45 protein-coding genes (1 of these 45 running past the window's edge) are annotated in these 57,671 nt (G+C 39.5%); 35 read left to right on the top strand and 10 right to left on the bottom strand.

The features are described from left to right. Window positions 1-337: 337 nt before the first annotated feature. The gene (locus FBD94_RS13285; protein ID WP_131611321.1) at window positions 338-1,525 is read right to left on the bottom strand and encodes a C1 family peptidase; all 1,188 of its coding nucleotides are present in this window, start codon (window positions 1,523-1,525) and stop codon (window positions 338-340) included. A gap of 347 nt (window positions 1,526-1,872) precedes the next feature. Here FBD94_RS13285 and hepC point away from each other — a divergent pair, with 347 nt between their 5' ends. The 10 genes from hepC (at window position 1,873) to bglX (ending at window position 23,636) form a co-directional block, all read left to right on the top strand. Beyond that, a complete protein-coding gene (gene hepC / locus FBD94_RS13290) occupies window positions 1,873-3,939 on the top strand; it encodes a heparin-sulfate lyase HepC (RefSeq protein WP_136880528.1) in 2,067 nt (688 codons plus the stop codon). 19 nt (window positions 3,940-3,958) lie between these two features. After that, window positions 3,959-6,088, top strand: a complete 2,130-nt coding sequence (locus FBD94_RS13295) for a surface glycan-binding family protein (RefSeq protein ID WP_131611325.1) — start codon at window positions 3,959-3,961, stop codon at window positions 6,086-6,088. Window positions 6,089-6,106: 18 nt separating this feature from the next. Then, window positions 6,107-9,241 (top strand): SusC/RagA family TonB-linked outer membrane protein, encoded by a 3,135-nt coding sequence (locus tag FBD94_RS13300; RefSeq protein ID WP_136880529.1) that lies wholly within the window; start codon window positions 6,107-6,109, stop codon window positions 9,239-9,241. 17 nt (window positions 9,242-9,258) lie between these two features. Next, the gene (locus tag FBD94_RS13305; protein WP_136880530.1) at window positions 9,259-10,944 is read left to right on the top strand and encodes a RagB/SusD family nutrient uptake outer membrane protein; all 1,686 of its coding nucleotides are present in this window, start codon (window positions 9,259-9,261) and stop codon (window positions 10,942-10,944) included. A gap of 254 nt (window positions 10,945-11,198) precedes the next feature. Then, window positions 11,199-12,146 (top strand): oxygen-dependent tRNA uridine(34) hydroxylase TrhO, encoded by a 948-nt coding sequence (trhO, locus tag FBD94_RS13310; protein ID WP_136880531.1) that lies wholly within the window; start codon window positions 11,199-11,201, stop codon window positions 12,144-12,146. A gap of 6 nt (window positions 12,147-12,152) precedes the next feature. After that, the gene (locus FBD94_RS13315) at window positions 12,153-15,041 is read left to right on the top strand and encodes a ligand-binding sensor domain-containing protein (RefSeq protein ID WP_136880532.1); all 2,889 of its coding nucleotides are present in this window, start codon (window positions 12,153-12,155) and stop codon (window positions 15,039-15,041) included. A 258-nt stretch (window positions 15,042-15,299) separates the two neighbouring features. Beyond that, window positions 15,300-18,368, top strand: a complete 3,069-nt coding sequence (locus FBD94_RS13320; protein WP_136880533.1) for a SusC/RagA family TonB-linked outer membrane protein — start codon at window positions 15,300-15,302, stop codon at window positions 18,366-18,368. Between the two features lie 11 nt (window positions 18,369-18,379). After that, window positions 18,380-19,870, top strand: a complete 1,491-nt coding sequence (locus FBD94_RS13325) for a RagB/SusD family nutrient uptake outer membrane protein (RefSeq protein WP_136880534.1) — start codon at window positions 18,380-18,382, stop codon at window positions 19,868-19,870. 60 nt (window positions 19,871-19,930) lie between these two features. After that, window positions 19,931-21,301: a glucoamylase family protein gene (locus FBD94_RS13330; RefSeq protein WP_136880535.1), complete on the top strand. Its 1,371-nt coding sequence runs from the start codon at window positions 19,931-19,933 to the stop codon at window positions 21,299-21,301. A 31-nt stretch (window positions 21,302-21,332) separates the two neighbouring features. Then, window positions 21,333-23,636 carry a beta-glucosidase BglX gene (gene bglX / locus FBD94_RS13335; protein WP_136880536.1) on the top strand — a complete coding sequence of 768 codons (2,304 nt, stop codon included), beginning with the start codon at window positions 21,333-21,335 and terminating at the stop codon, window positions 23,634-23,636. Window positions 23,637-23,938: 302 nt separating this feature from the next. Here the strand turns inward: bglX and FBD94_RS13340 are convergent, their stop codons facing one another. Beyond that, window positions 23,939-24,385 carry a hypothetical protein gene (locus tag FBD94_RS13340; RefSeq protein WP_136880537.1) on the bottom strand — a complete coding sequence of 149 codons (447 nt, stop codon included), beginning with the start codon at window positions 24,383-24,385 and terminating at the stop codon, window positions 23,939-23,941. A 664-nt stretch (window positions 24,386-25,049) separates the two neighbouring features. On the opposite strand from FBD94_RS13340, the gene FBD94_RS13345 reads away from it, so the two are divergent. The 3 genes from FBD94_RS13345 to FBD94_RS13355 all read left to right on the top strand — a co-directional run bounded on the left by FBD94_RS13345 (window position 25,050) and on the right by FBD94_RS13355 (window position 26,572). Then, window positions 25,050-25,493: a DUF6934 family protein gene (locus FBD94_RS13345; protein ID WP_136880538.1), complete on the top strand. Its 444-nt coding sequence runs from the start codon at window positions 25,050-25,052 to the stop codon at window positions 25,491-25,493. A gap of 32 nt (window positions 25,494-25,525) precedes the next feature. Next, window positions 25,526-25,708, top strand: a complete 183-nt coding sequence (locus FBD94_RS13350) for a hypothetical protein (RefSeq protein ID WP_136880539.1) — start codon at window positions 25,526-25,528, stop codon at window positions 25,706-25,708. Between the two features lie 78 nt (window positions 25,709-25,786). Further along, window positions 25,787-26,572: a carboxylesterase family protein gene (locus FBD94_RS13355; protein WP_136880540.1), complete on the top strand. Its 786-nt coding sequence runs from the start codon at window positions 25,787-25,789 to the stop codon at window positions 26,570-26,572. Between the two features lie 11 nt (window positions 26,573-26,583). Here FBD94_RS13355 and FBD94_RS13360 read toward each other — a convergent pair whose 3' ends face one another. Further along, on the bottom strand, window positions 26,584-27,309 hold the full coding sequence (locus FBD94_RS13360; RefSeq protein WP_131611351.1) for a YebC/PmpR family DNA-binding transcriptional regulator: 726 nt from the start codon (window positions 27,307-27,309) through the stop codon (window positions 26,584-26,586). A gap of 158 nt (window positions 27,310-27,467) precedes the next feature. Further along, complete coding sequence (locus FBD94_RS13365; RefSeq protein ID WP_131611353.1) at window positions 27,468-28,412, bottom strand: NAD-dependent epimerase/dehydratase family protein; 945 nt, start codon at window positions 28,410-28,412, stop codon at window positions 27,468-27,470. 263 nt (window positions 28,413-28,675) lie between these two features. On the opposite strand from FBD94_RS13365, the gene FBD94_RS13370 reads away from it, so the two are divergent. The 15 genes from FBD94_RS13370 (at window position 28,676) to FBD94_RS13440 (ending at window position 45,016) form a co-directional block, all read left to right on the top strand. Beyond that, window positions 28,676-29,347 carry a gluconate 2-dehydrogenase subunit 3 family protein gene (locus FBD94_RS13370; protein WP_136880541.1) on the top strand — a complete coding sequence of 224 codons (672 nt, stop codon included), beginning with the start codon at window positions 28,676-28,678 and terminating at the stop codon, window positions 29,345-29,347. Between the two features lie 21 nt (window positions 29,348-29,368). Then, window positions 29,369-31,072 carry a GMC oxidoreductase gene (locus tag FBD94_RS13375; protein WP_136880542.1) on the top strand — a complete coding sequence of 568 codons (1,704 nt, stop codon included), beginning with the start codon at window positions 29,369-29,371 and terminating at the stop codon, window positions 31,070-31,072. Further along, window positions 31,072-32,232 carry a Gfo/Idh/MocA family protein gene (locus tag FBD94_RS13380; RefSeq protein WP_136880543.1) on the top strand — a complete coding sequence of 387 codons (1,161 nt, stop codon included), beginning with the start codon at window positions 31,072-31,074 and terminating at the stop codon, window positions 32,230-32,232. Before FBD94_RS13375 ends, FBD94_RS13380 begins: the two co-directional genes overlap by 1 nt. A 6-nt stretch (window positions 32,233-32,238) precedes the next feature. Further along, window positions 32,239-33,297, top strand: a complete 1,059-nt coding sequence (locus tag FBD94_RS13385; protein WP_131611361.1) for a sugar phosphate isomerase/epimerase family protein — start codon at window positions 32,239-32,241, stop codon at window positions 33,295-33,297. 9 nt (window positions 33,298-33,306) lie between these two features. Further along, window positions 33,307-33,717, top strand: coding sequence for a c-type cytochrome (locus tag FBD94_RS13390; RefSeq protein WP_136880544.1), 411 nt, complete (start codon window positions 33,307-33,309; stop codon window positions 33,715-33,717). Window positions 33,718-33,760: 43 nt separating this feature from the next. Then, window positions 33,761-35,218, top strand: coding sequence for a Gfo/Idh/MocA family protein (locus FBD94_RS13395; RefSeq protein ID WP_136880545.1), 1,458 nt, complete (start codon window positions 33,761-33,763; stop codon window positions 35,216-35,218). 49 nt (window positions 35,219-35,267) lie between these two features. Then, the gene (locus tag FBD94_RS13400) at window positions 35,268-35,963 is read left to right on the top strand and encodes a 3-keto-disaccharide hydrolase (RefSeq protein WP_136880546.1); all 696 of its coding nucleotides are present in this window, start codon (window positions 35,268-35,270) and stop codon (window positions 35,961-35,963) included. Window positions 35,964-35,995: 32 nt separating this feature from the next. Continuing rightward, a complete protein-coding gene (locus tag FBD94_RS13405; RefSeq protein WP_136880547.1) occupies window positions 35,996-37,210 on the top strand; it encodes a nucleoside permease in 1,215 nt (404 codons plus the stop codon). An 11-nt stretch (window positions 37,211-37,221) separates the two neighbouring features. Further along, on the top strand, window positions 37,222-38,103 hold the full coding sequence (locus FBD94_RS13410) for a hydroxypyruvate isomerase family protein (protein ID WP_136880548.1): 882 nt from the start codon (window positions 37,222-37,224) through the stop codon (window positions 38,101-38,103). A 10-nt stretch (window positions 38,104-38,113) separates the two neighbouring features. After that, window positions 38,114-38,992 carry a sugar phosphate isomerase/epimerase family protein gene (locus FBD94_RS13415; protein WP_136880549.1) on the top strand — a complete coding sequence of 293 codons (879 nt, stop codon included), beginning with the start codon at window positions 38,114-38,116 and terminating at the stop codon, window positions 38,990-38,992. 150 nt (window positions 38,993-39,142) lie between these two features. Then, the gene (locus tag FBD94_RS13420; protein WP_131611374.1) at window positions 39,143-40,135 is read left to right on the top strand and encodes an aspartate-semialdehyde dehydrogenase; all 993 of its coding nucleotides are present in this window, start codon (window positions 39,143-39,145) and stop codon (window positions 40,133-40,135) included. A gap of 79 nt (window positions 40,136-40,214) precedes the next feature. Further along, entirely contained in the window at window positions 40,215-41,627 is a 1,413-nt protein-coding gene (gene dacB / locus FBD94_RS13425) for a D-alanyl-D-alanine carboxypeptidase/D-alanyl-D-alanine endopeptidase (protein WP_136880550.1), read from the top strand. Window positions 41,628-41,677: 50 nt separating this feature from the next. Continuing rightward, window positions 41,678-43,642, top strand: a complete 1,965-nt coding sequence (locus tag FBD94_RS13430) for a beta-N-acetylhexosaminidase (RefSeq protein WP_136880551.1) — start codon at window positions 41,678-41,680, stop codon at window positions 43,640-43,642. Between the two features lie 16 nt (window positions 43,643-43,658). Beyond that, window positions 43,659-44,468, top strand: coding sequence for a tRNA pseudouridine synthase A (locus tag FBD94_RS13435; RefSeq protein WP_136880552.1), 810 nt, complete (start codon window positions 43,659-43,661; stop codon window positions 44,466-44,468). Window positions 44,469-44,557: 89 nt separating this feature from the next. After that, complete coding sequence (locus FBD94_RS13440) at window positions 44,558-45,016, top strand: DoxX family protein (protein WP_136880553.1); 459 nt, start codon at window positions 44,558-44,560, stop codon at window positions 45,014-45,016. 19 nt (window positions 45,017-45,035) lie between these two features. On the opposite strand, the gene FBD94_RS13445 is transcribed toward FBD94_RS13440, so the two are convergent. Genes FBD94_RS13445 through FBD94_RS13460 form a run of 4 tightly spaced genes read right to left on the bottom strand, consistent with a single transcriptional unit; the run spans window position 45,036 to window position 48,297 of the window. Continuing rightward, window positions 45,036-45,545, bottom strand: coding sequence for a shikimate kinase (locus tag FBD94_RS13445; RefSeq protein ID WP_136880554.1), 510 nt, complete (start codon window positions 45,543-45,545; stop codon window positions 45,036-45,038). Next, the gene (locus FBD94_RS13450; protein ID WP_136880555.1) at window positions 45,546-46,601 is read right to left on the bottom strand and encodes an ABC transporter permease; all 1,056 of its coding nucleotides are present in this window, start codon (window positions 46,599-46,601) and stop codon (window positions 45,546-45,548) included. Window positions 46,602-46,603: 2 nt separating this feature from the next. Continuing rightward, window positions 46,604-47,755, bottom strand: coding sequence for a BT_3928 family protein (locus tag FBD94_RS13455; protein ID WP_136880556.1), 1,152 nt, complete (start codon window positions 47,753-47,755; stop codon window positions 46,604-46,606). Continuing rightward, a complete protein-coding gene (locus tag FBD94_RS13460; protein ID WP_136880557.1) occupies window positions 47,755-48,297 on the bottom strand; it encodes a DUF1599 domain-containing protein in 543 nt (180 codons plus the stop codon). Before FBD94_RS13460 ends, FBD94_RS13455 begins: the two co-directional genes overlap by 1 nt. Window positions 48,298-48,369: 72 nt before the next feature. Here FBD94_RS13460 and folP point away from each other — a divergent pair, with 72 nt between their 5' ends. From folP to FBD94_RS13475, 3 genes are all read left to right on the top strand, one after another. Next, window positions 48,370-49,236 carry a dihydropteroate synthase gene (gene folP / locus FBD94_RS13465; RefSeq protein ID WP_136880558.1) on the top strand — a complete coding sequence of 289 codons (867 nt, stop codon included), beginning with the start codon at window positions 48,370-48,372 and terminating at the stop codon, window positions 49,234-49,236. Window positions 49,237-49,297: 61 nt separating this feature from the next. Beyond that, the gene (cdaA, locus tag FBD94_RS13470) at window positions 49,298-50,089 is read left to right on the top strand and encodes a diadenylate cyclase CdaA (RefSeq protein WP_136880559.1); all 792 of its coding nucleotides are present in this window, start codon (window positions 49,298-49,300) and stop codon (window positions 50,087-50,089) included. Between the two features lie 101 nt (window positions 50,090-50,190). Then, window positions 50,191-52,554 (top strand): ATP-binding protein, encoded by a 2,364-nt coding sequence (locus tag FBD94_RS13475; RefSeq protein WP_136880560.1) that lies wholly within the window; start codon window positions 50,191-50,193, stop codon window positions 52,552-52,554. A gap of 52 nt (window positions 52,555-52,606) precedes the next feature. Here FBD94_RS13475 and FBD94_RS13480 read toward each other — a convergent pair whose 3' ends face one another. After that, a complete protein-coding gene (locus tag FBD94_RS13480; protein ID WP_136880561.1) occupies window positions 52,607-53,017 on the bottom strand; it encodes a BrxA/BrxB family bacilliredoxin in 411 nt (136 codons plus the stop codon). 207 nt (window positions 53,018-53,224) lie between these two features. Between FBD94_RS13480 and FBD94_RS13485 the strand changes: the two genes are divergently transcribed. Together FBD94_RS13485 and ahcY are read left to right on the top strand one after the other, a co-directional pair. Beyond that, window positions 53,225-53,533 (top strand): hypothetical protein, encoded by a 309-nt coding sequence (locus FBD94_RS13485; RefSeq protein ID WP_136880562.1) that lies wholly within the window; start codon window positions 53,225-53,227, stop codon window positions 53,531-53,533. Window positions 53,534-53,603: 70 nt separating this feature from the next. After that, window positions 53,604-54,920 (top strand): adenosylhomocysteinase, encoded by a 1,317-nt coding sequence (gene ahcY, locus FBD94_RS13490; RefSeq protein WP_131611400.1) that lies wholly within the window; start codon window positions 53,604-53,606, stop codon window positions 54,918-54,920. A gap of 81 nt (window positions 54,921-55,001) precedes the next feature. Here the strand turns inward: ahcY and FBD94_RS13495 are convergent, their stop codons facing one another. Next, window positions 55,002-56,576 (bottom strand): mechanosensitive ion channel family protein, encoded by a 1,575-nt coding sequence (locus FBD94_RS13495; RefSeq protein ID WP_136880563.1) that lies wholly within the window; start codon window positions 56,574-56,576, stop codon window positions 55,002-55,004. A 23-nt stretch (window positions 56,577-56,599) separates the two neighbouring features. Between FBD94_RS13495 and FBD94_RS13500 the strand changes: the two genes are divergently transcribed. Further along, window positions 56,600-57,319 carry a pyridoxine 5'-phosphate synthase gene (locus FBD94_RS13500; protein ID WP_136880564.1) on the top strand — a complete coding sequence of 240 codons (720 nt, stop codon included), beginning with the start codon at window positions 56,600-56,602 and terminating at the stop codon, window positions 57,317-57,319. An 84-nt stretch (window positions 57,320-57,403) separates the two neighbouring features. Next, window positions 57,404-57,671: the 5' portion of an aminomethyl-transferring glycine dehydrogenase gene (gene gcvP / locus FBD94_RS13505; protein WP_136880565.1), read on the top strand. The gene runs 2,609 nt beyond the window's last position; 268 of the gene's 2,877 nt are visible here — the first part of the coding sequence; its start codon is at window positions 57,404-57,406; its stop codon lies beyond the right edge, outside the window.

Here is a 57,671-nt window from a genome sequence, read left to right on the forward strand (position 1 = left end):
GACGTGCGACTTCCTATGGAATACAGAATATGGAAATGCAGGGGGCTATGGCAATTTTTACCGTAAATTTAAAAAGAATCCTAAAACTGATCTAATATTCAATAAATCTGAGTTAAATCCAGTCAATTGCAACCAAAATGCTTATTTATCCTTCGAAAAAGACAGGTATATATTGATCAGAAAATCAGTATAACGAAATCTCAACTTTGTTCAATAAAAAAAACGATCAAGTAAAAAACATGTTCTACTTGATCGTTCCTTAAGCTGGCTCATAAATGAGGAACTTTTTCAGTGCCCTCTCGCATGACACATCCCCTTTTTAACTTTAAACTACCTCTTATTTAATCGCCATTTTTTTGCGTAAATCAGATGGAATTCCATTCTTGTTTAACAAGAAAGCAGTTGTTTTGTATTGTACAAAGCTTTTAGTTACATATAAATATCCTTTGTAATCGTTAGTTGCACCCCATGAGTTTTTAACGATGTAATACTCTTTACCTGACTGATCTTTAGCGATACCAGTGATCTGCATACCGTGATCATCAGTAGTTTCATAATCATCAAAAGCAGCCTGACGTAATTCTACAGAAATTTCTTTCTCTGGTTTTGGACCGTTAAACATGGCTTTTTTCTCGTCAGCGCTCATGCTTTCGAAATCTTTTGCAGGCACATAAGCCACACCATTTTTCCAACTAAAGCCTTTTTCACTTACATCTGTAGCCCAAGCAACAGTAAATCCTTTTTTCAAAGCGTTGTCAATAATAGTAGTGATGTCATTCATTGGCACATTATAAACCTGATCAAATGACCAGTTATCAGGCACCATTAATACCGATTTTTCATAATAAGGGCTGGTAGTGAATGAAGAAAGTTCTACATAATCAGCTGCATTTATACCAACAACCTCTTTAGCAAAAGTTTTAGGAGTATACTCTTTTCCTTCGTAAGTAAATTTCTCAGGAACAGCACCCATACAAGAATCGATAGTTGCGATGTATTTTGCTTTCCAACTTGGATCAAATTTACCGGCAACAGCTTTCTTTAAAATTGCTTCTGTAAGCTTGTTCATTCTGTCTGAAGAACCTGGGCTTCCATAATCATTACCACTATAAGCTTCCTGAGGTAAAGCACCATACTTAGCAAGCATGTTGGTTACATCATGACAAGCACCGCCATCACCTAAAGTTAAAGCACCATGCATACGTACATAGTTGATCCCTTTTTCGATGTAAGCATTCCGTGCAGTAAATAAATCAGCTAAATCAACTGGTTTTTTACCCATGCGGATCATTTCTGATTCAAGGAATGAGTTGGTGCTATAGCTCCAGCAAGTACCTGATGATTTTTGGTTCTTTACTGAAGTAGCTTCAGCGTTTACTACTGGAGTAAAAGTAAAACTGTTTGCACTATTAGCGCTTTGGTTATTTTTTAGTGAATTAACAAGATTGTCTTGTGCAAAACCAACGGTAGTACCAAGCAAAAGCCCAGCTGACAACCACAATGGTTTCATTGAAAATTTAGTCATTTTATGTTTAAAAGTTAGTTAGTATACGTTCTAATTGATTACAAACGCAAACTTAGTAATTATCCCACACAAATTAAGTGGTATACAGCATGGCTGCACTTAATTTGTTACAAAGGTAGCTTTCCCCTTCGCATTAGGACATCTTGTTTTAACTATTGATGAGCCCTTAAAGCCCCAACCCTAACCAATATTTAAACCATTTTAACCAATACCTAAACGATATTAATCAAAATTGGAATGCCGAAAAATATTTATAGACAATCTTTGATAAGAAATTAGATCGCAGGGAAACAGCAACTTAAACCACTCTGCAAAAGGGGAATAAAAAAACTAACCAAATTATAAACATGAAGTATTTCATTTTCATTTTCATGACTGCTGTACTCTTTTCTTGTACTAAAGAGTCCATTAGAAAAAATGCTGTTAATTCGGGAAATACTGAAACCACGAAATCAAACAACGTTATTAACCCCAAGATTTTTGACCTCATCAATCTAAATTATCCCGGGTTAGAAAAAGCTAAAACGCTATATGAAGCCAACAAACAATATGAAGCAGCTAAAGCTATCCTTGAATATTACAGGCTACGCACAAATGTTGTTAACCCCAGCATATCGTTAATTAATGTAACCGCTTCGGATGATGACAAACTTAAGGCCGATTTTGCATTAGAAAACCGATTTTTCGTAAACAACTATTATGAAGATGCTGTTAAAAAGATGCCACATTCGCTGATGAGCAGCGGCGCCATAAATTGGTTATTTCAGCCAGTCGGAGCTGATAACGAATATCAAAAGCAATTACACAGACATCAGTGGTTTGTTCCGCAAGCGAAAGTTTACCGAACCACTCAAAACGAGAAATATATCCAATCATGGATTAACGTATATAAGGACTGGTTAGTGAAAAACCCTATGCCCGAAACAGGTACCAATACAACCACCTGGTGGCAACTTCAGGTTGCCGAGCGTGTGATGGGCCAAACTCAACTATTTGAGTACTACAAAAACTCTACAAGCTTTACCCCAGAATGGTTCTCTGAATTTATGGTTCGTTTTGCCGAACATTCTGATTTTCTGGTAAAATATCCTTATCCAGATGGCAACATTCTTATATCTCAAGGTAGCGCACTTGCTTTTGCAGGTGTATTATTTCCAGAGTTCAAAAAAGCTTCTGAATGGATGAATACCGGCTATAGCATATTAGATACCGAAGTTAAAACGCAGTTTTTGGACGATGGTATGCACTTTGAGCTAGATTTTAGTTACCATATCAGCGCTATAGGTGATTTCTACGAAGTGATGAAACTAGCGGATGCCAATAAATCTATTGTGGGAAATGTAGCCTCAAATTTTAAGGTCTATTTACGCAAGGCAGCGCAAGTAGTGATGAATTTCACCTACCCCAACTACTTCAGCAATGCGGCTTCAAATAGTCAGTGTGTCCCAGGTTTTAATGATACCAGACAAAGCTCATGGTCAAGATCTGTACTCAATAAGAATTTCATAAAGTACAATGAAATGTTCCCAGATGACAATGAGTTTCTTTACATGGCCACTTATGGAAAAAAAGGAACAGGACCTACCAGTACGCCTAAAGCATTCACCATTTCTGGAACTTATATCTTGCGTAATGGTTGGGACAGACAATCTACGATGTTAATCCTCAGCAACAATTACTCAAATGATGCCATGCAAATATGGAGTCATAAACAACCAGATAATTGTACCTTTGAACTTTATCATAAAGGACGTAATTTTTTCCCGGATGCGGGAGTATACGCCTATACAAGTGATGGAAGTAACAGTGAGAGGGAGTGGTACCGCCAAACTAGGGTACACAATACAATGACATTAGATTATAAGAATATCACAAATGCTAAAGGAAAATCCTTAGCAGTAGTCTCAAACGGCCAAGCCGATATAGTAGCGACAGAAAACCAAGGCTATCCCTATCTTAAACACCGTCGATATGTATTTTTTGTCAACAAAACATTTTTTGTATTAGTAGATGAAGGGATAGGCGCTGCAAGTGGAACGGTAAACCTTAACTTCAATCTATGCGAAGGAGAGAATGAAGTTGTTGTAACCACGGATAAAAACGGTGCTCATACCAATTTCGCAGACGGCAATAACATGATCATGAGAACGTTTGGAAGCGAAAACCTGACTACCCTTCCATTCTCCGGAAAGGTTTCCTACGCTCCAGGTATTGAATTTAATCGTAAAGCCTATACTGTTAACATGACAAAAACTGCCGGGCAAACTGCTCGCTACATTACCGTATTGTATCCTCGTGCCCAAGCTAGTACAGCGCTAATCAATGCCACATTTACACAGCCTTTTCAAGAAACTGGTGTTGCTTTAGACGTTAACATCGACGGAAAAACATATAATCTTAATTGTAATCTTTAAACTCATATATCAATATATTATGAAGCCAATAAATACTCAATTCAAATTAAAACGATACCTCTCATGGATATTTGCACTGCTACTCATTACAGCGGGATGCAAAAAGGAAGAAGTAATTGATAGTACGACTTTCACCATACATTATACTGGTATGACTGACATAGGACCATCCATGACAGGAGTTATTGCCTCTCCATCCTATATTGGTGCTCAACCAAATTCTTTTGAAATTGTGAGTATCACATTAGATGGCACCGCTTATTCAGGCAATAGCTTTGAAATCAATAAGGATAATGGAAGTGTCAGTATAAAGGAAACAGCCGGTATACCTGTTGGACTATACAAACTTACAATCAGCTGCCAATCTAATGGCAAAAGATATGAGTTTAAAGATGCTATCGCAATCAATATGATGAAACCTGTCCCAGATGGCATTTCAGTAGCACCAAACAAACTGACAGTTAATTATGCAGATATTATAGATCCACAGAGCACTGTAGAGTTGCCTACAGCTCAGGTAACCACAGATAAAAATCACGTTTCTATCAAAAAGTATGAAATAGCAAAAAGTGATTTTTCTAAATACTTTACCATATCCTCTACTGGAGTTATATCTATTTTAAGAGGTGATGCTAATTTATTGCCAGGAAAATATGTGCTTTCCCTTAAGCTAACAACTGGTGCATCGGGACAAGATGAAGGAATATTTCAAGATGCGATAGAAATAAACGTTATTTCTAAGCCTTTGGGACTAACCTACACCCCTTCTTCTGGAAAGATAGAAGAAGAATCTGCCTTAAGCGGTAAAACCACTTTCACAAGTGCTGTTCCTGCACTTAAAGGTTCATTAGACGGATTGGTATACGCTATCAAAAGTGTAAGCCCAGCTACAAATAAAATAACGATTAATGCACAAACTGGAGTTATTTCGGTTGCAGAAAATCACGGACTTACTGCCGGACAACAGTATAAAGTTACTGTAAATGCAAAAAATGTTTACGACCAGGTTGGTGTAGATTTTAATGATGTTTTTGTACTGGATGTTGTTGGCTTCATACAGGCTATAGAGTCATTTACTTATCCAAATAAGAATGCGATACAGGCAGTTGCTTTTGCTGTAACTCCCAATGCAGGTTTCAAAGGAGATGAAGTTCGTTTTGAATTTGTAGAGTTACCTCCTGCATTACAAGGTAAAGTTACTTTAGATGCACAAGGAAAGGTTAGTGCTGTTAAGGGCAACACGATTGCCTTGGGAACCTATACAATCAAAGTAAAAGCTACAAACCCGAAAAATGAGTCTACAACTTCATTTACGCTAACAGTTGGCGCAAATCCAAATTACTTCAGTTATGTGAGATATGGAAATAATCTTGGTTTAACACCTGCAGCAAACTATGCAAACCAATACCGTATAAATGCAAGCAATCCTATTGCCGGCATAAAGCCCACGCCAACAACAGATGCAAATCCTAGCGTAACCTTGACCTATGAGATAAAACCTGTTCATCCGGTAACATTACCAACAGGAACATCAATAGACCCAGGTACGGGACAAATAACATTCGCCGGTATTACTGGGATACAATCTGGTGTTTTCATGGTAACTGCTACAGCAGGGAAAGGAACACCTGAAGAATATGCTATCCAAACTCCAGTTTTTATCCAAAATTCAAATGCATTCGTTGAATATTCACCTTTCGTTTTCCAGGTAAATCCAAATTCTGGAGGTCGCTCTACGACACCTCAAGTTACAGGAGATAAGAGCAAGTTCACACTAGATTATAGAAGAACTTTCAATTACTATAATTTCTTTGGGACTCAAATAAGTGGTATACCGGCCATAGGGAACCCAACCACATTTATGACTAGTCTTTATGACAAATATGCAGAGAGCAAGAACGCAAGCCCAAATTATGGTGCAAGAGCTCCACTCGCCTATTGGGATAACAAGACTACCCTTACCCTGCCACTGGCTTATGTAGATCCAATTACTTTTGAGTTAGTTGTTAATCCGAATAAATGGACTCACAATGGAGAAGCCGCCAATGGCGCAATGGTTGGCCAAATGACCTATAAAACTGATGGAACTGACCCAGGCACTGGAACGGCGATACTCCCAATTATTTTATGGTTTGATACGAAATTTTAAAAAGAACAGATAAACATAATGATAAAGATAAGTGTAAATAAGGGGATCATCATGGCCATAGTGGCATTATTGTGGTCTGTAAATGTGTCTGCACAGAAGCTTACCTTAAAAGGAAAAGTGTTAGACGAAACAAATGCTCCTTTATTAGGAGCAACCATATCCATAGTAGGAAAACCAAATAAGGCAATAACTAATGGAGAGGGTACTTTTTCAATAGCTGCTCAAAAAGGGGAGACCTTATTGGTTAGATATGTAGGTTACAAAGAACAGTCCCTTCGAATCGGCGACCAGCTCAATGTGGTTATAAGATTAAAACCAGAAAGTGCATTATTGGACGAGCTTGTTGTAGTAGGTTATAGTACTGTAAAACGTGGAGACCTTACCGGATCCGTTGCTACTGTTAAAGGTAAAGATGTAGAAGGTTTTAAGTCAAGTTCAGTCTTAGGCGCTTTAGGTGGTCAGGTAGCTGGGGTACAAATTACCTCACTTGATGGAGAGCCAGGTGCTGGATTTAATGTCAACATTCGTGGAATTGGAACTTTAACAGGCAACTCCTCTCCTCTTTACATTGTAGATGGGTTTGAAGTAAACAACCTTGATTTTCTACCAAATACAGATATAGAATCTATCGAGGTGCTGAAAGATGCATCTGCTTCTGCTATATATGGAGCCAGAGCAGCAAACGGAGTAGTTTTGGTAACCACCAAATCTGGAAAAGTAGGGAAACCAGTGTTAAATTATAGTAATGCCAGTACTTATCGTACCATCAATAAGACATTGGATTTACTTAGCCCATATGAGTTTGTAAAACTACAGGGAGATGTAAACAGTGCCTATACCGGTACTTATTATAAACCAGGCAATGATGAGAATGGCATACCTTACAAATACCAGTCGGCCGAGGATTATATCGGTGTACAAGGTGTCAATTGGCAAGATGAAACATTTAGACCCACCTGGTCCAATGATCAGAATTTTTCAGTAAGTGGTGGTATCGAAACAACTAAGTACAATTTCTCACTAAACAGGTATAATGAAAACGGTATATTCAACAATAGTGATTTTGGCAGAACAGCAGCCAAGATGAGAATAAGCCAAAAATTAACCAGTAACATCACTGTAGATGCTACGATCAACTATGGTAAAACCAATAGAGCTGGAGTTGGAACCACGGCAGACAACGGACGATTTAATATGCTGGGACAGATTTTTAGTGCCAGGCCTACCGGAGGATTGAAAGTAGACAATGAAACACTTTTGTCAGCGGCTATCGACCCAGAAATGTTGGAAGATGGTACAAGTTTGGCTCAGGTAAATCCTATCGTACAAACTGAATCTGTGATCAATAAAAGAGCAGAAGAGTTATGGTCATCCAATTTATCGGTGAATTGGGAAATTTTGAAAGGATTGACTTTCCGCTCGGCAGGAACCTTTAATACAAATAACTCACGTTACGACCTATTTTATAAAAATGGTTCAAAAGAGGCTTTTCGTAATGGACAAAAATCTTATGGGCAAACCCAAATGGGTAAAAATGTTCGCTGGACTAACTATAACAACCTAACCTGGAAAAAGAAAATTGACAATAAAAACTCATACGATGTAATGGTTGGGCAAGAGTTGTCTTTCAATAGTTCGGAGTTCCTGTTAGGCGAGTCAATGGATTTCCCATTCGATAATCTGGGCAATGACAACTTAGGCGTTGGCGCTACCCCAAGCCGTGTAAATACAGGCTATTCGGATAAAAAACTTTTGTCCTTTTTCGCCAGGGCCAATTATAATTTTGACAATAAGTATTTGTTAACTGCGACCATCAGGGCCGATGGATCAACTGTATTTTCTGAGAAAAACAAATGGGGATACTTCCCATCCTTTTCTGCAGCATGGCGTATTTCACAGGAAGATTTCATGAAAAGTATCCCTGCTATATCTGATCTTAAACTTCGTTTAGGCTGGGGTGTAGTTGGTAACGATAGGATCTCAAATTTCCTTTCATTGGATCTTTACGAAACGAGTAAATATGGCATTGGCAGCACTACACGTACAGTATTGTTACCAAAACAGCTCAAAAACACAAATCTGAAATGGGAAGGATCATCTACCATTAATATGGGAATTGATTGGGGATTCTTAAAAAATCGCGTGACTATGGTAACGGATTTCTTTATCAAGGATACCAAAGATCTTTTGTTAGCCCAATCTCTTGCAGAGCTAACAGGCTTTTCGTCTCAATATCAAAATATCGGAAAAATCAGAAACAAAGGTTTTGAATTGGGTATAGCTGGCAAACCGATTTTACAGAAAAATTTCTCTTGGGAGACGAATTTTAACATTTCCTTCATCAAGAATGAATTGGTTGCACTGCAATCTGGTGCGAATGCGATGTACACACGCTCTGGTTTTGATAGTAATTTTACAGAAAATGATTACGCAGCTATTGTGGGTCAATCTTTAGGTCTTATATATGGCTACAAGTTCGATGGCATCTATCAGTACAGCGATTTCAATACTACACCCGATGGAAGCCTGATCTTAAAAGATGGAATTACTAATAACAAACGTCTTACCAACGTAGCTCCGGGAATGGTGAAATATGAAGATCAGGATGGAGATGGCATCATCACTACTAAGGACCGTACGGTAATAGGTCATGCTATTCCGAAATTTTATGGCGGGGTTAACAACACATTCAATTTTAAAAATATTGATCTGGGTGTGATGGTACAATTCAACTATGGCAATGACATCTACAATGCGACTCGTTTATATGCTACACAATCTCGTTCTGGACGTAGAAATATGCTGGCAGAGGTTGCGGATAGATGGACACCTACACATGCTTCTAACAAAGTCCCATCTACTAATGGATATATTACCAACGATGTTTATTCACGCTTTGTCGAGGATGGTTCTTTTATAAGATTGAAAAGTGTTTCATTAGGCTATACATTACCTACTGCATGGTCTAAAAAAGCTTACATGTCGCGAGCAAGAGTATATACCTCGGCACAAAATCTACTCACCTTCTCAGGATACAGTGGTTATGATCCAGAAGTGAGCACATCTGGAAACAACCCAATGACACCTGGATTGGACTGGGGAGGTTATCCTAGAAGTAAGGTGTTTACATTCGGATTAGAAGTTCAGTTTTAATCAAAAACAAAGAAGACATGAAAACAAAAATATATTATATACTAGCTGCACTTGTGTTAATGATGAACACATCGTGTAAGGATTATTTGACTGAAGAGTCAAAGACAGATATTGACAAAAGTAAGTATATGACCAATGCGGCGGAAGCTGAAAATGTACTATTGGGTGTTTATCGTAATATGGTAACCGATGATATGTATGGTTTCAATCTATCTATCCTGTTTACTATGGGTACAGATATTGCTCAGGTAGAAGGTAGCACCAACGAAAATTTCCGTATTATCCCTACCAATTCATTTACAGCCAATCAGTCAGAAATACAGAAGAGCTATGCTAAATTGTATAATTCTGTTTACAATGCCAATGATTTCATCGAAGGCCTTGAGCAGAAAATGGTAAATTATTCGAATGCGGATAAACAATTGGCGACAATTTACCTAGCTGAAGCGAGAGGTTTGCGTGCATTATATTACTTTGAGTTGTTACGCCATTATGGACATATCGCTTTAATCACCAATACAGCAATGTCTAATCAAGCACCGTCTACATTTGTGCAGGAAGATCCAGCAAAAGTTTATCAGTTTATAGAGCAGGATTTACAATATGCCGTGGAAAATCTTCCTTACGCTGTAGATGATACGTTCAGAGGCAACAAAAGCTTCCGCCTTTCAAAAGGTTCGGCTTTAGGTTTATTAACTAAAGTATATGCAACATGGGCCGGAAATCCTGTTAAAGATGTTTCTAAATGGGAAATGGCTGCAAAAACTGCACAGATATTAATCCAGTCAAACAAACATGGTTTACTTGAAAATTACGAACAGCTTTGGAAAAACGCTGGTGCTGGTACCTGGAATCCAACAGAAAGTTTAATTGAAGTTTCTTTCTATTCTCCAACGGCAACTCTTGGGTCTGATCCAATAGGTCGTATTGGTAAATGGAACGGTGTTAAAGCTACGAGTACCTCAGAGCGAGGAAGCAATGCGGGTAATGTGAAAGTTGTACATACTTTTGTATTGGATTGGCGTAACTATCCCGAGGACTTAAGAAGAGATATTTCTGTAGCTAACTATCAATATAATCCGTCTAAAACACTATGGGCAAAGGCTGCTAGTGAAACCGAACAGGTAGGCTTAGCCAATGATGCAGACCCGACTAAAAAGCAGAAAGAAAAACAAAACTATACGCCAGGCAAATGGGATACTGAAAAATATGTTCCTCAAAGCAATAAGCTGATCAATAATGATAGATCTAACGTCAATTGGTATGTTTTACGTTATGCAGATGTACTATTGATATATGCAGAAGCATTGAACGAATGGAAACAGGGGCCAACCACTGATGCTTATACTGCCGTTAATATGGTAAGGAGACGTGGTTATGGCTTACCTGTGACTACAACCAGCACTTTAGCCGATGTAACGCCAGGTTTGGATGTGCAAGGTTTTCGTGATGCTGTTCACAAAGAACGTGCTTTTGAATTGGCTTTTGAAGGTGACAGAAAGCTAGACTTAATACGTTGGGGCGTTTACTACGAAACGGTTAAGAGTACTTCTTTAAAACTAGGAACATGGTGGATCACTGCAGGTTCTCCTAATTATGCAGTTGCAACACCGGGTTACACCACAAAAGACAAACACGATCTATTTCCAATTCCTCAACGGGAAATGGATTTAACGAAGTTTAAACAAAACTTTGGTTGGTAATATATATATGATGATGAAAAAAAGCGGTTAGGAGATTTCCTAATCGCTTTTTTTTTGGCAAGCGTGTCTGGCCCCTTACTATTCAGGCCCTACAATTTACACCCTGCTTGAAACAAAAAATACCTTCTCCGACAAGGCCTCAGGCGCTTTAAGCTCCCCTTCAGGAGCCTTAAAGATGCCAGACTTGTAGGAGAACGGTTTTTTTTGCATTTTTGCAATGCATTAAACGCCATTTGCACCGGTATCAATGAATTATGAATAAATTCCAGACATTACTTTACTATTGCTATAGTCACATAGCAAACGCAGAACAATTTGCGGACGACCACCTTAAATTTTGTAAATCAATTGGTCTTGTTGGCCGAATCATTGTAGCCGATGAAGGTTTAAACGGTACCGTTTCAGGAACAAAAGAAGCTTGTGAAGCCTATATGGCCGCTATCAACGCCGATGAACGTTTTGCAAAAACTGAATTTAAAATCGACGATGTGGAAGAACCTTCTTTCATTAAAATGCATTGCCGATATAAATCAGAAATTGTTCACTCCGGCTTAAGGGACCCGAACATCATCGATCCGAATAAGCAGACCGGGAAACACCTGGAGCCTGTAGAATTTCAGAAGATGATTGATCAGGAAGATGTAATCATCCTTGATGTGCGTTCAAATTACGAGCATAACCTTGGCCGATTTAAAAACGCCATCACCCTCGACATCGAAAACTTCAGGGATTTCCCAGAAAAGATAAATGAGCTTGCTCAATACAAAGACAAAAAAGTACTAACCTATTGCACTGGTGGCATCAAATGCGAAAAAGCATCTGCCTTACTATTGCACCATGGATTTAGTGATGTATACCAACTTCATGGCGGGATCATTAAATACGGAAAAGAAGCCGGTGGCGAAGACTTTGAAGGCAAATGCTATGTATTTGATAGCCGCATCGCTGTTGATGTAAACTCTGTAAACCCAACTGTAGTATCAACATGCTATAATTGTGGCAAGATAACGCCTAAAATGATCAATTGTGCCAATCCAGAGTGCAATGAGCATGTTACGCAATGCGATGAATGCGGAGATGAACTACAAGGCTGTTGTTCGGTACCCTGCACCACCAACCCGCGCAAGCGTAAATACGATGGAACAGGATATTATGTAAAAGTACCACAACCGGTAAACGTATCCGCCAAACAACTATCTTAGCGCTTCATGAAACGAAGTTGCCTAAAATACTTTTTACTTTATCTTGTTATATTCCTTCCACTTTATGTGGCAGCAGATAATGTAAAAAGTATTGGGGTTCCTTATGTCCAAAATTATCCCAAATCTGTCTACTTATCGGGTAACCAAAATTGGTCTATCGCAAAAGACAAACAGGGTATTATGTATTTTGGAAATGCACAAGGCCTGCTCAGTTACGATGGTAAATACTGGCAACAATACAAAATGCCAAACCAGCAAATTGTACGGTCGGTAGCAACAGGTAACGATGGTGTAATTTATGTGGGTAGTTTTGGTGAGTTTGGCTATTGGAAGGTAGTTGATAAGCGTTTAAAATACTTTTCGCTGATCAACCTTATCCCTAAGCAACATAAGATGACCGATGAGATTTGGAAGATCTATGTTGATGGTAAAAGAGTCATCTTCCAATCGTTCACTACTATATACATATATGAGCATAAAAAGATAAGTGTAATTAAAAGCACTGGTTCTTTTTTGTTTTTGCACAAAGTTGATCAGCGTTTCATTGTCGAAGAGCTCGGCAAAGGGCTGTTTGAATTAAAAGACTACAAATTAGCTCCTTTAAATAATATAGGTCAGCCTTTACCGGAAAGTATATTATCTATACTCCCATACAAAAATGGCCAACTATTGATAGGAACCAGTAAAGCCGGTCTTTTTTTATATGATGGTCAGCGATACACTCCTTTCAAAACCCCAGCCAATACTTTCTTACAAACCTACCAGCTCAACAATGGAGTTCAAGTATTCGGCAAATATTACGCCTATGGTACCATTTTAAATGGCCTTATCATTATTGATCAGGATGGTAATATTGTGCAACAGATAAATAAATCCAGTGGCCTTCAAAACAACACGGTATTAAGCATTTATGCAGATAATGAGCAGAATTTATGGACCGGACTGGATAATGGGATCGACAGGATAGAGCTCAATTCTCCCCTTTATTTCTATTTTGATAAAACGGGTATGTTCGGCACAGTTTATTCCAGCCTGATTTACAATAACAAAATATACCTTGGCACCAATCAGGGCCTATTTTCAAGTCCATGGGTAGATGGAAAGGGACAACATTTTAAACCCTTTAATTTTAAGCTTATTCCTCATTCGCAGGGGCAAGTATGGGATTTAAGCTTAATTGATGGACAATTGTTATGTGGCCATAATGATGGCACCTTCAGCGTAAATGACAACACTATAGAAAAGGTATCCAGTATAAGTGGAGGCTGGACAATAAAAAAACTAAATGATGATTACCTGATTCAGGGCACATATACAGGCCTTGTCCTTTATAAAAAAGACGCTGGGCGATGGAAGTACTTCTATAAAATTGAAAACTTCAAAGAACCGTCCAGATATATAGAACAGGATTCCAAAGGAGACATTTGGGTAAGTCATGCTTATAGAGGTCTCTATAAACTTACGCTTAGTCCTGATTTTAAAAAAGTAATCAACGTTAAATATTACGATGAGCGTAACGGACTCCCAAGTAGTTACAATGTTAATCTGTTTACGCTGGAGAACAAGCTACTTTATTCTTCTGATAAAGGATTTTTAACTTTTGACGAGATCAGCAATCGCTTTACCCCCTACGAGATTCTGAATAAGTTTATTGGTTCCTTTGCAAATTCCAATAAGGTCATTAATGCTGGCAACAAAAAGTATTGGTTCATTAACCACGGCAAAATGGCACTCGTCAATTTTGCACAACCTGGTAAGATTGATATAGACTCCAACCGCTTTAGTGTACTGGATGGACGAATGGTTCAGTATTACGAGAATATCAGCAAAATCAGTGACCAGATTTATCTGATCAGTGTGGATGATGGTTTTGTCATATACAATGCAAATGAACCGAAAACCAACAAAAAGATCAGTCTACCATCGGTACTGATCAGAAAGATAGAAGATATTACAGACACCTACGCTACTATAAGTGAAGTAGGCAACACCGAATCTGCAATAGAAATACCTTTCGGTCGAAATAACATACGGGTCTCTTATACCCTACCCTATTATAGACAGGCCAAAATCAAATTCCAATATTTCCTCGAAGGTTATTCTAAACAATGGTCAGATTGGAGTACTGCTTCCCAAAAAGATTTCACCAACTTAGAAGGTGGGAATTATAAGTTTCTAGTTCGTGCGAAAATAGACGATCAGACCCTTAGTGAAACGACCGCTTTTGAGTTTACCGTGCTCCCTCCCTTTTATGCCAGCAAGTGGGCATTTGGTTTTTACCTGATTTTGCTGATTATCTTGTTATATATCGGCAAGAAATTATACGAGAAAAAATTACTTAGAGATCAACTGGCAATTACAGCAAAAATTCAAGCTGAAAAAGAAATATTCCTAAAGAAAGAAGCAGAAACCACTGAAAAACAAATCGTCAAACTACAGACAGAAAAACTGCATGCTGAACTTGCCGGAAAAAGTAGGGAATTAGCAAATTCTGCCATGAGCCTGGTTTACAAAAATGAACTACTCAAAAAGATCAGCGAAGAAATTATAAAGCTTAAAGATGAGCACGGAAAAAAACTTTCAGAGGATCAGTTACGCAGAATTCAGAAAGTAATTGATGAGGGCATGAATGATGATCGGGACTGGAATTTATTTGAAAATAGTTTTAATGAAGCGCATGAAAGTTTCTTCAAAAAACTTAAAGCCAACCACCCAGATCTGGTGCCTAATGACCTAAAACTTTGCGCCTATTTACATATGAACATGAGTAGCAAAGAACTCGCCTCCTTGTTAAACATTACCCTTCGAGGAGTAGAGATTAGAAGGTATAGGCTAAGAAAAAAGCTGAATGTACCACACGATAAAAACCTTGTAGAGTTCCTTATGGAGTTATAAGCACTACTACATTACCTCTCATAACTCAAAAAAACACACTAAAATCAAACCTTTTAATTCTGCCGTTGTAGTATATAGCTCAATGGGGTTTAATCTACAAAAACGTGGTTTTTGGAGTCAAAAGCAATGATTCTCACCCCCTGTGAGATAGTCCTTTTTCAATAAATGATGTATTAATGTTGAGGTTGTAAAACTTGTTATAACCAATAATCTAATGGAGTTTTAACCATCAAATATTAACCAAAAACTTAAACGAGTATGAAAAGATTCTTTACCAAATTTTCTGTTTTAAGTATTCTTTGTTTGTTTTTTATCAACGTAGCCTATGCACAGGACATCACTGTTAAAGGCACTGTTACAGATGGTCTGGACAAGACAACTATACCATCAGTAAGCGTTACCGTAAAAGGCACAACTAAAGGAATGCAAACAGATGTTAATGGAAGATATTCCATTAACACATCGGCCAATAGTACCCTGGTATTTACCTACATTGGTTATGTAACCCAGGAAGTCCCAATTAACGGACAACAAACAATCAATGTAGTATTAACTCCTTCCTCACAACAACTGGAGCAGGTTGTAGTAGTTGGTTATGGAACCCAGCGTAAATTAGACGTAACGGGTGCAGTAGCCAGTTTAAAAGGATCAGAAATATCAAAACAGGCATCTACAAATCCTATAGGGGCATTGCAAGGTAAAATTGCCGGGGTATCCATAACCAGTACAGGTACGCCTGGAGCTTCACCTCAGATTCGTATCCGCGGTCTGGGAACAATATTCGGAAACCAGGCTCCTTTATATGTAGTGGATGGTGTATGGTATAACGATATTAACTTTTTAAATCCCAATGACATTGAGAACATGAGCATTTTAAAGGATGCTTCTGCACAGTCTATTTATGGTATCCGTGCTGCAAATGGAGTGGTATTAATTTCGACAAAAAAAGGAAAATTGGGCACTCCAACAACAGTCAACTATGATGCCTATGCCGGTTTTCAAAAAGTAACCAATAAGGTTAAAATGGCGAATGCTCAAGAATACGCCACCTTTACAAACGAACTGGCCGGATTAAATGGCGGAAGCCCGGTGTTCAGTAATACCGATAATTTGGGTGCAGGAACGGATTGGTATAACCAGACACTTCGCAATGCGTTTGTAACAAACCACAACGTTTCGATAGCTGGAGGAACAGAAAAATCTACTTACAACATCTCATTAGGTTATCTTGATCAAGATGGAATTATCAAAACCAACAATTACAAGAGATATACAGCCCGCGTATCCAATGATGTACAGCTGTCAAAAAACTTTAAGGTAGGTTACAACATTACCGGGGTTTCCAGTAAATCCAAAGATGTTCCAACAACGATCTATCATCAAATATATTCTGCTTCACCTTCTATACCTGTATTTAATGCAGATGGTTCATATGGAGATCCTACTAGCCAAGGTCTTGGAGACGGAGCCAATTTTAATCCTCAAGCCAGTCTTGACTTCTTCAATCAACAAACCAAACAATATAGTGTTACAGGTAATGTTTTCGCAGAATTGAAATTTGCAGAACATTTTACTTTTAAAACCAGCTTTGGTGGGGAGTTCGGTCAATTAGAAAACCGAAAATATAGTCCAAAATATTATGCTACTTATGCACAGAAAAGTGATGCAAGTATCCTCGATCTAAAACGCGTTGAGACCCGGAATTGGATCATTGAAAATACGTTGACTTATGAGAATACATTCAATAAAAATCATAACCTCACTGTATTACTTGGTCAGTCTGCCCAAAGTAACAAAGCTTACACTTTAAATGCTTCCGCACAAAATGTGCCTTTTAATAGCGATGCAGATCTATATCTGAGTTTGGGCGATGCAGCTACCCGAACCGCAGCAGATCAGGGTTCACTCATCAAATTTGCCTCTTATTTTGCAAGAGCAAATTATTCGTTCAAGAATAAATATCTGCTGAATGCCTCTATTCGTGCCGATGGTGCTTCCCAATTTTTTGGCAGCAACGAAACCTGGGGATATTTCCCTTCAGTTGGTGCTGGTTGGGTAATCACTAATGAGGATTTCATGAAAGATCAAACTGTGTTCAGCTCCTTGAAGTTAAGAGGAAGCTGGGGTATGATTGGAAATGCAAGCGTACCGATTAATCCTTCACAACAGTTAATAGACCAAACAGGCAATCTAGTCGCGATATTTAACAACACTGCCTTTACAGGTAAAAGCGTGAATACCCTGATTCCTCCTGCCATCGTTTGGGAAAAGGGAATTGGTACAGATATTGGCATTGAGGCTGCCTTCCTGACCAATAGGTTAACCGTTGAGGCAGATTTTTATAACAGAAAAACTTCAAGGGCAATTTTCAAGATTCCTGTATTGGGATCGTTGGGTACCGTAGACAATCAATTACTAGGAAACCAGGCCGACATTCAGAACAGAGGTGTGGAGTTATCTGCAGCATGGACAAATACAACTGAAGGAGGTTTAACTTACTCAGTAGGCGGTAACATCAGTTACAATGCCAATAAAGTATTAAATGTACTTTCAGGCGAGACACCTATTTTCTCTGGAAGCACAGGTATTACCAATGGGGCATTTGCGACAAGAACCATCGTTGGAGATCCTATAGGCGTATTTTATGGGTACAAAGTTGCTGGCATTTTTCAGAATGCAACAGATGTAGCCAATTCACCTACACAGGCGAGTGCTGCCCCAGGAGGCTTTAAATACCAAGACCTGAATGGTGATGGAAAGATCACATCTGCCGACAGAACGGTAATTGGTGACCCTAATCCTAAATACACATATGGGGTTAACACCAGCTTTGCTTACAAAAGTTTTGACCTTGCTTTGGATTTCCAAGGTGTGGCAGGCGTAGACATATACAATGCCAACCTGGCCAATCGCTTTGGAAATGAGAACATCAGCAAAGACCTTTTTGATAACAGATGGCATGGAGAGGGTACCTCAAATACCTACCCTTCGGCAAACATCGGTGCCTCAGCCAATGCAGCACCCAACTCATTCTATGTGTCCAGCGGATCATACTTCAGAGTTAGAAATGCGCAGTTAGGTTATACCCTGCCTGCAGGTATTTTAAATAAATGGAAGATCAAAAAGGTAAGGATCTATGCCAATGCTCAAAATGCAATTAACATTTTTGGTTACAAAGGATTCAGTCCTGAAGTAGGCCCGATACCAACTGACAATGCAGAAAAGATTAAAGCAACCTTAACAAACACCACCCTAAATGCAGGATTGGATGCTAATGTTTATCCTTTATTTGCTACCTACAATTTCGGTATTAACCTTACTTTTTAATCTGCAATATCATGAAACAATATAATAATCTATATAAAACAGCAGCTTTGGGTATTGGTTTAGCCCTTAGCATTGGCATCCTGCCTTCCTGCAACAAAGGTTTCCTGGATGTTCCTGAACAAGGCAAGCAACAAAGTACGATCTTCTGGAAAACGGCGGATGATGCCACAGCTGGAGTAAACGCTATTTATGGGAACCTACGTTCCTGGGAAAACACTGCATTTCCAGCCATCGCTATCGAAAGTACAGGATCTGATGATGCAGACAAAGGAAGTACAGCATCTGATGCCAGTTTCTTTTTACAATTTGATCAGTTTACGATCGATCCAGATCAAGGAAATATCTCAGGCTTCTGGAACGGACAATACCGGAATATCAATTATACCAACCAGGTACTGGATAATATTCCAGGCATAACCATGGATGAGAATCTGAAAGCAAGGTATTTGGCCGAAGCTAAATTTGTACGCGCCTTTTCTTATTTCAGACTTGTACGCGCTTTTGGCGGAGTTCCGCTTCGCTTACATGTTCCTAAAGATGCAAATACAGACTATAACCTTCCTAGAGCCTCTGTTGCTGAGGTATATGCACAGATTGAGAAAGACCTGAATGAGGCGGCAGTTGTATTGCCAGCATCTTATACTGCAACAACAGATATCGGCCGTGCAACAAAAGGCGCAGCATTAACCTTGCACGCCAAAGTTGCCATGTATCTTAAAAAGTGGACCGATGTAATGACTTACACTAATACGGTAATGGGTATGGGTTATTCCTTACTTCCCAACTACGAAAAGGTGTTTAGGATAGAAAATGAAAATAGCGTAGAATCTATTTTTGAAATCCAGTGTGCATTATTGCCAAATAATAAAGATGCATCTAACTCCCAATATTCTCAGGTACAAGGTGTACGCGGCATTACTGGTGGTGGATGGGGCTTTAACGTTCCTTCGGCCAATCTTGCAGCAGCTTATGAGACCGGAGACCCAAGAAGGGATGCGACCATCATTTTCAGAGGCGAAACTACTCCGTCTGGCGACTTTATCCCAGCAACAGGAGACAACCCAATGTACAACCAGAAATCATATGTCCCTTTCTCCTTGTTTGTACCAAACTTTAACGAAGGTGCACAACAAAATGTACGTATGCTTCGCTATTCTGATGTATTGCTGATGAATGCTGAGGCCGCCAATGAACTGAACAATAGTGGTCAGGCGATCTCTTCTTTGGAACAGGTTAGACTAAGGGCACGTGAAGGCAATACTGCCATCCTACCTAAGGTAACTACAACCGATCAGGTTGAAATGAGAAAAGCAATTTACAGAGAAAGACGTGTTGAATTTGCAATGGAGTTTGATCGCTATTTCGACGTAATTCGTCAAGGACGTGGAACTGAAGTTTTTGGTCCTAAAGGATGGAAAGCAGGTCGTAATGAGGTATGGCCAATTCCACAGACTGAAATTGACCTTAGTGGCGGGGTCCTTACTCAAAACCCAGGATTCTAAGAAACAAATGAATTGTAGGCTGCTGATTTTGGTCAGCAGCCTTTTTTAGCAATAATAATTATGGTAAAAGGCAGACTTTTTAAGGTACTTTTTTTGGTACTGACCTCCTGTTCAACAATAGCTCCCCATCCTGTGGAGGCACAAAAAAAGAATACAAAAAACATTCCTTCACAATTAAAAATCCAGAAGGGATTAAGTGATGAACAGCTATTGGATCTTGTGCAAAAACAAACCTTTAGGTATTTCTGGAACTTTGGTCATCCGGTTAGTGGCATGGCCCGTGAACGTAGTAATGTTGCTTTTGGCTATGGAGATGAAGTGGTAACCACAGGCGGCACAGGGTTTGGAATTATGGCAACTATCGTGGCTACCGATCGAAAATGGATCAATCGCGATAGCGCATCTGCTTATCTGTTAAAAATGGTTAAGTTTTTAGCTAAAGCCGATGCTTATCATGGTGTGTTCCCACATTGGCTCAATGGTACAACAGGTAAAACCATTCCATTTAGCCGCAAAGACGATGGAGCCGACCTAGTCGAGTCCTCTTTTCTATTCCAGGGCTTACTAACCGCCAAGCAATACTTTAATGCAGATAACCAAGTAGAAAATGAATTGAGGAATCGCATAACCTGGCTCTGGGATGAAGTAGAATGGGATTGGTTTACTAAAGGAGGAGAAGAAGTACTTTACTGGCACTGGAGTCCCAACAATGGCTGGGCAATGAATTTTCCACTGAGGGGATACAATGAATGTCTCATTACTTACGTACTCGCAGCTTCTGCAACAAGATATCCGGTATCGGCTGCTGTTTATAACAGGGGTTGGGCACAAAGCAATTTCTTTTTGAATGGTAAAGAATTTTATGGGCATAAGCTCCCACTCGGCTTTGACAATGGCGGTCCGCTATTCTTTTCCCATTATTCCTTTTTAGGATTAGACCCAAGGGGCTTAAAAGACAGATATGCAGATTACTGGGAACAAAACAAGAATCATACGTTGGTAAACAGGGCTTACTGCCTTGCGAACCCTAAACAATACAAAGGCTACGGAACAAACAGCTGGGGACTAACAGCTAGCGATAGCTGGCAGGGTTACGCAGCCCACTCGCCCAATGAAGACCTGGGCGTAATTACGCCTACCGCAGCGCTATCTGCCTTCCCTTATACCCCCGAATATTCAATGCAGGCATTGAGGCATTTTTATGAAGACCTGGGTGGCAAGATATGGAGTGAATATGGCTTTGTTGATGCCTTTAGCGAACAACACAACTGGTATGCAAAATCACATCTGGCCATAGATCAGGGACCTATTATTGTGATGATCGAAAACTATCGCAGTGGTCTGCTGTGGAAACTCTTTATGAGCAGTCCGGAAATACAAAAAGGCTTAAACAAACTGGGTTTTACAAGTCCGGCCTTAGCCCCTCAGTAAAACAATACAACAACACAAACAAATACACACAATGAAATTCCTATCCTTACTTTCCCTATCCTTGCTCCTGGTCGTTAATACCAGTTTTGGGCAACAGAAAAAAGCAGCTCCTTCGGCCAACAAAAAAATGGATACCTTCATCAACAACCTGATGTCTAAAATGACATTAGATGAAAAAATAGGACAACTGAATTTACTAACAGGCGGTGAGGCAACCACAGGATCGGTTGTAAGTACAGATGTGGAAAGCAAGATAAAAAATGGACAAGTAGGTGGCATTTTTAGCTTAACTACTCCTGCCCGCATCCGTAAGGCACAAGAAATTGCTGTTCAGCAGACTCGTCTTAAAATACCCATTATATTTGGTCAGGATGTAATTCATGGTTATAAAACTACCTTCCCTATTCCACTTGCGCTATCTTGCAGTTGGGATATGACCTTGATAGAAAAAACAGCCCGTATTGCAGCCATTGAAGCCACTGCCGATGGTTTAAACTGGACCTTCTCTCCTATGGTAGATATTTCCAGAGATCCCCGTTGGGGCCGTATCTCTGAGGGTTCGGGAGAAGATACTTTTTTGGGTTCAGAAATTGCAAAAGCAATGGTTAGAGGTTACCAGGGCGACGACCTGTCGAAATATAATACCATGATGGCTTGTGTAAAACACTTTGCTTTGTATGGCGCTGCAGAGGCTGGAAGGGATTACAATACCACAGACATGAGTCTGGATAGAATGTACAATGAGTATTTACCGCCTTACAAAGCTGCCCTTGATGCAGGTGCAGGCAGCATCATGACTTCTTTTAATGACATCAACGGTGTTCCGGCAACTGCTAACAAATGGCTAATGACAGATCTATTGCGCAGGCAGTGGGGTTTTAAAGGTATGGTCGTTACCGATTACACGGCCGTAAACGAATTGATAGACCATGGTTTAGGTGATCTTCAAACTGTTTCCGCATTATCTTTAAACGCAGGTGTAGATATGGATATGGTTGGTGAAGGCTTTTTAACGACGCTTAAAAAATCAGTTCAACAAGGCAAGGTAAAACAACAAAGGATTGATGCTGCTTGTCGTCTTGTACTGGAAGCCAAATACAAACTTGGTTTGTTTGACGATCCTTTCCGTTATTGTAATGAAGAGCGAGCAAAAACAGAAATACTAAAACCAGAACATCTCGCTTTTGCCCGCAAAGCAGCTAGCGAATCTTTTGTGCTCTTAAAAAATGATCGGCACACCCTGCCTTTGAAAAAAACAGGTACTATTGCTTTAATAGGACCTCTAGCAAATACCGGTGCCAATATGCCCGGTACCTGGAGTGTAAACAGTGATTTGGCCAACACTAAATCTCTTTTACAAGGAATGCAGACCGCAGCAGGTACTGAAGTTAAAATCTTACACAGTCTTGGTTCTAATTTACTTGCCGATGCTCAATATCAGGAAAGAGGAACTATGTTTGGCCGTGATATTCCACGCGATAACCGTCCCGAAGCAGAAGTTATCGCTGAAGCTGTAAAGCTAGCTCAGCAAGCTGATGTAGTGGTGGCAGCATTAGGCGAAAGTTCCGAGATGAGTGGCGAAGCCTCTAGTAGAACAGATATAGAAATCCCTGAGGTACAAAAACGTTTGTTACAGGCTTTACTTAAAACAGGTAAACCAGTAGTATTGGTCTTATTTACCGGTAGACCATTGGCTTTGAAATGGGAAAATGAAAATGTACCAGCCATTTTAAATGTTTGGTTTGGTGGTACTGAAGCAGCGAATGCCATTCCTGATGTTTTGTTTGGCGCAGTAAATCCATCTGGAAAACTGACTGCAACCTTTCCTCAAAATGTAGGTCAGGTTCCGCTATATTATGCACACAAAAATACAGGTAGGCCACTAGCAGAAGGCAAATGGTTTAGTAAATTCCGTTCCAATTACCTCGATGTAAGCAATGATCCACTTTATCCTTTCGGTTATGGATTAAGCTACACTACTTTTGCTTACACCAATTTAAAACTTAACAAAAACAGCTTTAAGGCTGGCGAATCGATTACGGCCAGTATCGAGGTAAAAAATACAGGAACCGTTGAAGGCAAAGAGGTGGTACAATTATATATTCAGGACCTTGTAGGCAGCTCTACCCGCCCAGTTAAAGAGTTGAAAGGGTTTCAAAAAATCATTTTAAAACCGGGAGAAAGTAAAACAGTAAGTTTTAAAATCACTGAAGAAGATTTGAAATTCTACAATACGGCTTTAAAGTTTATTGCTGAGCCTGGGGATTTCAAGATCTATGTCGGGGGCAATTCCAGAGATGTTATAGAAGCGAAATTTGTTTTGGCACCTTTATGATTCCAGGTTACTCTTAGGAGTAACCTTTCATTTGAGCTAGGCTAAATCATCGAATAATCAGTATAGAACCATCTGTCAGGTATTACTATGAGTAGGGAGTAACTAGGGGATGAGTAGGGAATGAGTAGCGTATTGCTGTACCTTTGCTTTAGGGTTGGGTTAGGGTTGCTATACCCTAGGGGTAAAGCAAGGGTAACGCAAAGGTAAAGGAAGGGTAACGCAGGGGTAAAGCAACCCCCTACTCATTCCCTACTCATCCCCTTCTCATTGGCTATTCATAGTAACACCTGGACAAGTTCATCTTACACTCTTCCCAAAATTTGTCCTAAGCTCGGCTTGTTTACAAATTCACTGTTTGCAATAGCCTTATCCCGTATCTTGCGAGCCGCTATTACAGCATCCTCTTCACATGGAGCCATCAGATAAATGCAAATTTTGTCTCCTTCAAAAAAATAATGTTCCTTGATGGCCAGTTCAGATCGTTGGAGATCATTGGCCAGCGAAATCACATATACATCAGAATTTCTCTCTAGCTGGATAAAATAGCAGTCTCTGGTGATATCGGTGTAAAAACCGGGGTTTAGGCGGCATTCCAGAATCTGGGCATCACTAAATGTTCTAAACCTGTTGAAATAGGCTTTAGCTGCAAATGCATCATCAAAAACTACATGAACAGGGATGTCGGTTTCGGCATTTGGTTCCAGAATAAAATAAAGGCTTTCATTATTTTCGTCGTCGTTGAGTTCCATATTATTGTTTGTTAAACAGTTAATAATAGGAGTCTGGGGACGGGATTTGAGCAGGAAGCTTCGAGATCTGTTTTAACCACAGATTGGGGTTAAAACGAAGGTGCAACTATAGCAAGCTCTAAATACCGCCCTACCTGGCTTCTCACGACCTTGGACCCGGGTTTACAATAGAGCCCACAACGCTACAGTGCACCTTCAAAGGTACAACAATATTCGTCACGGGCATTAATCTATTGTCTCGATCCTGTGTTGTGAGAACTTCGGTAGAGGAGACTCTTTGAATTAATACCTCATTTAAGAAGTAATTGATATGTTGTTTATATTTCTTTAGTTCATTGGCGCGATATTTTGGTTTATATACAAGGCTATAACCTCAATTCAAAGATTACTAGAAAACTTTAAATAAAAAAATTATCCAAAAAATTAACTGCAGATTTAATTATGCAAAATATTGCAAGAAAATTCAAAATTTTAATGGATCTGAAGCCAAAGCCTCTGAAGGGAAAAGCTTTTTGAAATACAATAGCTTTTAAGAGCTCAATTAAGTTTTTCTGGATTTCATTCGATAATGATACAGTATATTGGAACAAGCTCCATTACATTACTAATTATTACAAATATTTCTTAATTAGAAATTGTAAATTCTATTTTGTAATTTTGAAATATGAATAGGGACTATTATAAAATTCAGACAAATACAAATCGTATGATATATGAATTTGAAAGTGAAGGGCCCAATGGTAGAATAAAAAAAGAAGTACAGTATACTATGGTTAATCTTGATGGCTTTGTATATTACAACTTAGGCTTCGGAGATTTGAATATTAACGGAGATGTAGATGATCTTTCAATATCAAATAATAAGGACAGGGATAAGATTTTGGCAACAGTTGCACAGACTGTTATCCAGTTTACTGAATACTTACCAAATGCTTTAATATATGTTGAAGGAAGCACTCCGGTAAGAACAAGATTGTATCAAATGGCCATAGCTTTAAATTTGAAGGACATAAGCGAATTTTTAACTATTTATGGTTTAAAAAACAGACAATGGCATTCATTTGAGAAAAACACCAACTACGAAGCTTTTTTAAGCTTGCGTAAATAAAATGTATATTTGTAATTAAAGAAAGGAGTATTATGAAAGGCGCAATAACTAAATCTATTTTGAGTAATTCAAAAATCACTTTCAGTGATAAAGTGAAAGATCGTAGTCATGATCCTTATTTTGTAAAAAAGGTTGAAGCTTCAAAAAAGACTTTGCGCCGTGTTGGATTCCCGGATGAACTATTAAAACTCCAAGCAGAACGATTGAAAAAGTAGCTCAATTAAAATTCAATTTTATTAGTTGTTCACAGAATAAAATTTCTTTTATACCGTACAAATCAATAATTTAGTTAAATGAACAAACTCAAATTGACCTTCTCGATAATCCTACTCTCCGCTGGCTTAAACAGTAAAGCGCAAGATTTAGCAAAATACGAGAAAGGCACTTTTATAAAAGGAAAGGACAGTATTGGCTACAGAGTGCTGTTTCCGGAAAATTTTGAACGTACAAAAAAATATCCTATCCTATTTGTGTTACATGGAAGTGGAGAAAGAGGTAATGATAACCAGAGTCAATTAACGCACGGGGGGAGCTTATTCTTAAAGGAAGAGGTAAGAAAACAGTTTCCCGCGATTATTGTATTCCCTCAATGCAGTTCCGACAGCTTTTGGTCCAATGTAGATTTTAAACAAGATGCTGCAGGTAATAGGGAATTCCTATTTCAGGAAGCGGGCCAACCTAGTAAAGCTATGCAGGCCTTATTAGGATTGATAGATAATTTCGTCAATAAACCTTATGTAAATAAAAATCAGGTCTATGCGGGAGGATTATCAATGGGTGGTATGGGTACATACGAATTACTGAGACGCAAACCTCAATTATTTGCTGCTGCATTTACGATCTGTGGTGGTGACAATGTGGCTAATGTCCAAAAGTATAAAAATACACCACTATGGATTTTCCATGGAGAACAAGACCATACGGTTCCTGTTATAAATTCGACAAGAATAGCCGATCGATTAAGAGAGTTAGGAAGCCCGATGAAGTTAACGCTATACCCTTATGTGGACCACAACAGCTGGGACTCTGCTTTTGCAGAGCCCGAATTATTGCCGTGGTTATTTTCTAAGCACAAATAGTTTTAGTAAAACTATTCTGCCATATTGTGATAAACGGCCTGAACATCATCATCCTCTTCCAGTTTATCAATTAATTTAAACACATCAGCTGCTTGTTCTTCAGTTACAGCAGTATGTGATAGAGCGATGCGTTCCAGTTTAGCACTTTTCATTTCTACACCAAGATCTTCTAATGCTTTTTGCATTTTTCCGAAATCTTCAAATGCAGTTTGTACTACTGCGATATCATTTCCTTCTTCATCAGCCTCTAAATACAAATCTTCCAAACCAGCATCGATCAATTCGAACTCCAATTCTTCCAAATCTCTTTCTCCCGGTAAAAACCTGAAGATAGACTTGCGGTTAAAGATGAAATCCAATGATCCTGTTTTACCCAAAGTACCACCAGTTTTATTGAAGTAACTACGTACGTTAGCAACAGTTCTATTGGTATTGTCTGTTGCAGTTTCAATAAGCACGGCTACACCATGCTGTCCATAACCTTCGTATACATACTCTTCATATCCGTTTTCATCTTTATTAGAAGCACGTTTAATCGCAGCATCTACCCTATCCTTAGGCATATTTACGGCCTTGGAATTCTGGATTGCCGTACGTAAACGTGAATTGGTATCAGGGCTCGGACCTCCGTCCTTTACAGCCATTACAATCTCTTTACCTATCCTGGTAAACTGCACGGCCATTTTGGCCCAACGCTTAAATTTTCTTTCTTTTCTAAATTCAAATGCTCTTCCCATTTTCTTGTTTTAGTTTATTTTGGTCGCCACCAATGCTTTAATCGGCCGTTCTCTTGCCTGCCCGTCATCCTGAATTTATTTCAGGATCCCTCACCTGCAAAGCTATCTTTCTCTTGCGAGATCCTGAAATAAATTCAGGATGACGAGGTGGACGAATTTTATTTCTTTAAATTCTTTAACATATCCGTTGTCAGCTTTGCTAAATCAAATTCTGGTTTCCAGCCCCAATCTTTAGCTGCATAACTATCATCTATAGATCGAGGCCAGCTATTTGCAATTTGCTGACGTGGATCATTATCGGTGTAAGTTAAGGTAAATTCTGGAATATGCTTTCTGATTTCAGCAGCAAGGATCTCAGGTGTAAAGCTTACGCCTGTAAAATTATAACTAGAACGGATAGAGATTTTACTCGCCTCTGCGTCCATTAACTCAATTGTTCCCCTTATCGCATCATCCATATACATCATTGGCAACTCTGTTGCTGCATTTAAAAAAGAAGCATAGGTACCTTTCATCAATGCATCATGGAATATGTGAATCGCGTAATCAGTTGTACCTCCACCTGGGGCAGCTTTCCAGCTAATCAATCCGGGGTAACGGATACTACGTACATCCAAACCATACTTATTAAAGTAGTATTCGCACCAACGCTCACCGGCAAGTTTACTTACTCCATATACTGTGTTTGGATCCATCACGCAAAACTGCGGAGTAAGGTCTTTAGGCGAATTTGGCCCAAATACCGCAATAGAGCTAGGCCAGTAAACCTTTGCTGTTTTATAAGTAATGGCCAGGTCTAGAATATTCAATAGACCATTCATGTTTAAGTCCCAGGCCAGCTTTGGATTTTGCTCTCCTGTGGCCGACAATAATGCAGCCAGCAGGTATACCTGTGTTGGCTTATATTTTTGAAAGATGTTGTTTAAGGTATCCTTTTCAAGTACGTTTACAAACTCAAAAGGTCCCGAATTTTTGATGTCGTAATCAGGTCTGCGGATATCACACGCAATTACATTATCTTCACTATAGGTTTTACGTAGGGCAGTAACTAGTTCAGTGCCGATCTGGCCATTAGAACCTAATACTAATATTTTTTCACTCATAAATAATTTATGGATTTTGGCAAATGTAAATAAATGAACAAACCTATTCAAAAATGTTCGTAGCAACCAAAATTTATAGTTGATTATTTACAAGGTATTGCTGGGTTATTTTTAGATCCTTCCATACAACTAATTGTTAAAAAGTTGATTTAGTAACAAAAACATTATATATTTACTTTATGGTGTATTTATGACACTAACTATTTTATTTTGCTTAATATTACAAAACAAAACGCAGTTTAAACACACAATAACAACCAAATATGAACAGAAGAGAAGCAGTGAGAAACGTTGCCTTTTTAATGGGGGGCGCGTTATCGGCAACTACAATTGGCGTATTTCTGGAAGGTTGCAATTCACCAACCACTAAGGCAAAAGGCAGTTTATTTACAGAAGATCAGCAGAAACTGATTACTGAAGTCGCAGACATTATCATTCCTACAACGAGTTCTCCTGGCGCAAAAGCGGCGGGTGTTGGACCGTTCATAGCAATGATGATAAAGGATTGCTACCCGGATGAGGCACAACAAGCTTTTGTTAAAGGTCTAGAAGATCTGGACAAGCAAGCGAAGGATGAGTATAAAAAATCCTTTCTGGAATTAACAGTAGCCCAACGTCAGGAATTGCTAGGTAAACTTAGGGATGCAACCGTTGCCGTAACAAAAGTAGAGAAGGAAAAGCTTGAAGAGCTGGACAAACAAAAAACAGATCCTGAAAAAGCAAAATCTCAAACGGAGAACACCGGCACGATTTCTATCCTTCCTAAGGATAAACCTAAAATGGAGCCACGCTTCTTCTCCATCATCAGAGACCTTACCCTACTGGGTTATTTCACATCAGAAGTTGGAGCCACTCAGGCTTATGCATTTGTTGAAATTCCGGGCCGCTACGATGGTTGCGTAGATTTAAAACCTGGTCAGAAAGTTTGGTCGTAAACCTTTTTATATAATTAAATAATGAGCAATTTAAATGTTAAAGCAACTGCACAAAACACTTATGATGCAATTGTTGTAGGATCTGGAATTAGTGGCGGCTGGGCAGCAAAAGAATTAACTGAAAAAGGTTTAAAAGTTTTATTGCTGGAAAGAGGCAGAAACGTTGAACATATAAAAGACTATACCACGGCTATGAAAAAGCCTTGGGAATTTGAGCATAGGGGTAAATTAACCGAAGCACAAAAAGAAACCCATCCAGTACAAAAAAGAGATTATCCATATACTGAATTTAATGAGAGCTTCTGGGTAAATGACGAAGAATGTCCTTATACTGAGGTTAAGCGTTTTGATTGGTACCGCGGCTTCCATGTTGGTGGTAAATCATTAATGTGGGGTAGACAAAGCTACCGTTTCAGTGATTTGAATTTTGAGGATAACTTAAAGGATGGACATGGCGTAGATTGGCCTATCCGATATAAAGACATTGCTCCTTGGTACGATTATGTAGAGAAATTTGCAGGTATCAGTGGAAAGGCTGAAAACTGGCCAGCATTGCCAGACGGACAGTTCCTCCCTCCTATGGAAATGAATTGCGTGGAAAAGGAAGTTAAGAAACGTATTGAAGCCAAGTGGAACAAATCAAGGATCATGACCATTGGTCGCACAGCCAACTTAACGGTCGAGCATGGTGGACGTGGTAAATGTCAGTACCGCAACCTTTGCAGCAGAGGATGTCCTTTTGGTGCTTATTTTAGCACGCAATCATCTACCCTACCAGCAGCAGTAGCCACTGGGAACTTAACATTACGTCCGTTCTCATTGGTAAACTCTATCATTTATGATAAAGAAACCCAAAAAGCAAAAGGCGTAGTGGTTATCGATTCGGAAACAATGGAGACTACAGAATACTTCGCAAAGATTGTATTCGTAAATGGATCAACATTGGGTACAACTTTCGTTTTATTAAACTCAACTTCTGATGAGCATCCTAACGGTTTAGGTAATGGCAGTGGACAACTTGGACATAATTTAATGGATCACCATTTCCGTGCGGGTGCAAATGGCAGAATAGAAGGCTTTGAAGATAAATACACCTACGGAAAAAGGGCCAATGGAATTTACATTCCGAGGTACCAGAACATGGGTGGTGATAAACGTGATTATTTAAGAGGTTTTGGTTACCAAGGTGGCGGAAGTCGTGGCAACTGGCATGCCGATGTTGCTGAATTGGCGTTTGGTGGTGATTTTAAAGATCAAATGACCGTTCCTGGTTCTTGGAATATGGGCTTAGGCGGATTCGGTGAATCGCTACCTTATTTTGAGAACAAAGTATTTATCGATAAAAGCAAGAAAGACAAATGGGGACAACCTGTTTTGGCTATTGACTGCGAGTTTAAAGATAATGAACGCAAAATGCGTGTTGACATGATGAATGATGCAGCAGAAATGCTGGAGGCATCTGGCGCTAAAGACATTACCACGTTTGACAATGGTTCTGCTCCAGGTATGGCAATTCATGAAATGGGAACAGCACGTATGGGCCACGATCCTAAAACATCGGTTTTGAACAAATGGAACCAGATGCACGAAGTAAAAAATGTTTTTGTAACCGATGGATCATGCATGGGCTCGGCCGCATGTCAGAACCCATCATTAACTTATATGGCATTAACGGCCAGAGCGTGTGACTTTGCTGTTAGTGAATTAAAAAAAGGTAACCTTTAATGGAAAATAGAAAAATTAGAATGGGCATGATTGGTGGCGGTAAAGATGCTTTCATCGGCGCCGTTCATCGTATAGCTGCAAATATTGACGGGCAGGTTGAATTCTGCTGTGGTGCATTGAGTATAAACCCTGAAGTAGCCATGGAATCGGGTAAAATCCTGTTCCTTCCTGAGGACAGGACTTACTTAAATTATGAAGAGATGATTACGCAGGAGAGTAAATTACCTGCGGATAAACGTATCGATTTTGTAACAATTGTAACGCCTAACTTCGCGCATTTTGCGCCTGCAATGATGGCACTTGATCATGGCTTTAATGTGGTGATTGAAAAGCCTATCGCTTTATCACTGGATGAGGCTAAACAATTGCAACAAAAAGTTAAGGAAACAGGATTGATTTTATGCTTAACACATACTTACTCAGGCTATCCAATGGTAAAGCAAGCCAGACATATGGTTGCTGAAGGCCAATTGGGTGCCATCAGAAAGATCATGGTCGAGTATCCTCAAGGATGGTTGAGTACACTCACTGAGCGTGAGGGCAATGCTGGTGCCGCATGGCGTACTGACCCGGCCAAAAGCGGAAAAAGTGGCTGCATGGGTGATATAGGTACTCATGCTGCACAATTGGCTGAGTATATTTCTGGATTAAAAATTACTAAACTTTGTGCCGACCTTAACATTGTGGTACCGGGCAGAGGCTTAGATGATGATGGGAATGTGCTGCTTAAATTTGACAATGGAGCAAACGGGGTTTTGGTAGCTTCGCAAATTGCGGCTGGTGAAGAAAACGCCTTAAAAATTAAGATGTACGGAGAAAAAGGTGGTCTGGAATGGCACCAAATGGAACCGAACACTTTAATCGTTAAATGGTTAGATCAGCCTGCACAAATATACCGTGCTGGACAGGCTTATTTATCCGATGTTGCAAAACACAATACCCGTGTACCGGGTGGTCACCCAGAAGGTTACCTTGAAGCTTTTGCAAACATTTACAGAAACTTTGTACTGACTTTGAGAACAAAACTAGAGGGTGGAACGCCGACAGCAGCAATGCTCGATTTCCCGAATGTAGAAGATGGTATCAGAGGAATGGCTTTTATTGAAAACACAGTGGCCTCGAGCCAATCGGATCAGAAATGGTTTGATTTTAAAATATAACAGACAATGACAACGATTAAAGGACCAGGAGTTTTTTTAGCCCAGTTTATTGGAGATGAGGCCCCTTTCAATTCCTTGGATGCCATTTGCGAATGGGCAGCAGGCCTTGGATTTAAAGGAATCCAAATGCCTACGCTGGATGCACGTTTTATAGATTTGCAGAAAGCAGCAGAAAGTAAAACTTATGCCGATGAATTGAAAGGAAAAGTTCAGTCGTACGGATTAGAGATTACTGAATTATCAACGCATTTACAGGGTCAGCTGGTAGCAGTAAACCCTGCATATGATCTTGCTTTTGATGCTTTTGCACCTGATGCGTATAAAAACAATCCAAAAGCCAGAACGGAATGGGCTGTACAACAAATGAAGTATGCCGCAAAAGCCTCGCAAAACCTAGGCTTAAATGCACATGCGACTTTTAGCGGTTCCTTATTATGGCACATGTTCCACCCATGGCCACAGCGCCCTGAAGGTTTGGTAGATGCAGGTTTTACGGAACTGGCAAAAAGATGGATGCCTATTCTTAATGAGTTTGACAATTGTGGTGTAGATGTTTGTTATGAAATACACCCGGGAGAAGATTTGTTTGATGGCATCACTTACGAGATGTTCCTTGAAAAGGTAAACAACCATCCTCGCGCCTGTCTGCTATATGATCCTTCACATTTTGTATTGCAACAACTGGATTATATCCAATACATCGACTTTTATCATGAGCGGATCAAAGCGTTCCATGTTAAAGACTCGGAGTTTAACCCAACGGGTAAGCAGGGTACTTTTGGTGGTTACCAAAGTTGGGCCAACCGCGCCGGCAGATACCGTTCGCCGGGAGATGGACAGGTAGATTTTAAAACTATTTTCAGTAAACTGGCACAATACGATTATACAGGTTGGGCAGTAATGGAATGGGAATGCTGCATAAAAGACGCTCAGGTTGGCGCCAAAGAAGGTGCTGAATTTATTAAAAAGAATATTATTAAAGTAACAGACAGAGCTTTTGATGATTTTGCATCTTCCGGTGGAAATGATGATTTCAACAATAAGATTTTAGGTCTGAATCAATAACACAATAAAATGAAAAAAACACTATTAGTACTGGGCTGTTTCGTATTGGCGATGGCCTCATGTTCAAGTCCAGAAGAACGCGCTTCGTCGACAAGCACTACTACCACAACTGAAACTCCAGCAACAACAACAGAAACTCCAGCTGCTACTGCTCCTGCTGTTAAGGGCGAAGGAGAAAAGTTAATTGCAAAATCTGACTGTATTGGTTGCCACAATAAAGTACAAAAGGTGATCGGGCCTGCGTATGTAGATATTGCGGCTAAATATCCTTTAAATGATGAAAATGTAAGCCATCTTGCGGATAAAATCATTGCCGGAGGTAAAGGTGTATGGGGAGAGATTCCTATGTCGCCACACGCTTCTTTAAGCAAAGATGATGCGAAAAAGATGGTTAGCTACATTTTATCGCTAAAAAAATAAGATCACACATCGAAGAACCACTCACCACTAGAACCACACAAAAATGGACCACACAAAAAAAGATCAGGAATCTTCATCCAGGCGGAACTTTCTAAAAACCACAGCTATTGCTGCATCGGCATTTATGATCGTACCGCGCCACGTTTTGGGTGGAAGAGGTTTTTTAGCGCCTAGCGATAGGCTTATTATTGCCAGCATAGGTGCTGGGGGCAAAGGTAAATCGGATATTGCCAGCTTCTACAAAAGCGGTAAGGCTGACATTGGATTCCTTTGCGATGTACACGATAGCAGAGCTGCAGAAAGTGTAAAAGCTTTCCCTAAGGCAAAGTATTACCGGGACTACCGTGAAATGCTGGATAAGGAAGCTAAGAACTTTGATGCGGTTTCTATCTCTACGCCTGATCATAGTCATGCTATACAAGCCATCGCTGCCATGCAGTTAGGTAAACACGTGTACGTTCAGAAACCTTTAACCCATGATATTTATGAAGCACGTGCTTTAACTGCTGCTGCTGAAAAGTATAAGGTGGTTACGCAAATGGGTAACCAGGGTGCCTCTAATGATGGTCCAAGGTTAATGAGGGAATGGTATGATGCAGGTTTAATTGGCGATGTCCATACCATTTATGCATGGACTGACAGACCAGTATGGCCTCAAGGTATTCCATGGTCGGCTAATAAAGCACCAATACCTGCTGATCTTGACTGGGATTTGTGGCTAGGTACAGCTCCTTATAAAGATTATGTAGATAAACTTGTTCCATTTAACTGGCGCGGCTGGTGGGATTATGGAACTGGAGCATTGGGAGACATGGGCTGCCATTTATTGGAAGCTCCTTTCAGCGTTTTAAATTTAAAATATGCGACTGAAGTTCAGGCTAGCGTTGGTTCTGTATATGTAGATGAGTTTAAAAGGGGTTATTTCCCTGATAGCTGTCCACCATCAAGTCATGTAACCTTAAAATTCCCTAAAACTAATAAAACAAAAGGGGACGTTACTGTACATTGGATGGACGGTGGTATACAACCTGAAAGACCTGAAGAATTGGGCGCAAACGACACATTTGGCGACGGTGGAAACGGCACCTTGTTTGTTGGTACAAAAGGCAAAATGATGGCTAGCACTTATGGTTCAAATCCACGATTACTTCCTTTAAGCAGAAATGAGAATATCAAAGTAGCACAAAAATTTGCACGCGTTCCAGACGGTGCTAATGGCCATTACGGACAATGGGTTGATGCTTGTATTGCGGGTTATGGCAAAAAAGAACTAAGTTCTCCATTCTCTATTGCAGGACCCCTTACTGAATCCTTGTTAATGGCTAATCTTGCGATTAGAGGTACTGACATCCAACGCAAAAATGCAGAAGGAAAGATTAAGTATCCGGGCAGAAACATCAAATTACTTTGGGACAATGCAAACATGAAGATCACCAATTTTGATGAGGTGAATCAATTTGTAAAACGCGAATACCGTAAAGGTTGGTCACTTGGTGTTTAACCAGGATTGAGGATTAAAAAATAAAGAACCAAGATAAAAAACATAGAACATGAAAAAATATATCTTATCAGCCATTGTGTTAACCGCACTATTTGGCGGAAGCATTGCACAGGCTCAATCGGGCAAAAAAGGTTTTACTAAACTATTTGATGGTAAAACAGCAAAGGGCTGGCATACCTACGGTAAAACTACCGCAGGATCAAAATGGGTTATTGAGGATGGTGCTTTCCATTTCAATCCCAATGGAGATAGTAACGGTGGCGGCGATTTAGTAACCGATAATGAGTACAGCAATTTTCATTTAAAAATAGACTGGAAAATTGCACCTAATGGTAATAGTGGAGTCATTTATTATGTAAAAGAGGACCCTGCAAAATATAATCAAACTTATAGTACTGGTCTGGAAATGCAGGTATTGGATAATGATGGTCATAAAGATGGCAAAATACCAAAACACCGTTCGGGAGACCTGTATGATTTGATTAAAAGCAGTTCTGAGCCGGTAAAACCTGTTGGCGAATGGAATACAGCTGAAATTATTTGCAAAGATGGCAAATTGGAGCAATACCTAAATGGTGTAAAAGTAGTGTCCACTACGCTTTGGAATGACAACTGGAAAACGCTTATTGCCGGAAGTAAGTTTGCAAACTGGGCAGATTGGGGAACCTATAAATCTGGTAAAATAGCACTTCAAGATCATGGTAACGAAGTTTGGTACCGCAACATCATGATTAAACAGCTATAATAGACCCACAAAAAAGAATTAAATAACCAAACATGAACTTAAATAACCGCATCAAATTATCGACCATGATGTTCCTGGAGTTTTTTATCTGGGGTGCATGGTTTGTAACAATGGGTACTTATCTCGGCAAAAATTTGTTATCAGATGGCGTACAAATTGGATCTGCCTATAGTACACAATCACTAGGAGCCATTATAGCTCCATTTATTATCGGCTTAATTGCTGATCGTTTTTTTGCCGCTCAGAAAATTCTGGGGGTTTTACATCTTGTCGGCGGAATCTTATTATGGTTTGCCTCAACATCGTTAAACTTCGAAAGCTTCTTTCCCTTTATTTTGGGATACATGATCGCCTACATGCCTACCCTTGCGTTGGTAAATTCCATTTCATTTAAACAAATGGCAGATCCAGGTAAAGAATTCCCTTCAATAAGAGTATTTGGTACCATCGGTTGGATTATTGCCGGCCTGGTAATCGGCTGGTTGAACTGGGAGCAGGGAGGAAATTTAGTAATGACTTTTAAAATGGCTTCAGTTGCATCTATTATTCTGGGCCTTTTCAGTTTTATATTACCACATACCCCACCTGCGAAAAAAGGAGAAAAAACCACATTTGGCGACATCATTGGTCTGGACGCGATTGGCTTGTTAAAAAACAAATCCTACCTGTTGTTTTTCCTTTCATCGGTTGCCATCTGTATACCTTTGGCTTTCTATTATAACTTTACTAATCCCTTTCTAAATGAGGCGGGTATGAAGTCTGCTGCCGGAGTACAGTCTCTCGGTCAGGTTTCAGAAACATTGTTCATGTTGCTAATGCCTTTATTTTTTGTCCGTTTAGGTGTTAAAAAAATGCTGGCCATAGGAATGATTGCCTGGATAGTTCGCTACCTTTTCTTTGCTTATGGCAATGCAGACGCCAATTATTGGATGCTGATTGGAGGGATTGTATTACATGGAATTTGCTATGATTTCTTCTTTGTAACTGGGCAGATTTATACAGATAGACTTGCAGGAGAGCGCTTTAAAAGTGCTGCACAGGGCTTCATCACCCTAGCTACATATGGCGTAGGTATGCTGGTTGGTTCTATCATTTCTGGAATGGTAGTTGATAAATATGTAATTACTGGTGGACATGACTGGTATCACATTTGGATTATCCCAGCTGGTATTGCTGCTGCTGTCACCTTATTGTTTTTACTGTTTTTTAAAGACAACAATAAACCTGCAACTGAAACAGCTGATTAATTAAACACAAGATGAGTGAGAATTTAAGCAGAAGAACTGCATTGAAAAATATTGTTGCCGGAACTGCCGCTTTAGGTGTTTCGGCGGCTATACCCACTTTTGCGCTGGAACAAACTAAATCCACCATGCTAAAAGGAAATATAAACCACTCGGTATGCCGCTGGTGCTTTGGCAAAATGGAGTTAGATGATTTGTGCATCGAAGCAAAGAAAATTGGGATTAAAGCTATTGATCTGGTAGGTCCTAAAGATTGGCCTATACTAAAAAAACACGGGTTATACTCCTCTATGTGTAATGGTGCAGAGATCAATTTAGTGGATGGCTGGAATGATCCACAATTTCATGCTACGCTGATTAAAAACTATTCGGAAATGATTCCGAAAGTTGCTGAGGCTGGTTATACCCAACTGATTTGCTTTAGCGGCAACAGACGTGGTAAAGATGATGAAACTGGGCTTAAAAACTGTGTTGAGGGCTTGAAACAGGTATTACCACTAGCTGAAAAGCATGGTGTGGTATTGGTTATGGAGCTATTGAACAGCAAAATAAACCATAAGGATTATCAATGTGATCATACGGCTTGGGGTGCAGAATTGGCGAAAAGACTAGGATCTGAGAACTTCAAATTGTTATACGATATTTATCATATGCAGATTGATGAGGGCGATGTGATCCGTAATATCCAGACTTTTCATCCATACATTTCTCACTACCATACTGCGGGTGTACCGGGCAGAAATGAGATTGATGATACACAGGAATTATTTTACCCTGCGATTATGAAAGCAATCCTTGCAACCGGATTTAAAGGCTATGTGGCACAGGAATTTATTCCAAAATATGCAGATAAAATAAAATCATTAAGAGATGCCGTAAATATTTGCGACGTTTAAATTCATAAATATGAACTCAAGAAGAAGTTTTCTAAAACAAACAGGTCTTGCCGCAGCAGGGGCACTTTTATTACCATCTTTTGCCTTTGCAGCGGGGTCGAAAAGAAAAGTTGGCATACAATTGTATTCACTTAGGAAAGAACTTCCTACTGATGTAAAAGGTGTAATAGAAAAAATTGCAAAAGCAGGATACAAAGAGGTAGAGACTTATGGTTTTTCACCAACTGGTGGCTACTGGGGTCTTGACGCTAAGTCATTTAAAAGCTTACTTACTGCGAATGGCTTAACTACCCCGAGTGGGCATTTTGGTCTTGATGATTTCATCAAAAGCGGCAACAAGGATTTGTTAAAACCATATATAGAAGGAGCGGTAGCAGTTAATAATAAATATTTTACCATCGCTTATTTAGGGGAGCCAGTCAGAACGTCGCTTGAAGATTACAAAAAGATTGCAGGCCGCTTAAACGAAGCAGCTGAATTGGTGAAACAATCGGGTTTAAAATTGGCCTACCATAACCATGATTTTGAATTTAAAAAGTATGAAGGTGGAACTACAGGTTATGACATTTTATTGAATGAAACAGATAAAAACCTGATTAGATTTGAAATGGATTTGTACTGGGTAGTACGCTCAGGAAATGATCCAGTTGCGATGTTCAATAAATACCCAGGCCGTTTCCCAATGTGGCATGTAAAGGATATGGACAAGGCGAACAACGGTATAAATACTGAGGTTGGTTCGGGTACCATAGATTTCAAGAACATATATAAACATGCCAAGCAAGCTGGTCTTGAGCACTTAATTGTAGAGCAAGAGAACTTTTCGAAGGATCCTTTTGTAAGCATTAAGCAAAGCTTCGATTATGTAAACCGTGAACTGATTAAGTAAGAGAAATTCTTAACAAGATATTGGGGAGTGGTTGTCAAAAGCCACTCCCCTTTTTTATGATTGAAAAAATGCCCATATTTGGAAACTTATTATTTCACCATAAATACAATTATTAAATAATTAAAAACAAGTAAAACAACAAATTAAAAGATGAAAATTGCAGTAGTTGGAGCCACCGGTCTGGTAGGCACCGTAATGTTAAAAGTATTAGAAGAGCGTAACTTCCCGTTAACCGAATTGATCCCTGTAGCCTCTGAGAAGAGTGTTGGTAAGGAAATCACATTTAAGGGTAAGAAGTACGCTGTTGTAAACATGGAGACTGCGATTTCGATGAGACCTGATATTGCGTTGTTTTCTGCAGGTGGCAGCACTTCATTAGCTGAGGCCCCTCGTTTTGCTGCAGTTGGTACTACAGTAATCGACAATTCATCTGCATGGCGCATGGATCCGTCGAAAAAGCTGGTTGTGCCTGAAGTAAATGCAACTGAATTATCAGCTGATGATAAGATCATTGCAAATCCGAACTGTTCAACTATCCAAATGGTGGTGGCTTTAAAACCACTTCATGATAAATATAAGATCAAACGCGTTGTCGTTTCAACTTATCAGTCTGTAACCGGAACTGGTGTAAAAGCTGTTGAACAATTGATGAACGAGCGTAAAGGAATAACTGATGGCCCTATGGCTTATGCTTATCCTATCGATTTAAACGTAATCCCTCAGATTGATGTTTTCCAGGATAATGGATACACCAAAGAAGAGATGAAAATGATTTTGGAAACCCAAAAAATTATGGGCGACAACAGCATTAAAGTTACAGCTACAACAGTACGTATTCCGGTAATGGGTGGTCACTCTGAGTCGGTAAACGTTGAGTTTGAGAACGACTTTGATGTAACTGAAGTGAAAAACCTATTGGCGAATACTGAAGGTATCATTTTAGTTGACGATCCGGCAAACCTTAAATATCCAATGCCTAAAGATGCGCATGAGAAAGATGAGGTATTTGTAGGAAGAATCAGACGTGATGAATCATTGCCAAACACATTGAACATGTGGATTGTAGCGGACAACCTACGTAAAGGTGCTGCAACCAATGCGGTTCAGATTGCTGAATACCTTGTAAAGAACCAACTGGTATAATTTTATAAATTATAAACGTTAGAGTGATGTATGAATAGCTTTTATCAGTTATACATACATCACTTTTTTTTTAAAGCATATGTCTAAAAGATCAAGATTACCTTTTTTAGCACTACTCTTCATCTGTAGTATCTCTTTTGCACAAAGCCCGATACAGAAGCTGGAGAAAGCATACAGTGCTTTTCAGTCGGACCCACAGGCTAAATATGCCAGCACCTCACTTTGTGTTTTGGATGCCAATACCGGCAAACCACTGTTTACACATAACGAGCAGGTAGGTCTGGCCACAGCCTCTACCTTAAAAGTCATTACTGCTGCCACGGCATTTAGTGTACTTGGAAAAGATTTTCAATTTCAAACAACTTTGGCTTACACCGGAAACATTACTACTGAGGGTGTTTTAAAAGGGGACTTAATCATTATTGGCAGTGGCGACCCTACATTGGGTTCTGATCGATACCAAAACAAAGAAAACGCGGTACTCAGGGAATGGATTGCAGCGATCAAAAAAGCAGGCATAAAAAGGATCGAAGGAGCCATTATTGGTGATGACCGTATATTTGGTACACAAACTACCCCCGAAGGTTGGACATGGCAAGACATGGGAAACTATTACGGTGCTGGCACATCTGGATTATCATGGCGCGAGAACCAGTTTGACCTCCATTTAAGGCCAGGATCAAAAGTAGGTGAACCGGCTAAGCTATTAAAAACAGTCCCGGAGATCCCTTACTTAAAAGTTGTTAATGAACTTAAAACTGGTGCTCAAGGCAGTGGAGATCAGGCCTATGCTTTTTTACCGCCATATGCGTCTACCGCTTATATAAGAGGCACATGGGGTTTAGGTATTGGCAAATCAAGCATTTCGGCGGCGCTCCCCGACCCTGCTTTTGATTGTGCTTACCGTTTACAAGACACTTTAAAGCTATTGGGTATCACTGCTACGCAACCGGCTACCACAACCCGGATCATGGCTTTAAACGAGCGACCTATCCCGGAGATTACGCAAAAAATCAGCACCATAACTTCGCCTACACTATCAGAAATGACTTATTGGTTTTTAAAAAAGAGTATTAATCTATATGGTGAGACCTTACTGAAGGCTGTCGCCATAAAGTCTGGCAAGAATGCTACAACTGATGACGGAGCAACCGCAGAAATTAACTTTTGGGCTGAGAAAGGCATTGATAAAAATGCACTAAATATTATTGATGGAAGTGGCCTATCTCCAGCAAACCGTGTTACAACAATGGCCATAGCGAATGTTTTGTTTCAAGCACAGAAAGAAGCCTGGTTTGGCGACTATTATAAAGCCTTCCCAGAATATAATGACATGAAAATAAAGAGTGGCACCATAAATAATGTATCTGCTTTTGCAGGTTACCATACCAGTGCTGCCGGCAATAAGTATATCATCGTTATTAATATCAACAATTATTCAGGTTCAGGCATCAACAAGAAACTATTTACCGTATTGGATGCGTTAAAGTAATTGGTAAATTGCAGCCGTTTCCAGAATTTATAATCCGCTAAAATTCATTAATGAAAAATATCTTCTCCCTTTTGTGTTTTTTCTTACTCAGTTATTCAGCTATCGCGCAAACGTCTGTTGCACAAAATACCATGTCTTTAGAAACACCAGATCCTGTTAATTTACCTCAGGATATTGCCATTATACCAGAGCCAGTAACTGTTGTGAAGCATGAAGGCCACTTTACTTTGCCTGCCAATGTAACGATACAGTGTCCTGCAGTACCAGAAACACATCAGCTCCTTGTTTTTTTACAAGAAAGATTATCTGTACCTACAGGCAGCTATGTATCCACAGTAAGTAACAAATCGGGAATAGCAAACATCAAACTGTCTCTAAATGATAAAGCAGATCCAGTACTTGGAACTGAAGGATATCAGCTATCAGTAACACCAAAACACATCAGCATAAAGGCAAATCATGCTGCTGGGTTATTTTATGGCGTGCAAAGTTTGCTTCAGTTATTCCCTGCGGCTATTGAAAGTAAAGAACTTGTAGAAGGAATTGAATGGAAATCGCCATGCGTTGAGGTTACAGATTACCCCCGCTTAGGCTGGAGAGGTTTAATGTTTGATGTTGCCCGTCATTATTTCACAAAGGATGAGATCAAACAATACATCAATGCGATGGTGCGCTATAAATACAACATTCTTCATTTACACCTAACGGATGATGAAGGCTGGAGAATAGAAATAAAAGGCTTACCTAAATTAACCGAGGTAGGTGCATGGAGTGTACGAAAAGTAGGTGAATTTGGGAATTTCATCCCTCCTACTGCTGATGAGCCACGCAATTATGGTGGCTTTTATACACAGGAAGATATTAAGGAGCTGGTACAATATGCAAAGGAGAGATTTGTAAATATCCTGCCCGAAATTGATGTACCAGGTCACAGTTTGGCTGCAATTGCTTCCTATCCGGAGCTATCTTGTACGCCAGGTGCAGAAAACTATAAAGTGCGCTCTGGCGAACGCATTATGGACTGGTCTAGAGGGGCCCCTCCAACTGCTTTGGTTGACAATACGCTTTGTCCTGCCAATGAAAAAGTATATACCTTTCTGGATACGGTCATTACGCAGGTAGCTGCACTTTTCCCTTTTGAATACATCCACATGGGTGGCGATGAAGCTCCTTTCAATTTCTGGGAAAAGAGTGATGCCATCAAAACGTTAATGCAAAAAGAAGGATTAAAAGATATGCACCAGGTACAAGGCTATTTTGAAAAGCGTGTACAGAAAATAGTGGAATCGAAGGGAAAGAAATTTATTGGTTGGGATGAAATATTGAATGGTGATATGTCGCCTAGCGCTGCTGTCATGGCTTGGCGCGGGACGAAATACGGTATTGAGGCGGCCAAAAAACAACATGAGGTAGTGATGAGTCCTAGCACTTATGCTTATCTGGATTATATGCAGGCTGATGCGATAACGGAACCAAGAGTATATGCTTCGCTCCGCTTAAGCAAATCCTATGAATTTGAACCTGTTCCGACAGGTGTCGATCCTAAATACATCAAAGGGGGCCAAGCCAATTTATGGGCCGAGCAGGTATACAACATCCGCCAGGCTGAATACATGACCTGGCCAAGGGGAATGGCGATTGCAGAATCGGTTTGGTCGCCGGCAGCCAAGAAAAACTGGCCAAACTTTTTTGGCAGAGTAGAACAGCATTTTAAGCGATTAGACATGGCGGAGACTAAGTATGCGCCAAGTGTGTATGATCCTATTTTTAAAGTAAGCAGATCAGCTGATAGACAGCTACAGATAGAATTGAGTACAGAGGTTCCAGGATTGGAAATTTATTACAGTTTTGACAACTCTTTCCCTGACCGTTTTTATCCGAAGTATACGGAAAAATTAACACCTCCGAAGGATGCAACCATGCTGAAGGTAATTACATACAAAGGCAAAACGCCTATAGGCAGGATGATGAACATGCCAATTGAAGAACTAAATAAACGCGCAGGAAAAAAATAACATTAAAAGAAAGAGATTGAGATATTTTGTTCACATAGGCTATAACGGATTAAAGTACAATGGCTGGCAAAAACAGCCTGGCGTAATGAATGTACAGGGCGTTATAGAGCAGGCGCTTAGCCAGGTATTAAAAACCCCTATATTTATTAATGGTTGTGGCCGTACGGATGCACGTGTACATGCTAGTCAGTTTTTCTTTCATATGGATGTGGAGCAACCCTGGGATTTCGACCTGATGTTCAGGATGAATAAGGTGTTGCCGGGCAACATTGCTATTTTTGACATTATCCCTATGGATGGTATGCAGCACGCCCGTTTTGATGCCGTACAACGATCGTACGACTATTTCATACATACTTATAAGAATCCTTTTTTAAACGGCCTGAGTTCGTTTTATTTACTGGACAAACTAGATTTCGACAAGATGCAGCAGGCGGCAGCCATATTGCCAAATTATAAAGACTATAGAGCCTTTTGCACCAGTCCGGATAAATACGAACACACCTTATGCTATGTCAAATCGGCTAGTTTATCAGTCGACGAGAATGGCGACCATCTTCGTTTCCAGATTTCTTCCAATCGTTTTCTGAGTAAAATGATCAGGATCATTATGGGACAATTGTTAAAAATTGGCAAAGGAGTATTGAGTGTAGAGGAGTTTGAAGGTTATCTGATCAATAATAAAACGCCGGATTTAATCACTCCCGCACACCCCGAGGGACTTTATTTATCTAAAGTTACTTATCCTTATTTGAATCTGCCACCGAGGCAACAGTTCTCATCTGTGCTACAAATGCAGGCCGACCTCTGCTGGAAACAAGTATAAACCATTTATTGTTAATATTTTACTATTGTTTCTCTCCTAGGATTTAGTTAACTTTAATAGAGGACTTCATTAAAAAGAAGGCGTTCTGTATGACAGTTATTCAAAAAATTGAGCACTGGGGCGATGTCCATCATGCCAAATGGCTGGATGTTATCCGAATTGTATTAGGCCTGCTCATCTTTAGTAAAGGTATTGCGATAGTCAGCAATACAGGTGCACTTCAAGACATGATTTTGCAAAATGACACTTATGGTTTCTCGGGCTTCATGTCAAGCTTGGGATTACATATTGTTGGTTTTGTGCATCTTGTAGGTGGCCTTTTTATTACCCTTGGACTGCTTACCCGCTTTTCGGCGGTAATTCAGATTCCAATATTACTATGTGCAGTGTTCTTTGTCAACCTGTCGCGCGGATTTTCAGTTCTTAACAATGAGTTATGGTTATCTATCATTGTATTGCTGTTACTGGTATTGTTTTGGATTGTGGGCTCAGGACCGTTCTCTGTTGATCAGGCCATGAAGAAAAAACCTGACATTTTTAGAAAATAGCATATAGCAGGAATACGATCTATTGCCTGCTCAATATCATTGCCCTCATCGCATCTGCGGTGAGGCTAATTCCATTTACCGTTACGAGGGCGCGTTTGTAAAATACATCCCTCTCAAGCAGTTTACTTTCGATAAATTCGATCATTTGTGCTTCATTAAGATCCCTTAACAAGGGTCTTTTTTCCTTACCACCTTCCAGTCGTTTGGCCAATGCGGCAGCAGACATTTCAATGTATATAGATAAACCATTTGCATTCATCCATTCCATGTTATCAAAAAAACATGGTGCACCACCGCCTGTTGCCACAACGGCATTTGCAGGATAATCAAAGTTCTTTAATGTTTCGCTTTCCAGCTTTCTAAAAGCTGCTTCGCCATGTATTGAAAAATAATCCGCGATTGTTGTATCCAGACTTTTCTCAATCTGATGATCAAGGTCAATAAATTCGTATCCCAATTTTACGGCTAGCTTTTTTCCCATTGTGCTTTTACCACAGCCCATAAAACCTACTAAAAAAATCTTCATCATTTACGCCAATTTTACCCTTGGATCTACAAAGGCATATAATACATCTACCAAAATATTAATTATTACGAATACGAATGCTATAAAAAGAATGGAGCCCATTACGACTGGGAAATCAGACATTTCCAACGCATTTACCGTTGCTCGGCCCAGGCCATTGTACCCAAATATATATTCTACAAAGAAAGATCCTGCCAATAAAGAGGCAAACCAGCCCGATATCGCCGTAATCACAGGGTTTAGTGCATTTTTTAAAGCATGCTTATAAATAATCACATGACGACTTAGCCCTTTTGCGCGGGCGGTACGAATATAATCCTGTGCCAGTACATCAAGCATCGCGCTTCGGGTTAACTGGACAATAATGGACAATGGTCTCAACCCTAAAGTAACCATGGGCAACCATAGATTTTTCCAGGTCATGATTTCCCCTTTAAAAGGATCGTAGCTATATAAACTACCCGACATATTGAGTCCGGTACAATCACTCAGTACAAAGCCAAACAGCCAGGCGATAATGATCCCGGCAAAAAAAGAGGGTGCCGAAATACCTAGAATAGCGAAGGAGTTGGCCGCTTTATCTATCCAGGTATCTTTATGAACTGCCGAAAGCACGCCTAGAAATACCCCAATCAATGTTGCAAATATCATGGCCGTAAGGGCCAATATAAAGGTATTGGGTACAGTCTCGGACAATATCGTGGTTACATCACGTTTGGTTTGATAAGAGCGCCGCAGGTAAGGCCATTTAATTGCCAATACCTCGTCACCAAATGAAATCAATTTTACGTAATGATATTTCTCTTTGCTTTCTGCTGTATTTTCGTGGACACCGAGCGGTGAGAGATCATTCAGGTAAAGAAAGAACTGTGCTGGTTTAGACCTATCCAGCCCAAATTCCTTACGCACAGCCTCGATAGAAGATACATCTGCCCGTTGTCCCATAGTCATCCTTGCCGGATCACCTGGTAATATATTAAACAAAATAAACACCACTACAATAACGCCCGCCATTACGGCAAATCCATATAAGATTTTTTTGACGGCGTATTGAAACATAGTTATTTACTAAAATACATATCTGCAAGTTTATCAAAAGAAGGCACCGTATTGTAATGCCATTTGTTGACCACCACCCCATTTTTAAGTAATATTACGCCAGGGTTTGACCTAACCATACTTTTTAAAGGTACAGCATCGCCATAAAACACTTCAGCAAACAACTTCATACGTTTGCTAAATACATCTGCATCACTGGCGGAGTTTGAAGTTAACAAAACCGTTCTGATATTAAACTGCTCAGCAGCATTTAATGCCAGGGCATTAAGCTGAGCTATGGCATTCTCATTGGTTTCTTTTAAATTGTAGGCTACAATAACCAGGTTATAATAAGGATTCTCTATGAGTTCTTTGGTATAATCGGTACCTGAAGCATCAGAAATCAACAAATCTTTGATCTTAGGTTCATATCCTTTTTTTACCAAAACCTTATCTGGGTCACCTACGATTTCCCAGTTCTCGTCCTTCCATATCTCTGTTTTCAGGTAATCTTTATCACTCATCACCTTCTTTTCGCCCGTTTTCTTGTTCTGCATTTTGTACATAATGGCATACTCATCACCTTTTTCTCCTTCAGGGATTTTCATCAACTGAGGGAGATTTGCACCTATTTTATAAGGTAAGAAATCCAAAACAGGCAATGTGCTGTAAGTAAACACGCCAAATAAGGTAGAAGCTAGGGTTACAAAAGCAAATAAGCCCTGCTGCACTTTCAAGTTTTTAGTAACAGGTTTGATCAGGTCGTGATTGATGAACAAATAAATGATCAATGCCAATAGCACAAGGTCTTTAGAGAAGGATTGCCATGGGGTTAGAGGAATGGCATCCCCAAAACAGCCACACGATGTAACCACTTTAAAGGCGGCAGATACAAAAGTTAGGAAGGTGAAAAAGACAATCACTGCCAGTAATCCGCCAGTTACTTTTTTGCTCCAAAATCCAAATAGCAACAATGCACCCAATACAATTTCAAATACGCAAAGCAATATGGCAATTCCTGTAGCCATACTACCCAAAAAGGGCATATGGAATACATCAAAATACTCTTGTAATTTATAGCCAAATCCAAGCGGATCATTGGCTTTAATTAACCCTGAAAAAATAAAAAGGACACCAACAAAGATCCTCGAAAAGTTTAATGCAATCTTTCTCATTACTGAACACCCAATTTAATCAATGCAAAAACCGCATAATTTAACATATCCTGATAATTAGCGCTCACACCTTCTGATGCTAGTGTTTGTCCTGAATTATCTTCTATCTGTTTTACCCGAAAGATTTTCATCAAAATCAGATCCGTTAACGAACTAATGCGCATATCCCTCCAGGCTTCACCATAATCGTGGTTTTTATTGAACATCAATTCCTTGGTTTCATTTACTTTTGTATCGTAAGCGGCCTCAACGGCTTTCAGTTCCATTTCCAAAGGATCATGCTCGCTCAAATCCAATTGCATCATGGCAATTACACAATAATTAATGATGCCAATGTATTCGGAAGTGATGTCTTCCCCTACTTTAGATACTTTTTTCTCTTCTAATGTGCGAATGCGTTGCGCCTTGATGAAAATCTGATCGGTTATAGAGGCCGGTCTTAATATTCGCCACGCGGTTCCGTAGTCATTTGTTTTCTTTAAAAAAAGCGATTTGCAAACTGCGATAACAGCGTCGAATTCCTGAGATGTATTTGTTGCCAAAACAATTAAAATAATAAGTTCAAAACCCGTTTCAATACAACCCCTTTTTTATCTAAGTTTGTACTCGAAACAATGGCTAAAGATACATTTTTAAACCGAAAGACCACACTAAACCTAAAAGGTAAGCTGGTTGATTTAAGTACTCCCGCTGTGATGGGAATCTTAAACCTTACCGCTGATTCGTTTTATAGTGAAAGCCGCATCAGCTCCGTTGAATTGGCGTTAAAGCGTGCCGAAAGCATCATAAATGAAGGTGGCCTGTTTATTGATATTGGAGCTTACTCCTCCAGACCTGGGGCAGAGGAAGTTAGTGAAGCAGAGGAAGTAGACAAAATTGTTACAGCTGTGGCAGCCATTAGTGAGACTTTTCCTGATGTATTCCTTTCGATTGATACTTTTCGTGCCAAGGTTGCCCGGGCAGCAGTTGAAGCCGGGGCACATATCATAAACGATATCGCCGCTGGCAATATGGATGAGGACATGTTTGAAACCGTGGCGGACTTAAATGTTCCTTACCTCATTATGCACATGAAGGGAACGCCTAAAACCATGCAGCAGCATACCAACTACCATCATATGATGTTGGAAATGACCAGCTATTTCTCTGAGAAGGTAGATAGGCTTAAAAAATTAGGTGTAAAAGACATCATTCTCGATCCTGGCTTTGGTTTTTCTAAAACGCTTGACCAAAATTATGAGTTATTGCAGCATATGGAAGACCTCAACATTTTTGAACTTCCTGTTCTTGCCGGCCTTTCGAGAAAGTCTATGATCTATAAATTTTTAGGTGGCGGCCCTGAACAAGCATTAAATGGCACTACAGCCCTTAATACCATCGCCTTACTAAAGGGCGCTAACATTTTGCGTGTTCATGATGTAAAAGCAGCAGCCCAGTGTATAGCCTTGGTTGGAAAGACACAAGAGCAACAATATGGCTAAAAAATTCCTAACTTGGCGGTAGTTAAGCTGATGCATTTTTGCAAAACAACAATTAGACACATTGAAAACACTTGAATTCGATTTCTTAAAGATTACCGTTACAGATGCAGTAGACATAATTCTTGTTGCGCTTATCATATATTACATTTATAACCTCATCAAAAATACCCTTGCCGTAAACCTTTTACTGGGCATGGTGATTATACTGACGATACATTGGATAGTAGATGCGCTGAACATGAATCTGCTTTCCGGCATCCTTAATCAATTTATGAGTGTAGGAATCATCGCGTTGATCATAATCTTTCAACCCGAAATACGTCGGTTTCTGCTGCTTCTTGGAAAAAATACTTTTTTACAGCAAAACAAGGCATGGTGGGGATATTTGTTTGGTAGCAAAAATATCGAACAAAATAACCTGATTAGAATTAAGCCCATTATTGACGCCTGCAAAAGCATGAAAAAGTCGAGGACAGGTGCCTTAATTGTATTTGTCAAATTTTACGACGACCAACTTTTTGCCAATAGCTGCGAGCTCATCGACTCTAAAATATCAAAGCGCCTACTGGAAAGTATTTTCCAGAAGTATAGCCCCCTTCATGATGGTGCAGTTGTTATTGCTGAAAATAAAATTAAAAGCGCGAGCTGTATCCTTCCCCTAACCGATAATGATAAGCTACCGGCGCAATTTGGTCTGCGCCATCGCGCCGGTATCGGAGTGTCGGAAACTACGGACGCAGTTGCCGTTATTATATCAGAAGAGACGGGTGAAATTGCCTATGCCAAACAAGGAAGAGTACGAATGAACGTCTCATTTGGAGAGCTTGAAAAATTACTGAATAAGGATTTCTAATTTCCTTGCTATAAACTTCTTAATTACCATACATTGGCGTAAAAATTAAAATCATTAATCAATTAATTTAATATCATTAACTAAGTATTTCAATAATTCTTTTGAAGATAAAAAAGTATATATATAGCACACTACTGGTACTTTACTGCTTCTCAAGTTCCATTTTTGCAAAATCTCAAGCAACAGCTCCCCTTGCAAAAAATGGTGTAATAGACCTACGAGATCAATTGTTAGACCATAAAATTGCACTTGATGGCGAGTGGTTATTCTATTGGAATCAACTTTTAATGCCTGGTAAACCTGAGCTAAGCACAGGAAAGCTAGTCAATTTCCCTTTTAGGTGGACAGACAAAATAAATGGCAAAAGCTTTCCTTCTAAAGGTTTTGCGACTTACAAGCTGACCATCTTACTCCCTAAAAGCAACAACCCTTTAAGAATTGCGATGCCCGAAGCTTACAGCGCCTACCGTCTGTTTGTTAATGGACATAAAATGGCATCCAATGGGCATGTGAGCACAACTGCTAAAGATTTTGTTCCCTACTGGGAATATAAAACAGTAGAGTTACCACGTAACACAGATACCTTAACCCTATTGCTACAGATCGCAAACTTTACACATAGCAAGGGCGGCATTAAAAAGACGATGTGGATAGGAGATAAAGAAGATATTATTCTAAAAAGGAAACAGTCGGAAGCTATTGATTTATTGCTAACGGGCTGCCTGATCATGGGCGGCTTTTTCTTTTTAGGCCTTTATTTAATGGGCAACAGAGATAAAGCCATTTTATTATTTGCCTTATTCTCGATAGTTTATAGCTACAGAATTGTCGGAATAGACAACTATGTACTCCATACGATTTTACCTTATGTCAATTGGCAACTAACCGTACGCCTTGAGTATTTAACACTGTTTTTGGGAATAGGGTTATTCGCCTTGTATACACGTTACCTTTACCCGGCCGAAGTGAATATGGGCATTATAAGAGCCATCTGCTTACTCTGCTTTGGTTTTTCTTTAGCAGCACTTTTCCTGGCCCCGATCTATTTTACTCAATTAATGAATCCCTTCCTTGCAGTGATGCTATTCTGCCTGGTTTATGTACCTTATGTATATATGTTGGCCTACATCAGGAAAAGGCCTGGAGCCATTTACACCCTGATGAGTTCATTTGCCCTGATGCCGGTCTTTGCCGTGTCGCTGCTTCACTACTGGTCAATAATCCCTCAATTTCAACTACTTAGTTTCCTTTTCTACATTAGCTTTTTCTTTCTTCAATCACTTATACTTTCACATCGGGTATCATTTAAATTGAAAAAGGCAAGGGTTGAGGCAGAACAAGGATTAAAAGCAAAAAGTGAGTTTTTAAGTACCATGAGCCATGAGATCAGAACTCCGTTAAATGCAGTTATTGGCATGAGTCACCTGCTCTTAAAAAATACGCCCAGAAATGATCAGAAAGAGCAATTGGACGTGATGCTTTTCTCTGCAAACAATCTGCTCTCCATAGTAAATGACATTTTAGACCTCAATAAAATTGAAGCCGGAAAAGTCTCTTTTGAGCACATTGAGATGGATGTAGCTTCCATTGCCGGGAATATTGTTTCAGGACTACAGGGAGCTGCAAATGATAAGGGCATTGGCTTGACACTAAATGTCGACAAAGACCTAAAAAACAGACTATTGGGCGACCCTACCCGCCTATCTCAGGTGATAACCAACCTGGTACACAATGCTATAAAATTTACAAACCATGGTTTTGTGCAGGTAGGCGTAAAAGTGATTGCGCAAACTGATGACACTATAACGCTAAACATTGAAGTTACAGATACGGGCATAGGCATATCCAAGGATAAACAGCGTGTTATTTTTGAAAGGTTTACACAGGCTGACTCTTCTACGTCTAGAGGCTTCGGTGGAACCGGCCTAGGCTTATCTATTTGCAAACGCATACTAGAGCTTCAAAACTCATCCCTAAACCTGGTTAGTTACGTAGGAAAAGGATCTACATTTTATTTTGTACAGACCTTTGATAAGAGCCTAAAAACGCTAGAGCTTAATAAACTGGAACAATTACCAAATGAAAGTGAACAGTTACTTACTGGTGTCCATATCTTACTGGTTGAAGATAATCTAATGAATGTGCTTGTGGCGCAAAGATATCTGGAGCGCTGGGGCGCGACTATAGATGTTGCACTAAATGGGCAGGAAGCATTAGACAAACTCGATGTAAAAAAGCATCAACTGGTATTAATGGATTTACATATGCCAGTAATGGATGGTTATAAATCTAGTGCTAAAATGCGCCAGAATGGAGTTATTATCCCTATTATTGCACTTACGGCCAACCTGCCAGAGGAGATAGAATTAAGGGTAGCGGAAGCTGGGATTGATGACATCGTGATCAAGCCGTTTTTACCTGATGAATTGTACAGGAAGGTTTTACACCATATTTCTGCCAAATAAAAAAGGGCAATCTTTTCAGATAGCCCTTTTCATAAATCTTTCGTTTAAACGATTAGCAATACTGATCGAATGCACCGATCAAACTATCTGCAATCATTTGTGCCGGGCGACCTTCAATCTGATGACGCTCGATCATATGAACCAACTTACCATCTTTAAATAAGGCCATTGCTGGTGATGAAGGAGGAAAAGGCATCATATAACCTCTTGCTCTATCTACTGCTTCTTTTTCCATACCTGCAAAAACTGTAACCAGTTTATCAGGATGTTTTCCATTAGCTGCTGCCAGTCTTGCTGCTGGGCGCGCGTTTGCAGCGGCACAACCGCATACAGAGTTTACAACAACGAATACCGTTCCTTCGCCACTGATGGCGTTATCAACATCTTCTGCCGTTTTTAATTCTTCAAAACCTACTTTAGTAAGTTCTGCACGCATTGGTTCTACTAAATATTCTGGATACATATGCTTTAAGTACTTTTATAATTCCTATTTGAAGATACAAATGTACAGCACTTGTAGTTAGCATCAAAGGTTTAGCGGGTTAAGGAGATAGTTTTTACCATTAAATTACTTTGAACGGTTAGTTAGCGACCTGCTACACCGTTGCTATTTGGAAGAGAAAGTATACCTTTAAAATTCATTCTGAAAAGCATAAATTAAACTACAGAGATGATGAATATTAAAACACAGCCCTTGTTCCACCTAGAAATGGATCCTAATAAATTGGACTCAAAAATTAAAAGCTTTGAATACAATGGAAATCATTATCTATATGTATGCCATTTGAATGTGTATTCAACAAAAGCTGCAGGACACCCCGATGATCGTCCAGACCAGGTTAAGTATTTGATAAAAAGCTTTTATGGCAAATATCTTGACACAATAGTTCCTCTTAAGGATTTTGAAGCTAATAATTTTTATGAAAAACTAGCGGAAGATATTGACGCTCATTTGATTTCAACAGAGGGAAGTTATTAATTCCAAAAATGCTTTTTTGTAATTGGCAAAGGAATGCCGTAAATTTGCACTTCATTTAAACAAAAAAAATATGTCATCAGTAGAGACAACTTACGTTCCTTACAAAGTTAAGGACATTTCACTGGCAGAATGGGGCCGTAAAGAAATCGGATTGGCAGAGGCAGAAATGCCGGGCTTAATGTCATTACGTGAAGAATTCGGACCATCAAAACCTTTAAAAGGTGCCCGCATTGCAGGATGCTTACACATGACCATCCAGACTGCGGTTTTAATTGAAACATTAGTAGAACTTGGTGCTGAAGTGACTTGGTCATCTTGCAACATTTTCTCTACACAAGACCATGCTGCTGCTGCTATTGCTGCTGCAGGTATTCAGGTTTACGCCTGGAAAGGTTTAGATGAAGAGAGCTTTGACTGGTGTATCGAGCAAACTTTACATTTCGGTCCTGAGCGCCAGCCATTAAACATGATCTTAGATGATGGTGGTGATTTGACTAACATGGTATTCGATAGATTCCCTGAACTGATTGCTGCAATCAAAGGTTTATCTGAAGAAACCACTACAGGTGTACACCGTTTATATGAGCGCATGAAAAATGGCACTTTGCATTTACCTGCAATCAATGTAAACGATTCAGTTACTAAATCTAAATTTGACAATAAATACGGCTGCCGTGAGTCCTTAGTTGATGCGATCCGTCGTGCTACTGACGTAATGATGGCTGGTAAAGTTGCTGTTGTAGTAGGTTATGGTGATGTAGGTAAAGGTTCTGCAGAATCTTTAAGCTCACAAGGTGTACGTGTAATCGTTTCAGAAATTGATCCAATCTGTGCACTACAAGCTGCAATGGAAGGTTATGAAGTTAAAAAATTCGCTACAGCTGTTAAAGAAGCTGATATCATTGTAACCACTACTGGTAACTGTGATATTGTTCGTGCTGAGCACTTCAAAACAATGAAAGACAAAGCGATCGTTTGTAACATTGGTCACTTTGACAATGAGATTGACGTTGCTTGGCTAAACAAAAACTACGGCAATACTAAAATAGAAATCAAACCTCAGGTAGATTTGTATACTATTGATGGTAAAGACATCATTTTATTAGCTGAAGGTCGTTTGGTAAACTTAGGTTGTGCAACTGGTCACCCTAGTTTTGTAATGTCTAACTCATTTACAAACCAAACTTTAGCCCAATTAGAGCTTTGGACTAACACAGATAAATATGAGAACAAAGTATATGTTCTTCCTAAATATCTAGATGAGAAAGTAGCACGTTTACACTTAGCTAAAATTGGTGTAGAACTTGATGTTTTAGATCAACACCAAGCTGATTATATCGGTGTTCCAGTTGAAGGTCCGTTTAAACCTGAAGCTTACAGATACTAACCGTAACAACGAATACTAAATCTGTTAAAAATAGAAAAGGGATGCAATTATAAAATTGCGTCCCTTTTTCATTAAAATTATTTATGCTTTCTCCGGACTCACGACAGTACTGGCATTCCCATCTCTGATCGCCTGATAATGAGGAGACATAATCTCCACACCCGCAGTATCAAATGCAATATGAATGTTTTTATGAATTTCGGAATAAATAGCCGGCATTCGTTTAGGGTTACTGATATAAGCATTCAATTGGTATGACACGTACCAATCTTCCAAACTTGTCTGCAACACAAAAGGTTGTTTTTCTTTAACTACCCCTTCCGAAGCCAAAGCTGCATTGATCAGCAATTCATGCGCTGTAGCCCAGGGAATATCATAGCCCAACGTCACTGTACTATGAACAATTAGGCCATCCTGTGCAGCCAGACTACTATAATTTACAGTATTCCCATTTAGTATCGCGCTATTGGGAATGGTGATCACCTCATTTTTAAAGGTTAAGACACGCGTTACCAACAGGGACTTCTCTTGAACAGCCCCAGTGGTTTCGCCAATCTTAACCACATCGCCAACCCTAAATGGCCTCATATAGGTGATAACCATCCCGGCAACGCCATTACTAATCGCTGATGAAGACCCAAATGAGATCAGTACTCCTAAAAACACAGAAACACCTTTAAATATCTCGGAATTTGAGCCTGGAATAAAAGGCCAAATCACCACAATCATAAATGCATTTAGTACGATCTTCACAATGTTATACGTTGGCTTCGCCCAATCTGGGTAAAACCCATTGATCTTTAATCGCTCGGCGGCAATCTCATTAGAGAAAAACCGAATCACTTTTTTTATATAGTGAAAAACGACAACTATCACTGCTATGGTAATTAAATTGGGGATGAAGTCGATTATTGCGCTAAATATATTTTTTAAAGGATTAAGTACAAATCCGATCAAACTATCACTCCAGGGCTTGGTCCATGGAAAGAGCCGGAATACAATAGGAAGGGTAAGGTAAACCAGGATAAATATGACGACAATCTTAATCAGGTTCAATACCTTTTTGATCAGGAAGAGCTCATTTTTAGAGTTAATCAGCTCATAATTTTTAATCTTAAAGCCAGAAATTCTGGCATGAAGCTTAACACGCAACCAGGCATTGAATCGGTTTGAATACTTATTTAAAAAATAGATACACATCACCATAATGGCAATGATGAACAATCCTAATGCTCCTCGCTTTAATAACTCTGTGACATCTGTATCCTTTTTATATGTACTTATGTTCTCAGCAACAATATCTCGATAAGCCTTAGCCATCACCTCTTGATCCATTCTTACCGAGTCGGCATCTGTCTTCGATAAACTTAACAGCACATCACCCTTGTAAGCAATATCGATCAGCGCCGAGTCGTTCACTGTGATTAATGAATCTGACACAAAAAGCAGGTCTTCGGACAGCGCGACTACTTTCGCAGAGGTTCTTTCGGCCCTTTCGACGGCAGACAAAGAGCCTAATTTATTTTTAACAAAAAACAGCGTATCTGAATGAGCAATAACAGGATACCCTTTAAAAATACTTTTGGTTTCTTGAGCGTAGCTGATGTTGTAAACACTGATAAAGGCAATAAAAACAAATAGAGATCGTATGGACATAGTTATTTCTTTTATATTTGTGCATGGCACATCTATCAGTAAATATCAACAAAATAGCTACGCTTCGCAATAGCCGAGGTGGCAATAATCCGGACCTTGTAAAAGTAGCTTTAGATTGTGAGCGTTTTGGCGCTGAAGGAATAACGGTACACCCACGACCTGATGAAAGGCATATTCGCTATCAAGATGTTTTCGATTTAAAAGCCGTAATTGCTACAGAGTTTAATATTGAAGGCAACTGCAGAGAGGAAAAATTTGTAGAACTTGTTTTGGCAAATAAGCCTGCTCAAGTAACTTTAGTGCCAGATGCAGATGGACAACTTACCTCTAATCACGGATGGGACACCATAAAACATACAGCCTATTTAAAAGAAATGGTTAGCTTATTTAAATCCGCAGGCATAAGGGTCTCTATTTTTGTAGATCCGGTTGTAGAAATGATTGAAGCTGCTGCTTTAACCGGGACAGATAGGATTGAGCTATACACCGAAGCTTATGCACATAATTATTACGACAACAGAGAAAAAGCAGTTTTACCTTATGTTGCAGCCGCACATAAAGCGAATGAACTTGGCTTGGGCATTAATGCAGGGCACGACCTTGATCTGCACAATCTGAAGTATTTTGCTCAAAGTATTCCCGGCTTACTTGAGGTCAGCATTGGTCATGCATTAATCAGCGATGCACTTTACTTAGGCCTTGAAAACACCATACAAATGTACCTGCAACAATTGAAGCATTAATGCTTAAAAGTTTTATGAAGTCTTTTTGACTGAAGCTAAGGGTATTTTTTATTACCTTTGCGCAACTTTTTATTCATAGACTTCATGAGCTTAAATATTCATTACAAAGAGGACTTTAAAGACCGTCACATTGCACCTAATACACAGGATGCCAATGAAATGTTAAATACCATTGGGGTAGGTTCTATTGACGAACTGATTGCACAAACTGTACCACAAACAATCAGGTTAAAGCAACCGTTGAATTTGCCTAAGGCTAAATCTGAAAAAGATTACCTTGTAGCACTAAAACAAACAGCTTCTTTAAATAAAGTTTTCAAATCTTATATCGGCCAGGGTTACTATGACACCA

Source organism: Pedobacter hiemivivus (genome assembly GCF_005144565.1).
GTDB classification, from domain to species: Bacteria; Bacteroidota; Bacteroidia; order Sphingobacteriales; family Sphingobacteriaceae; genus Pedobacter; species Pedobacter hiemivivus.

Bases quoted from the DNA above. Each gene is read 5' to 3' on its own strand.
- FBD94_RS13285 (WP_131611321.1), bottom strand. From the start codon at position 1,525: ATGACTAAATTTTCAATGAAACCATTGTGGTTGTCAGCTGGGCTTTTG.
- hepC (WP_136880528.1), top strand. From the start codon at position 1,873: ATGAAGTATTTCATTTTCATTTTCATGACTGCTGTACTCTTTTCTTGT.
- FBD94_RS13295 (WP_131611325.1), top strand. From the start codon at position 3,959: ATGAAGCCAATAAATACTCAATTCAAATTAAAACGATACCTCTCATGG.
- FBD94_RS13300 (WP_136880529.1), top strand. From the start codon at position 6,107: ATGATAAAGATAAGTGTAAATAAGGGGATCATCATGGCCATAGTGGCA.
- FBD94_RS13305 (WP_136880530.1), top strand. From the start codon at position 9,259: ATGAAAACAAAAATATATTATATACTAGCTGCACTTGTGTTAATGATG.
- trhO (WP_136880531.1), top strand. From the start codon at position 11,199: ATGAATAAATTCCAGACATTACTTTACTATTGCTATAGTCACATAGCA.
- FBD94_RS13315 (WP_136880532.1), top strand. From the start codon at position 12,153: ATGAAACGAAGTTGCCTAAAATACTTTTTACTTTATCTTGTTATATTC.
- FBD94_RS13320 (WP_136880533.1), top strand. From the start codon at position 15,300: ATGAAAAGATTCTTTACCAAATTTTCTGTTTTAAGTATTCTTTGTTTG.
- FBD94_RS13325 (WP_136880534.1), top strand. From the start codon at position 18,380: ATGAAACAATATAATAATCTATATAAAACAGCAGCTTTGGGTATTGGT.
- FBD94_RS13330 (WP_136880535.1), top strand. From the start codon at position 19,931: ATGGTAAAAGGCAGACTTTTTAAGGTACTTTTTTTGGTACTGACCTCC.
- bglX (WP_136880536.1), top strand. From the start codon at position 21,333: ATGAAATTCCTATCCTTACTTTCCCTATCCTTGCTCCTGGTCGTTAAT.
- FBD94_RS13340 (WP_136880537.1), bottom strand. From the start codon at position 24,385: ATGGAACTCAACGACGACGAAAATAATGAAAGCCTTTATTTTATTCTG.
- FBD94_RS13345 (WP_136880538.1), top strand. From the start codon at position 25,050: ATGAATAGGGACTATTATAAAATTCAGACAAATACAAATCGTATGATA.
- FBD94_RS13350 (WP_136880539.1), top strand. From the start codon at position 25,526: ATGAAAGGCGCAATAACTAAATCTATTTTGAGTAATTCAAAAATCACT.
- FBD94_RS13355 (WP_136880540.1), top strand. From the start codon at position 25,787: ATGAACAAACTCAAATTGACCTTCTCGATAATCCTACTCTCCGCTGGC.
- FBD94_RS13360 (WP_131611351.1), bottom strand. From the start codon at position 27,309: ATGGGAAGAGCATTTGAATTTAGAAAAGAAAGAAAATTTAAGCGTTGG.
- FBD94_RS13365 (WP_131611353.1), bottom strand. From the start codon at position 28,412: ATGAGTGAAAAAATATTAGTATTAGGTTCTAATGGCCAGATCGGCACT.
- FBD94_RS13370 (WP_136880541.1), top strand. From the start codon at position 28,676: ATGAACAGAAGAGAAGCAGTGAGAAACGTTGCCTTTTTAATGGGGGGC.
- FBD94_RS13375 (WP_136880542.1), top strand. From the start codon at position 29,369: ATGAGCAATTTAAATGTTAAAGCAACTGCACAAAACACTTATGATGCA.
- FBD94_RS13380 (WP_136880543.1), top strand. From the start codon at position 31,072: ATGGAAAATAGAAAAATTAGAATGGGCATGATTGGTGGCGGTAAAGAT.
- FBD94_RS13385 (WP_131611361.1), top strand. From the start codon at position 32,239: ATGACAACGATTAAAGGACCAGGAGTTTTTTTAGCCCAGTTTATTGGA.
- FBD94_RS13390 (WP_136880544.1), top strand. From the start codon at position 33,307: ATGAAAAAAACACTATTAGTACTGGGCTGTTTCGTATTGGCGATGGCC.
- FBD94_RS13395 (WP_136880545.1), top strand. From the start codon at position 33,761: ATGGACCACACAAAAAAAGATCAGGAATCTTCATCCAGGCGGAACTTT.
- FBD94_RS13400 (WP_136880546.1), top strand. From the start codon at position 35,268: ATGAAAAAATATATCTTATCAGCCATTGTGTTAACCGCACTATTTGGC.
- FBD94_RS13405 (WP_136880547.1), top strand. From the start codon at position 35,996: ATGAACTTAAATAACCGCATCAAATTATCGACCATGATGTTCCTGGAG.
- FBD94_RS13410 (WP_136880548.1), top strand. From the start codon at position 37,222: ATGAGTGAGAATTTAAGCAGAAGAACTGCATTGAAAAATATTGTTGCC.
- FBD94_RS13415 (WP_136880549.1), top strand. From the start codon at position 38,114: ATGAACTCAAGAAGAAGTTTTCTAAAACAAACAGGTCTTGCCGCAGCA.
- FBD94_RS13420 (WP_131611374.1), top strand. From the start codon at position 39,143: ATGAAAATTGCAGTAGTTGGAGCCACCGGTCTGGTAGGCACCGTAATG.
- dacB (WP_136880550.1), top strand. From the start codon at position 40,215: ATGTCTAAAAGATCAAGATTACCTTTTTTAGCACTACTCTTCATCTGT.
- FBD94_RS13430 (WP_136880551.1), top strand. From the start codon at position 41,678: ATGAAAAATATCTTCTCCCTTTTGTGTTTTTTCTTACTCAGTTATTCA.
- FBD94_RS13440 (WP_136880553.1), top strand. From the start codon at position 44,558: ATGACAGTTATTCAAAAAATTGAGCACTGGGGCGATGTCCATCATGCC.
- FBD94_RS13445 (WP_136880554.1), bottom strand. From the start codon at position 45,545: ATGATGAAGATTTTTTTAGTAGGTTTTATGGGCTGTGGTAAAAGCACA.
- FBD94_RS13450 (WP_136880555.1), bottom strand. From the start codon at position 46,601: ATGTTTCAATACGCCGTCAAAAAAATCTTATATGGATTTGCCGTAATG.
- FBD94_RS13455 (WP_136880556.1), bottom strand. From the start codon at position 47,755: ATGAGAAAGATTGCATTAAACTTTTCGAGGATCTTTGTTGGTGTCCTT.
- folP (WP_136880558.1), top strand. From the start codon at position 48,370: ATGGCTAAAGATACATTTTTAAACCGAAAGACCACACTAAACCTAAAA.
- FBD94_RS13480 (WP_136880561.1), bottom strand. From the start codon at position 53,017: ATGTATCCAGAATATTTAGTAGAACCAATGCGTGCAGAACTTACTAAA.
- FBD94_RS13485 (WP_136880562.1), top strand. From the start codon at position 53,225: ATGATGAATATTAAAACACAGCCCTTGTTCCACCTAGAAATGGATCCT.
- ahcY (WP_131611400.1), top strand. From the start codon at position 53,604: ATGTCATCAGTAGAGACAACTTACGTTCCTTACAAAGTTAAGGACATT.
- FBD94_RS13495 (WP_136880563.1), bottom strand. From the start codon at position 56,576: ATGTCCATACGATCTCTATTTGTTTTTATTGCCTTTATCAGTGTTTAC.
- FBD94_RS13500 (WP_136880564.1), top strand. From the start codon at position 56,600: ATGGCACATCTATCAGTAAATATCAACAAAATAGCTACGCTTCGCAAT.